The organism is Spiroplasma endosymbiont of Othius punctulatus, assembly GCF_964019505.1.
In the GTDB taxonomy this organism is placed as follows: Bacteria; Bacillota_I; Bacilli_A; order Mycoplasmatales; family Mycoplasmataceae; genus TIUS-1.
In genome coordinates this window covers 576,715-634,385 of the sequence record NZ_OZ026449.1, presented here as the reverse complement: position 1 = coordinate 634,385, position 57,671 = coordinate 576,715, and the positions used below count along the sequence as shown (strand labels likewise).

Genomic DNA, 57,671 nt, shown 5'->3' with positions numbered 1-57,671 from the left:
GCGTGAAAAGTATGCTTCACATATGAATGCAAAAAATGCACATCATTCAAAAAACTCACAAGCATTCAGTGACCTAGAAAAAAAAGTAAATCAAAAATCAAAAGAAGTAAAAGAGCTGGTTAGTGCTTGAAATATGAAAAAGGGTTTAAAAGAACTTGAATCAATTTTTAAATTATTTAATGAGTTCAATGGATCAATTGTTACAGAAGATAAATTGAAGGATTACTTCATTGAAAATATAGATACAATTAGAGAGATAATTAAAACAGTTGAAAGTTCAGTTACAGCAATCGATAAGGGGTTCTCTAATGTTGAATCAATTAATAAAGTTCCAACTTTAGAAAAGAAAGAATTTGACAGAGCAAAATCAAACTTTAATTCATCAAGAACAAAATTACAAAGTAATTTTTCTGATTGAGATTATTTCATCTCAAGAAAGCATACTGCAGATATAAAAGTCATAAAAGATAAACTAGTTAAAGAGTTGGGAACAATCTTAACTTCAATTGATAACTTTGAAAATTCATCAAGAATTATTGAAAAGTCTTTATCAACAAAAGATAAGTACATTTCTAAAATTGGATTTATCAGAACTCTGTTAGATCAAATTGATAATAAAATTTCAGTTAACAAACACATGACAGAATTAGAGCCATTAAAACAAAAGTGTTTAGAGATTAATGCTGACTTAGAAAACTTTATAAACACAAGACAATCAGAATTTGAAAACAAATCCTCAAGAGAACAATTACTTGAAGAGATATCAAAAATTGAAAACGATACATGAGATCTAGAACGTAGTTTAAAAGATTACATTTTTGCGGACTTCATTTCTCAAGAACTATTAATGTATCTTGAAAAATTCTCAACATCAAACTTCCAAATTGATCATGCATTAATCAACTTAGAAGAAATGTACAAAAATAGAGAAATGGATAAACTAATTCCTGAACTATTAAATATTTTGGATGCGCTAAGGAAAAGATAAAACAATGAAAAGTATTTTAGTTAGATATGGTGAATTAACTCTAAAAGGAAACAATAGAGATATATTCATTGATAAATTAAATAAGAATATTAAATTTAAACTTAAGCCGTTTAAATCTTTTTTTGAATACAAAAAAGATAGAAATAGTTTAGAACTAGAATTACTTGATGAAAATTATATTGAACCAATATTAAAAGAACTAAAAGATGTGTTCGGAATTTATTCACTATCTATAGCTGATCGTGTTGAAAAAGACCCGAAGCTAATAATTAAAAAAGTACTAGAAATTGCTCCAACACTTTCTGGGCATTCATTTAAAGTTGAGGTCTTGAGAAAAGATAAATCATTCCCAGTTAGATCAGATGAATTCAAAAGAGAGATTGCAACTGAGATATTAAAATCAATTCCAAACATAACAGTTGATGTTAAGACTCCTCAGAAACTTGTAAGTGTACTTATTAAAAATAACTACACTTACATATTCATTGACAGAATTGATGGTCTAAAAGGTTTACCGGTTGGAACATCAGGAAAAGGGCTTTCTTTAATTAGTGGTGGAATTGATTCACCAGTGGCTAGTTATCTATCGTTGAAGCGTGGAATGAAAGTTGATTACTTACACTTCATGACGCCACCTCATACGACACCAGAAGCTGTTCTAAAGGTTTTTGATCTAATCAAAACAACAGCAAAATATAATATGAGAGATTTCAACTTTTATGTTTGCGACTTTTCAATGTTGTTAAAAGAGCTGATGCACATGAAAGATGATTCTTATAGAATCACTATCATGAGACGTGTGTTTCTTAAAATTGCAAATAAGCTTGCAGACAAAATAGATGCACAAGCAATTATTACTGGTGATGCACTTGGACAAGTGGCGTCACAAACAATTGAATCAATGAATGTTATTGGATCAGTTTCTGAGAGACAAATTATTAGACCACTTGTTACATACGACAAAGAAGAGATAATTAAAATATCAGAAAAAATTGGAGCATATGAAATTTCAATATTACCATTTGACGATGTGTGTTCAATCTATGTTCCAGACAAACCAGTAATCAAACCAACATTAAAAAAAGCACTAGAACAAGAAAATGAATTAATGTTGGATGTAATGATTGATAAAACTGTTAATGACTCAATTAAAAAATATTATCTTAAGGATGGTGAATGAGTTGAAAGCTAAAAAACAAAAAAACATCGTTGGTGTTATTGACGGAATTGAAATTAGTAAACGTCATGAATTTGAAGAAGTAGAAGAAACAGTTGAAAAGATAAATACACCGTATTTAAAAATTAATACAAAGAAATCTACAAACATTAACAGGATTGAAATAAATAAAATCAATACTCAAAAGAAAAGAAAGAAAAGATTTATTGAAAAGATAAATGTATTTGCATTAATGATCGGTATTGTTATTTTCATAACAATAGTCGTGTTTGTTTCATATATTTTATTTGTACTTATTATCTAAAACAGGAGATGTCTTAAATGTTAAATTTACTAAACATTAAAAGTTCATACAATTTCTTTCAGTCAAATATAAGAATTGAAGACTACATCAAATTTGCAATCAACAACAAATTTGATGCAGTTTTTTATGCGGATAAAAAAGTAATGTACGGATTAGCTGAGTTTAGTAGTTTAGCTACAAAAGCAAAAATTAAACCAATAGTTGGATTAAGTCTTGACATTAATAATGATCAAGTAATATTCTATGCAAAAAATATAGATGGATTCAAGGTACTTTCAAAGCTCTCTTCTGATTTAAATTCAGATGTAGAAGTGGATGTGAAAAAGATTATATCTAAATCAAACAACAACTTAGTTGTTGTTTATTGTCCTTGATTTGAAATAAATACATCCTTAGCAGATCGTTTGAAATCATTTACAACTGATTTTTATTTTGGTGTAAATGATAGAAACTTCAGAAAATTAGATGGACAAAAAAATCTTGTTTTTTCAAATGAAATAAGAACTTTAAAAAAACAACCAATTGATTTAAATGTGGTTGAAATCTTAAATTCAATTTCTAAAAACTCAAATGAAGATATGGTTCCAAACTGTCATTACTTTGGTGAAGACGAGATTAAAAGCTTCATAGATCCTCAAATGCATAATAAAAATATTAAGCAAATAATTGATGCGTGTTCATTTGATCTGTTTGAATCAAGTGAAAAACACTTAATGAAGTTTGGTGATAAAGAAAATTCATTGGAATTAATATCAAGTACGTGTTTAACTACCTTAAAGAAGTACATTAAATTAAATAATTTAGATATTGAAGAATACCAAAAACGATTAGAATATGAACTTGATGTAATTAAACAAATGGGTTTCATTGATTACTTTTTAATTGTTTGAGACTTAATAAACTTCTGTAGAAAATCAAAAATTATAGTTGGTCCAGGTAGGGGTTCTGCGGCAGGTAGTTTAGTTTCTTTCTTATTGGGAATAACATGGTTAGACCCAATCAAACATGGACTTTATTTTGAGCGATTCTTAAATACAAAAAGAGTAACAATGCCAGACATTGACATTGACTTTGAAGATGAAAGAAGAGATGAAGTATTGGTTTATTTAAATAAAAAATACGGGGACAAGTTTGCAACGATTTCAACGTTCCAAACTTTCGGTGTAAAAAATGCAATCAGAGATTGCGGAAAAGCACTGAACGTTTCTGAAAATGATATTGAAAGAATGTCAAAACTAATTGATCAAAAACATTTATTTGATATTGAAGGTGCAATAGCAAGTTCACCAAGACTGGAAGCTATCATAGATAAATATCCCAATTTAGTTCGTGCAATTAAATTAGTCTTGGGTCGTCCAAAACAAGTGTCAACTCATGCGGCTGGTGTTGTTTTTTGTGACAAACCAATTAGTGAAGTTATGCCTGTTAAAAAAGCAACTACTGGAATTTATCAAACACAATTTCCAATGGATCATCTTGAAGAGTTGGGTTTAATAAAAACAGATATTCTTGGTTTAAGAAATTTAACAACAATAAAAAATACTTTGAGTTTCATAAACAAAGATGAACAAAAAGTATCACTAAGACAAATTGTTTTAAATGATAAAAAGACATTTGAATTATTAAGTAAAGGTGATACTTCAGGAATTTTTCAATTTGAATCAAAAGGGATGATTGAAACTTTGGTTGGTGTAAAACCAAAAACTCTTGAAGACCTTGCTGTGGTTTCTGCATTGTACAGACCAGGACCACAAGATATTATTGGTGAATTTATCAATTACAGAAATAAAAATGAACAACAATTAATTGAACCGCGTGTTGATGTGATTTTAAAATCAACAAATGGGTTCATTGTTTTCCAAGAACAAATTATGGAGATATTTCAAAAGATTGGTAATTTCACTTTAGGTGAAGCCGATATTGTGCGTAGAGCAATTAGTAAAAAAGATTCAAAACAAATGGATCAATATAAAACTACATTTATAAAAAACTCAGTTAAAAATAGTATTGATGAAAAAATCGCAATCAATATTTGAAATCACATCGTTAGATTTGCAGCATACGGTTTTAACAAATCTCATGCTCTTGCGTATGCAATGATTTCATATTGACAGGCGTATTTCAAAGCAAACTATACAACTGACTTTTATTTAGCGCAGTTAAATGCCTCAATAAAAAATGGCTCAAAGACTAGTGAAATAATTCAGGAATTAAATAATAGACATATTAAACTTGATAAACCAAACATCGTTAATCCGATTGCAAAATATGAGTTTATTAATGGGTCAATACAAATGCCACTAACTGTTATAAAAAACATTACTGAAACATTTGTAAGTAGTCTACAAGATATAATGGAAGATAAAGAATGTCAGACAAATGTATATGTAATGTTTCATAAGTTATTTTCTAAATATCCAGAAACAATAGCTAACTATGAAACAATGGTTTATTCAGGAATGTTAGATACTTATGGTTTGGCTAAAACTACATTGTTGAAATTTAAAAAGATATTCTTAGCATTACAAAATTCTAAACCTGCAAAAAATATGAATCTAAAGAACAAAACCGATATTGATAATCCATTGGATTACGTTGCATATGAATTCGAATACTATGGATTTTACATCAATTCACACCCAACAGAAATATATAAACTTTCACTAAACATCAACTCAATTAAAATTAAAGATGCTAATCAGTTAAATAGGACATATGATATTTATGCACTGATTACAAGTGTTAGAGACTTCACTGATAAGAATGATAATAAAATGGCCTTCTTAACAATCGAAGATGAAAGTGGTTCATTAGAAATATATGCTTTTGCTTCGACATATGAAAAATACAAAGACAAAATCAAAAACAATGAATTAGTTAATATAAAAATAAACAATAAAGAATATAAGGGAAAAGTAAGTTCGACATTACTAGAAATAAAATAATGAAAAAAATATTATTAGTTGATGGAAATGGTTTGCTTTATAGAGCGTTCCATAGTTCATCATATTCACAAATGAAAACAAGTAAAGGCATTCCAACAAATGCTGTTTTCACATTTATAAATATGTTAATGAACTTTATCAAAGCTAATGAATATTACAATACTGTTGTTTTACTAGATAAAGGAAAACAAACATTCAGACATGAAAAACTTGAATCTTATAAAGCCACAAGAAAAGATACACCCGATGATTTAAAGCCACAATTTGCAGTTGTTCGTGAATTTCTAAAATCAGCAAATATTGATCACTTCGAAATGACAAATTACGAAGCCGATGATTTGATTGGTTCTTTGGCTAAAAAATATTCAACTGATTTTGAAGTTGAAATTCTTTCAAACGACAAAGACATGTTGCAACTAATAAACGATAACACACACGTTATCAAACAAAGAAATAAAGAAACTACAATTATTGATACTCAATTATTGTTTGAAGAAACTTCATTAACTCCAAATCAAATAAGAGACTTCAAAGGATTATGTGGAGATGGTTCTGACAACATAAAAGGTGTTGCTGGAATTGGTGAAAAAACAGCAACTAATCTTTTGACAGAATACGGATCACTTGACGAAATTTATTCAAACATAGAAAACATTAAAGGCAAAACAAGAGAAAAGTTAATTGCCGGAAAAGAGTCTGCATATCTTTCAAAAGAAATTGCAACAATTAAATGCGATCTTGAAATACCCGGATATGAAAATAATGAATTTAACTTAAATAAAGAAGGCATGAAATTATTTTTAGAAAAATATGAAATGAGAACTTTATTGAAAAAGTTCTCATTTGAAGCTATTGAAAAGAGACCGATAAGTACAACAATAAGTGAAGAAATTAAATATGAAGAATTAAAAACTTGAAATCCTAAACTTGCAGATGAAGTTAACTATTTATATTTAGAAACATTAAACGAAAACTACCACAACTCAACAATAATAGGTGTAAGTATTGTGAATAACAATGGTGGATATTTTTTAGATTTAGAAAAAGAAACAAACAAAGAAATTAATATTTTTAACTGACAAGAAGAATCATTTTCAATTGATGATAATTTTCAATCATTTTTATTAAAATCAAAATTTAAAACATATGACATTAAGAAGACTATATTTGTTTTGAATAAATTAGGTTATAAAACAAAGAATGAAAACTTTATATATGACGCTATGATTGCAGGATATGTTTTAGATGCCAACATTAAATCAAATATATTTGCGTTAAATGAAAAATTTACAAGCAACGAAATAAAAAATACAGATGATGTATTTGGAAAAGGTGCAAAAAGAACAACTGTGATTGAACAAGATGCTAAAGCAAAATACATGATCGATTGTGCAAATGTAATTAAAGAAAGTGAAGTTGAAATAATAAGAACACTAAAAGAAAATGAACAATTGAACTTATATGAATATATTGATCTTCCATTTTCATTTGTGTTATTAGATATGGAACAAAATGGTGTAACAATAGACAAACCAGAACTAGTAAAACAAACTAAGCTAACATTTGAAAAAATAAAAAATATTGAAAATGATATTACAAAAGTTACAAATGAAATTTTTGACGAACCGTTTAACCCGGCATCTCCAAAGCAAGTGTCCGAATTATTATTTAATAAGTTAAAACTAAAGAATATTTCAAAAGGAAGTACAAGTAAAGAAGTTTTAGATGAATTAATTAATGAACATGAAATTGTTGGTTTGATTTTACAACATAGAAAATATTCAAAACTATATTCAACATATCTTGTTGGATTTGAAAGATACATTGAAGAGGATAATAAAGTTAGATCAATTTTTAACCAAACTTTAACAAACACTGGGAGACTATCTTCTGCATACCCAAATGTTCAAAACATTTCTATCAGAGATAATGACCAAAGACAATTTAGAAAAATATTTGTAGCTGAAGATAAAAAAATATTTATTAGCTTTGACTATTCACAAATTGAATTACGAGTACTTGCTGAAATCGCAAACGAAGAAACACTTACTAAAATATTTTCAGATAATAGAGATGCACATGCTGAAGCTGCAAAAATGATTTTTGCACAAGATGAAGTAAGTTCAGAACAAAGAAGAATTGCAAAAATATTTAACTTTGGAATCTTGTATGGATTAAGTGAATTTGGATTAGCAAGAGATTTAAGTGTTTCTGTTCCAGAAGCAAAACTGTTTATAAAAAATTATTATTCTACATTTTCAGATATTCAATCATTTAAACAAAGAACATTAGAAGATGCACTTTTAAATGGTTATGTGAAAATGATTTCAAACAGACGAAGATACATAAGTGAACTCGTTAGTCCAAACAGACAAGTTAGATCATTTGGAGAAAGGGCTGCAATAAATGCTCCAATCCAAGGAGTTGCTGCTGATATATTAAAAGTTGCAATGAATGAAATTTTTGAAAGGAAATTAGACCTAAAATTTGTAGGACAAATTCATGATGAAATTATTCTTGAAATAAATGAAAATGACTTTGACAAAATTAGTTCAATTATAAAAGACATTATGGAAAATGCGCTTGAGTTATTATTTAAAAAACTAAATAGCAATCAAAAACCAAAAGTTAAAATGGAGGTACAGGGATCACGTGGTAAAACATGATTTGATCTAAAATAATATGCCAGAATTACCAGAAGTAGAAACGGTTGTCAGGGTTTTGAATAAACAAATCAAAAATAAGACAATAAAAAAACTAAACATTATTTATAAAAAAATTTTACAAAACACAACAGAAGATATAATTTGTAAAACTCTTGAAGGAAATAAAATATTAAACATATCAAGGAAATCAAAATTCATAGTTTTTGAATTTGAAGAAAATGTAATGATAAGTCATTTAAGAATGGAAGGTAAATGATATTATTATCCAAACTTAGAAACAATTCCATCAAAGCATACTGAAGTTAATATTATATTTGATGACGAAACACAACTAATGTATTTCGATACAAGGAAGTTCGGAACTATTCATCTATTTAAAAAAGATGAGTATGAGAAAGTTAACCCAATTGCCAAACTAGGACCAGAACCTTTTTCCAGTGATATGACTCCTGAAGTTTTATATAAAAAACTTCAGAAAAGAAAAACGCCAATTAAGTCCGTCTTGTTAGATCAAAGCGTAATTGCTGGATTAGGTAATATATATGTAAACGAGGTCTTATTTGAGTGTCAAATACACCCAAATAAGCCGTCTAATGAAATTACATTACTACAATGCCAAAGTATTATAGAAAAATCCATTTTTATTCTAAAAAAAGCCATCGAATATGGTGGAACAACTATAAAAAGCTTCCAATCATCCGCTGAAAATAAAGGTGGATATCAACAGTTTTTAAAAGTTCATTTTAATGAAAATAAACCTTGTAAAAATTGTGGAAATAGTGTAGTCAAAACTTTCATAAATGGCCGCGGTACATATATATGTGTAGTATGTCAAAAATAGAGTGTGTATGTGTGAAACTTTAAAAAACCCATTAAACAATGGGTTTTTTATTTTGGTTATTGATTATTTTCTATAATTTAAAGCAAACTTTTTTAAAGTATTCCATTTTATTTTTTTTGTACTATATTCAACTTAGACATAGAAGGAGGAAGTGCAAAATGGCTGAATTTGAATACAAAATTTTATCATATCCAAACCAAAATTTAATAGATAGAAATTCACTTTCAGCACTTTATCTTCCTATCCTTGGTACTGAGGCCTTTGCGCTATATAACATGCTGTTAATTGAAGCAGAAATAACAAAATCTGCACCTGATTTTTTACTTTCATCTAAAAGATTTGAGAATGCAATAAGTCTTACACAATTAGAAGCACGTAAAGCTTGAAAAATTCTTGGAGCATGTGGTCTAATGGAAATTAAAAAAATACGTGGAGCTGAAAAGTATAACTTTGCGATCAAAGCACCCTTAACTTATGAACAATTTTTTGGCGGGTCAAAAGAAGATGAACAAAAAGGTATTTCAGAAAACCTATGTAAACTTTTATTAAAGAAATTAGGGGATGAAGATTTCAATATTACAAAGTCAATGTTTAGAACAGTAATTTCAGCTAGTTCAAATACTGAAGAATTAGATGATGTAACTGATAGGTTATATGATGTTTTTGATATTGATCTAAATGAATCAGATGAAAACATTGCAGGTGAAATTAGAATTAAAGTTAACAAAGCTTCTCTATTATTAGAAAAAAAATACGATGAACTATTTGACCTATTAACAAATGAAGGAAACTTGATTTTATTATCTAGAAAAAGAAGATTAAAGAAATTGATTATTTCAACCTTCAGAAACTATTCTCTAATTGAAGTAAGTGATTTGTATGAAATATTAAACTCAATGAATGATAAAGAAATTCCTTTAAATGAAAAAACACTTTATGCAGAAGTTCAGTTATTAGAAAACGAATGAACAATGCGCACAAAACAAAACTATTCAGAAAAAGAGTCAAAAGAATCTGAAGCTCTAAACTCAATGGTTGATATTGAGTCACTAGAATATGCGTCAGTAATTGCTGGCAAACAAAACAATATGCAATCAGTTAAAAACATGATTGATGTATTGCGTAGTAAATACATGCTAAAAGATGAGGTGATAAATATCTTAATGTCTTATTCGTCATCTAAAAATGATAGAAAAATTGTTGCAAATTATATATTTAAAATTGCAGAGACATTTGTGTCTAATGGAATTGATTCAATTGAAGAAGCTCATAAGTTTTTAAAATCAATTAAAGAAAAAACTAAGTTCAGTGTATTTTCAAAAAATAATCGTGAAGTAACGTTTGATAAACCAATGGAAGTTGAATATCACGACCCACTTGGAATAACAGATGAAGAAATGAAAAAAATGCTTGGAGAAAATTAATGTATGAAATACGACGTTAAACAAGTAAAACAAAACCCGCTAATCCAAAAGCTGATCAAAGAAAATAAAATTACTGACGAAATTATCGAAGATGATTTAACGGTATTAAATAGATTCTTAAATCAGTTTTTAGAATGTAAAAATAATGGTGGAATGGATAAGTGTGAACAATTTACAAAAGGTAAGCAATTGGATTTATATTTTCAAGACTATAGATTCTATTCTTCGCTAATACCGTGCGTTCATTATTTACATGACAATCCAAATTATTATCAGAACCAAAATTTAATATTTACAGACACAAACTTAGATTCTCAATTTAAGTCAATAAAAGAATTAATTTTAAGTGAATCAAAAAAATCAGAAGTTAACTCTAAGAATATAGCTTCGATTGCAAAAAAAGCAGAAGAAGGATTGTCTAAAAATAAGGGACTTTATTTATATGGAAACGTTGGTGTTGGTAAAACCGAGTTTTTCAAAATAACTGCAAATAGATTTTTACAGAAAGGTAAAAAAGTTTGTTTTATAAAAACGTTGACTTTAACTTCAAATGCTCATGAAGAAATGTTTAGTGAGATAAGATCTAAAAAAACATTAAACATGTGTAAATATGCCGAAGTATTATTTTTAGATGATATTGGTGAAGAAAAACCAACAACATGAAAAAGAGACGAAATACTATTCAACATAATTGACTATAGGTATTCACATAAGTTGCTAACTTTCTTTAGTTCTAATTTAGACTTAAATAAATTAAGAAGTAAATATTCAGCAGTTCACGATTCAAAGCAATCAACTGAAGAAGAAAAAGTAAGTGCTGAAAGAATTGTAGACAGAATTAGAGGGTTGGTAAATGAAGTAGAAATGTTTGGTAAGTCAAGAAGGTAGTTTCAATTAAAAAATGATTATTGAATGTTTACTTTTAGGTGAATAAATAATTTATAATTATAAAAACACCAAGGAGACACCATGAACCAACAAGACAACAGTCAAAAACAAACACTATATTTGGTTGCATACATTTTTGCAATCATAGCTACAGTGATATCTGGACTTTTTATAATTCCATTATTTTGAATGGTACCAATGACTATTATGATTAACAATGCTAAAAAACAAGTAGGAACACCAAACGAAAAACCACATATAGCTTTAGCTATTTGCTCATTACTTTTTCTAGGATTGATTTCAGGAATTTGTATATTGATCGCTGATGTATCGACAAACAATAATACTCAAACAGCAAACACAGTTGTTGTTGAACCAGTTTCAAAAGACGAAGAAGCTACAATTTAATTAGAATTAATTTAACCTAAGTATCGAACAAATGTTTGCATATAAAGGTTATTTTTTAATTAAGTAATAATTAAGTAATAATTAAGTGAGTAATTAACTATTCTCTTTTATAAATCAAAGTAGTATAATTAATTTGTAGTCGAACCATTGCGTTTGATGATCACATACAAAACAGGAGTATACAAAATGAAAAAAATCGCAATTAATGGATTTGGAAGAATCGGTAGATTAGCATTCAGACAATTATTCGGTGCAAAAGACATCGAGATTGTTGCAATCAACGACTTAACAAGTCCTAAAGTATTAGCTTACTTATTAGAACATGATTCAGCACATGGTAAATACATGGCTGGTAAAGTTTCTTTTACAGAAAACTCAATTAAAGTTAACGGAAAAGAAATCAAAATATTAGCAGAAAAAGATGCAAACAACTTACCGTGAGGAAAATTAAACATTGACCTAGTAGTTGAATGTACAGGATTCTACGCTGATAAAGATAAAGCAATGGCACACATTAATGCAGGAGCTAAAAAAACTATTATTTCAGCACCAGCAACAGGTGATTTAAAAACAATCGTATTTGGTGTAAACCACAAGTCATTATCAAAAGATGACGTAGTAGTTTCTGCAGCATCATGTACAACAAACTGTTTAGCACCAGTTGTTAAAGTTCTAAATGATGAATTTGGAATTGTTAAAGGTTTAATGAACACAATTCATGCCGTAACAAACGACCAAAGATTATTAGACTTACCACACGCTGACTTAAGAAGAGGACGTGCAGCAGCATGAAACATTATTCCTTCAAAAACTGGAGCAGCAGCAGCAATCGGAAAAGTTATACCTGCCTTAAATGGTAAATTGGATGGATTATCATTACGTGTTCCAACAATTACGGGATCAATTACAGACTTAACAGTTGAACTTGGTAAAAATGTAACAGTTGATGACATCAACAACGCAATGAAAAACGCAATCAAAAAAGACAAAGACTTAGCATTAGCTATGAACTATGTAGATGTTGAAATCGTTTCAACTGACATTATTGGATCAACATTCGGTACAGAATTTGACTCAACTCTTACAAGAGTTATGACAGTAGACGGTAAACAATTAGTTAAAGTATTCTCATGATACGATAACGAAAACTCATTTACTTCACAATTTGTTAGAACAATCGGACACATGTTGTCTCTATAATAAAGACTTAAAAACATCAGCATTAGCTGATGTTTTTTTTATAGTCCTTTGTCAATTAAGTATTTCTTGATATCAGAACCATATCTGTATTTAACAGAACTATTTGAACTAACAATTCTGTGACAAGGAATTAATAGTGCAATAGGATTTTTTCCAATTTTTGTTGCAATAGAGCGAACAGCTTTTTCATTACCTGCAAGTTTTGCAAATTGCTTGTAAGTTAAATAAGTTTCATAACTGACATTTGCAAGTTGATAATATATGCCTTTTGTATTGTCAGATAAATAATCTAGATAATAGTCTGAGGCATTAAAGACAAATTTCTTTTCTTTAAATAAATTTAGTTTATCTAATACTATGTTATTTTTAGAATCGTCTTCTATTTCAACAATATCAATAAATTCATTAAGTCCTTTGTAGTAAGGTTTGTCCAAACCAATAAAAGCAATTTTATTATCTTTTGTGAGTAGAGAAACTACTTCGTAGTTTTCTCAGTTAAATTTAATTTTATAATATGTCATTTTACCTCCACTATTATTGTATACAATAATAAAAAAGGCAGAGGTAGCGAAAGCTTGAGAAACACTCTTAGAACCTGATCTTGGTAATGCAAGCGTAGGAAGTCCTGAAATGATTTTAATCATGTCTTTTTTATTTGGAGTCCCATATGAAAAATAGACATTTTTTAATTTTAAATATTTCATTAACTGTTATACGGATTTCTTCTTTGATAATAGGTTTTATTTTCTTATCTATGTATATATATAAAAGAGACACAGGGGATAACCCATCGATTATGTATATCGTATTTTTGATAATAACTGTAATGGTATGAATTTCAATTATGGTTTTGAATTTGGTACAAACAATTGTTGAGATCAAAAAAAATATATTGAATGTAGGGATGTGAGTTGTGGCGCTTAGTCTTGAAAGTTTCTTATTATTAAAAAATAAAGAAGACTTTGAGCCAGATTTTGAAATAAAGAAAAACTGAATCGACACCAGAGAAATAGTTATGACATCAATTCTTCTAGCCATTTTTTGAATGTTTTCAGCAATAAATATGTTTATACCAAATCTACCATTTGGTATATCTATTTCCATTAAATTTATCCCATTGTTTGCATCAACAATCTTTTTAAGATTCAGATACTCATTGTGACTTTGCTTGCTTGCGGGGATATCATCATTAATGTTCGCTCCAACAATTATTGCATTTGGTCAATGACTGTTAGAGTACATGTTGGTTCTAATGGTTCCGTGTGTTGGTGCATTGTTCCACGTTAAACGCAGCTCAAAGTTAAATGACTTAAATACAACAATATTAATTTGTACAATTCCATGATTGCTAATATTTATATTTAGAGTCTTAGCAAGTTCAATATATTGATTTGAGTACGCGTGAGATGGTTATAACATAGTGTTATTTGCAATAATATTTAATTTACCAAATACAATGATCGACTTTATAGTTTGCTTGGTTTTACTGCCTGTGTTTTTAAAATTAAAGCAAAACATAAAGATAAAGTAATTATTGTAGGTATAATAAATTGATAATTAAGGAGTTACAATGAAAGAATACAACGTACCTGAAGTACCAGAAGAAGTTTTAATCAAAAACCAAGTTGAGCAAAAAGTAGCTAGAAAAGCATTTGTTAAAACGATTATTTATTATTATGTAAAAGAATGAAGATTAACTATCCCATTATTTTTCATGGCACTTGTATTTGCAGCAACTTCATTAATGCTACCTTTAATCACGTACCAATTAACAATATCAGTTAGATATTTTGAATTTAATGAAACGGATGTAATCAATGGACTAACTATCCCGTTTTGAGGATTGGAGTGATGAAAATTAACTGCAATTACAGTGAGTATTGTCTTGGTTTACTCAGTGGTATCTTATATATTTGATTATGTGGCTTACATGGTTGGTAGAAGAATTGAAATAGATCTAAGAAATAGATCATTAGAGTCTTTAGCAAGACAAGATATATCATATTACTCAGATAAAAAAATTGGAGAGATACTAACAAAGGTCATTTCCGACACACAAATAGTGAGTGATCAAGCTGTTCAAGTTCCGACTCAATTTGGTATTTCTATTTTAGAGTTATTTGCTGGAGCAATTATGATGTTTGTTTTTGCATGACAAATAGCAATTGTGACGGTAACAATATTAATGATAATTTTGCTTTCAATGTTAATTTCATTTGGAGTAACAAGAAAACGTGTTGAAAAAGTAAGGGAATCAATTACTGAAATCAATGGGGATGTAGCAGATAGAATTTCAACAATTCGTTTAATTAAAGCCACTGGTACAGAACAATATGAAACAGATAGATTCAAAGAAGTTCATAAAGAATTTTACAAAAGAGCAAAAGTGGTTGGGCGTGCTCAAGCAGTAATGCTAACTACTTTATTTGCTGGTGTAATGGTTGTTAAGTTTTCAACAACACTTGCAGCAATTATCATTTTCGGAGTCATAACACAAAGACCCGAATTCTTTGACAACGATTTCGTAGCATTCAGTTTAGCTGAAGGTATATTGATTGGGCCACTATTCCAAATAATGAACTCATTATTTGGATTAGCCCAAGCATCAGTTGCGGCAAAACGTGTAAACGACGCAATTGAAGCAACATCAATTATGAACCCACATTATCATGATGGAATTAAAATTGCATCAATTGATGGGAACATTGAATTCAAAGATATTGAATTCAGATACCCAGAGAAACCTCAAAAAGTTGTACTACCAAAATTTAACTTCACATTTGAAGAAGGTAAATCGTACGCCTTTGTTGGAGAAACTGGGTCAGGGAAATCAACGATAGCCAAATTATTATTAAGATTCTATGATGTGTCATCAGGACAAATAATAATAAATGGCGAACATGACTTAAAAGATTTAAACTTAGCAAGTTACTTATACCACATAGGATATGTTGAACAAGATCCTCAAATTCTATATGGTGATGTTTATGAAAATATTAGATATGGTAGATTCAATGCAACTGACGAAGATGTAATTGCAGCAGCTAAAAAAGCTGAACTACATGATCTAATTCAAGCATGACCCGAAGGTTATGAAACGGTTCTTGGAGAACGTGGTTTCATGTTATCAGGTGGTCAAAAGCAAAGACTTGTTATAGCTAGAATGTTCTTAAAAAACCCAAGTATTTTAATTTTAGATGAAGCAACTTCAGCATTAGATAATATTGTTGAAAAAGAAATTCAAGCTAAACTAGATGACTTAATGGTTGGAAGAACTTCAGTTACAATTGCGCATAGATTATCAACAATTAAAAATGTTGATCAAATAATTGTACTTGGTGCGAATGGGGCAGGGATTGTACAAACAGGTACATTCAATGAACTAAAAAACAAACCAGGACACTTCCAAAATTTATACAAAGCTGGATTAATGGCGTAAAAAAACTTTAAAAGTTTTTTTTTTTTTTTTCAAAACAATAGGTATCTACATTTATGTGTAATAAAATATAGACATATAAGGGAAATGATATGTACAAAATTAACGACAAGACAGAATTAATTAAAGGAATCAAATCAAGAAACAGAATAGTTATGCCACCAATGGATACACTAATGGCGACTGATGGATTTGTGAACGACTTTCACATTCAACACTATGGAGCGCGTGCTTATGGCGGAATTGGAACAATAATAATTGAATCAACCGCTGTATCAAGTGAAGGTAGAATTAGACAAAATGATTTAGGTCTATGAAAAGACGAACAAATTGAAGGATATAAAAGAATCGCTTTACTTGCTCATCAAGCAGGATCAATAATAGGTGCTCAATTAAATCATGCGGGTGCTAAAGCTGAACTTGAAGAACTAACAATGGGGACTACAAATTTCTATAGCTATTTGGATCAAAAAAACTTTAGACTTACAACAGAAAAAGATTTACAAAGAATTGAAAATGATTTTGTTAAAGCATCAATGCGTGCCAAAACATCTGGTCTTGATTTTGTAGAACTACATGCCGCTCATGGATACTTATTGAATGAAATATTACATCCAACTTTAAACGAAATAAACAAACAAAATAATATGGTCGACAGATCAAAAATGATCATTGAAATTTTAAAAAGAATCAAAGAAGAAGTTGATATCCCGGTTGGTATAAGACTAAGTGTGTCTGACGATTTGAATTCATCAAAATTAAAAATTGAAGATTTTAAACCATTCATTGAAGCTATTGAAGAATATGTTGATTATTTTCATATATCAAGTGGAAGTACAATTGGAGCAAGAAATCAAGTTGAAATAACACCAAAACCAACAACTAAGATGTTTAGAATCCCATATGCAGAACAAGTAATGAAATGAACAAAAAAGAATGTAATTACAGTTGGTAACTACAACACAATAGAAGATATAAACTACGCACTCTCAAAAAACATACCATACATCGCCATTGGCAGAGAGGCGCTATATAATCCTAACTTACTTATAAACTCGCTTTTAACAAGCGATCAAATGAGCGACGAAGATTATCATTGAAATAAAAATCCATGATTTAATCCGAAACAGTACACAAAATTAATGGAAGAAATTAAAAGTAAATCTAAAAAGTAAATCAAAAATTAGAACGATAAAACCCATTCAAGCTGAATGGGTTTGTTGTTACATTCCAAAAAAAACTATTAAAGAAGAAAGGGCAAGCACCACACCAATCACTAGGGTAATGATTCTAATTTTTCTATTTAGACCGCTATCGGCATCGTATACTTTTGAATATTTTCTTCTAGTATCATTATAGTATTCAGAAGCATGTTTGTGACTTCTTCAAGACATTATCAATCAAATGAAAATAATTAACAGACCAATAAGAAGCAAGGTATATTCAGCGTATTTAATATCACCGGCAGCCCAACATATTAAAACTATTAATCCAAACAGGATTCATGGCAAAAAAATTACAATTATTCATTCATATCAAGTAAAGAAAGAAGTTCTTTTATATTCCTTATAACCGACACTGTCTTTTGAATTTATTTCAAGTTTTTCTTGAACGACTTCGTTGTGGAACTTCAAAGCTTCCTTCTTATCCTTCTTGTATTTGTTTTCTTTTTTCATGTCGTGTTTCGTTAAAAAATATTTGCCCTTTTCCAATATATTATATACAATATAGACATAACTACTATTCAAAGCAATATCATTTTTTAAAACAAATTAATTTAATATAACAAAACAAGAGCATTTTTTTATATGCAAAAGGAGGAACTATGGAAGAAACTAGAAAAGTAATACCAGACCAAAATGAAGAGACAGCTAAGTCACGTGTTGATACTTTCATTTTAGATATTGGTGTTAATGAAAAACTAAAACCCAAGGGCGCAAGTAAGAACAAGATTAAATCTATGTTCATTTCGTCAAGAGATGCAACAGCTGAATTTAATGCTAAAAGACCGTTGTTACTATATTCATTTAAAAGAATATTCTTTTCACTTATTACGTTAGTGCTGGCTATTTCGATTATATTTTTACTACTTGTAATGGTTACTCCTGATACGACTTATGTATCTGATTTAACAGATAAGTCTCCAATCAAACCAGGTACAAACGAGTACTTCCAATTGATTGAAAATAGAAAAAAATCAGTAGGGTTAACTGGGTCTGCGTTTACACAAATTTGAAATTACTTCTATAATGTTTTGCCATTCTTTGAAAAGAAAATTCCAATCTTAGATATAAATACAGGTAACCCAAGTGGAGACTTTATTGAAACACGCGTTTTCTTTGGGGTTGTATTTACAAACTCATTTGGTCAACCTTTTATTACAAATGTAGGATCATTATTTGCGAAAGCTATTCCAATTTCATTTATGTTTGGATTCACAGCTTTAACATTGACTTATCTAATTGGAATTCCTCTTGGGATTACGGCAGCCAGATATAAAGGTAAATGAATTGACAACTTATTAAATGGTTCATCTGCAACTTTAATTTGTGTTCCGCCATTAGTAATCGTTATGTTATTGTTTATATTCTTCTCAAAATTATTGGGGGTATCAACAATTTATACTCCAGGTAATGTAGGTACATTCTTAGCACCTGTATTTGTAATTGTAATCATGTACATACCAACTGTAATTGTAGAAACAAGAAGATATATAGTTGATGAGATGACTAGTGATTACACTAAGTTTGCTGAGTCAAAAGGAATGAAACCATCACGTGTTTTTTATGTTCATATTTTTAGAAATGCAGGAATAAGAATTATTAGAACAATACCCGTGGCATTGATTGCTACATTGTTTGGTTCTTCAATATTTACTGAACAACAATGATCAATTCCGGGTATGTCTAGATTTATTGTTGGTGGAGTTGGACAAAGAGAAATCTTTGTTGTGCTTGGATACATATCAATAGCATCCTTTATGGGTATCATCACATCTTTAATCTCAGATTTAATTATGGCAATAATGGATCCACGAGTAAAACTAACTTAACAAAATATTAATTAACAAATAAAATAGGAGGACAACTTAATGAGTTTATTTGATAACGAATTGGAACTAGATCACGAAGTGATTGACGAACCGACACAAGAAGAAAATTTTAATAAAAAACAAATTGTTGAAGTTATTGACGAAAGAGTTGTCGGACTAAAACAAAAATTAGAAATAGCTCACTTAACTGAAAAAGAATTGTTTACAGTTGTGGGTGTTAATACATCACAAAGTGAAACAATAAACCCTCATGTCTATAGTTATTGAAGGTCAGTGTTTGGTTTATTGTTTAAATCAAAAATATTTATAATATGTGCGGCACTCTTTATTGCAATTGTTTTATTGGCAATAATAGTCCCGATAGGAAAAAGTGCTTGACCACTTCCAGACGATACCGAACAAGCATTTCCAAGTGACTCGAAAATACCATCACTAGATCACTGATTTGGACTTGGTGTTTATAACGAAGATTATTGAACAACGATTTGAATTGGTACAAGGACGACATTAATATTTGCATTAATAATTGCAGCAATACAAATAGTTGTTGGTTTAATAATTGGATGTATTTGAGGTTATAACAAAAAAATGGATATTGCATTCATTGAACTTACAAGGTTCTTAACCTTAATTCCAACGCTGGTATTATGATTGATTGTTATTTTATTATTTACATCATCAGATCCAAAATGAAAGAATAGTATGTTCGTTGTAATTGTGGCAGTTTCACTTACTTCATGAGTGGCGTTGGCCTCAACAATCCGTGTTCAAGTTATGTTAGTTAAAAACACAGAATACAATACTGCTTCAATGACTTTAGGATCATCTGGTAGAAAGATTGTTACTAAAAATATTCTTCCAAGAATACTTCCAGTAATTGTGCAAACCGCATCATTTTCAATACCGAATGCTATTGCAATTGATTCAACACTAAACTACTTTGGATTCTCATTTATATCAGCTGATGAACGAAAGATAACATCACTTGGTAAAATACTAAACTTGTCCCTTGCAGATAATGCATGAGAGGCTAATCCATCATTACTAATATTTCCATTAGTAATGATTGCTTTGATATCAATCGTATTCTTCTTAATTGGAAAAACATTTGCCGATTACTTAGACCCAAAAACACACAGATAAAATAGGAGGTAAATATGGATAACAAGAAAATAATTATTTCAGTTAAAGATTTAGTTGTGAACTTCAAAGTTAGAAGTTCGATACTGACATCAATCAGAAATATTAATTTAGACATCTACGAAGGTGAAACACTTGCGCTTGTTGGAGAATCTGGTTCTGGTAAATCCGTATTTACCAAAACATTTACAAACATGATTGAAAGCAACGGATGAATTGAAAAGGGTTCAATTATCTATAATCCACCAGCAGGTGGCCAAGAGTCTAAAATAAAAATGACAACAGACCTAGTTGATTTTCATAACAATATGTTAGACAGCAATATGCGTTCTTGAATTATAAGAAAGTCAAAATTAGAAATAAAAAAATTAGCAATTAGAATTGTAAATTTAAAGAAGATAAAGTCGAAAGAACTAACGGATAAAATTTATAAATTAAAACAAGTTATCAAAATCATTGAAGAGCGTCAAACATTTGATTCTTCAAACAGAGATGTAATGAAGCTAAAAGAACTCAGAACAGAGTTAAAAATGCACGAGTTTTGATATAGGGTTTCGACTGATAATGATTTCAAACAAAAACACATTGTGTTAGCTGAAGATAAAATTCTGAAACTAAAAAACCAATTAGTAAGATTTGGATATATTTCATATAGCGACAAAAAAGTAATTGCTAAATTTATTAAATTAGTTAAAGAACAATACAAAAACAAAAAAGCGTTTAGTGAAATCGAAATTCAAGAATTTAAACAATACTTTTTACGCGTTGATTTAAAACCAATAGAAGTAAAGTTGAAAAAAATATTTGAAGATTCAGTTATTAATTCAAACCCAATTGATGAAGAACTATATAAGACGGTAGTTTACAATTGAAAATTTATGAAGCACTCAAGTTTCAGAAGAAAAATGACTACAAAAAAAGCAATCACTAATTTACGTGGTGCTACAATTGCAACCATTTTCCAAGATCCTATGACCTCACTAAACCCATTGCTTACAGTTGGATATCAAATTTCAGAGGTATTAATTAAGCATAGGGGAATGAATCGTTCTGAAGCTAAAAAAGAAGCAATCGAGTTACTGACTAAAGTTGGTATTAAAGAGGCTGAGAAGAGATATAACGACGTTCCTGGTAAGTATTCAGGTGGAATGAGACAGAGAGTAGTAATAGCGATTGCACTTGCGTGTCGTCCAAATATATTATTATGTGACGAACCAACAACCGCTCTTGACGTTACTATCCAAGCACAAATATTAAAACTAATTAAAGATTTACAAAAAGAGTACAAGTTTACAATCATATTTATCACTCATGATTTAGGTGTTGTTGCAAACATAGCTGATCGTGTGGCTGTTATGTACTCGGGGCAAATTGTTGAATATGGAACATTAGATGAAGTCTATATGTCACCACAACATCCATATACTTGAGCATTACTTTCATCACTTCCTCAACTAGGGGAAAAAGGTGAAGATTTATATTCAATATCTGGAACACCACCAAGTTTATTTAAAAAAATAAAAGGTGATCCATTTGCACCACGTAACCCATATGCATTATTAATTGATTACAAACAAGAACCACCAATGTTCAAAGTGACTGAAACACATTATGCTAAAACATGATTGTTAGATCCAAGAGCACCAAAGGTTGATAAACCAAAACAAATAGCAGACTTAAAGAAATCATTTACAAAAGACTAATTTAAAAGGAGGTGAGATTTATGAGCAAAACAATAATATCAGTTAGAGATATGGTCGTTGAATTTAGAAACAAATCTAAAAAATTCAGAGCACTAAAAGGTGTCAATGTTGACATTGATGAAGGACAAACTTTTGCAATCGTAGGGGAATCTGGTTCTGGTAAAACTACATTCGGCCGTGCCGTAATGGGTATAAACCAAATTCATTCTGGTTCAGTATTTTTCGACGACAAACTTGTTTTTGGAAAACCGCTTAACTTACATAAATCAAACCTTCAAATTTTAGAATATTTAAAATCAATGGAAATTGACGCAACTCAAACTGCAAAGATTTTAAATAATTATATTGATGCAGTTAAGGTGGCATACTTCCTTTATGTTAAAAATCAAAAAGTAGATTTAGTAACTAAAGACTTAACTGATTTAGATACACCAAAAATTGAAATCACAGACAGAAAACAATTAGTTAATGAAAAATCAGATAAGGTATTTCATAAAGTTGAAATATGACAAAAGGAAATTGTTAAGTCACTATTAGAAATAATTAGAGTTCAACAATCTACAATTAGATTTTTAGATCATGTTGATAAGTATGCTAAAGAATTAACACCAGAAATGTTTAACGTTATTAGGACTAAAGCTAGAAACACACATGTTTTAGTAAGAGAAGTAAAAACAGAGGCAAACAAAATATATCTAAATGTAGCCAATGTAAACAACATAAGAAATAATTACCTAGCTGAAAAAATTGAACTTGAAGAATTCTTTGATCAACTAATAACTGAACTACAAAAATCAGCTGTTGCTCAAAATCAATTACAAGATTCGATTCAAAGTATCTTGTGATCACAAGAACAAAATATTGCACTTACTTCTAAGGCAAAAGAAAGAGCTAAATATTTAGAAAAATATAAATCACTTGTAAATATTAAAAGAAGTCAATTTGTAGCTACAATTACAAAATATATTGAAAGTGTTAAGCAAAATAAAGAAGGTATAAACCCAGATTATTTAGAAGATGCACAAAGATTGCTATCAACAATATGATCTGAAAAAACTGTAAACATTGATGCAATGAAAGGTTATATTGACGCATACGAATTAAAGACGCCAGAATTACTTGATGGATTTATTAGTCAGTTATTTAATTCAGATGTTGAAGATGAATTGAAAAAATTTAATACTGACATTGTTAAGCAAAATGTCCAAGATGATAAATGACTATCTGAGTTAAAAGAAAAAATAAATTATGTTGATAACTTGTTAATAGAAGACCAAATTGAAGATAGAGAAACGATTGAACTTGTTTATAAAATAAACGGTTGAGAATATAGTGTGTCTGACGAAATGATTAAAGACTATAGACAATTAATTAAATTGCTAAGTCTTGAACCGTTGGATACAATTATAAAAAATTTAGACATTTTAAAGCCGCTAAATAGAGCTGGTATTCATGAAAACAAAAAAGTAATGCAAATGATTTTTCAAGATCCTGCAGCATCACTTAATGATAGATTACCAATAATAGAAATAATTTCCGAAGGGTTATACAACTATCCAGAACTATATAAAAATGATGAAGCAAGACAATTGTACTTTGACAAATATAATGAAAAAAATCCAGATAAACCAATTAAATCAATAACTCGTGTTAATGATGAAAGTGTAAGACGTTTTATAATTGAAAATTCAATTGAAGCTGTGGGCTTACTACCAGAGCACTTATCAAGATATCCACATGAATTTTCAGGTGGGCAAAGACAAAGAATTGGAATTGCTCGCGCACTTGTTATGAGACCAAAACTAATAATAGCTGATGAACCAATCTCTGCATTAGACGTTTCAATTCGTGCCCAAGTTTTAAACTTGTTTAAAAAATTCCAAGATGATTTAAAAATAACTTATATCTTTATTGCGCATGACTTATCAATAGTTAGACATGTAGCAGATACTATAGCGGTTATATATCGTGGACAAATTGTAGAAATGGGACCAGCAGAGGAGTTATTCTTAAATCCTTTACACCCATATACAAGAGCGTTGCTATCTGCAATTCCTCACCCAAACCCAAATAAAAAAGACTTTGATTTTATAATTTATGATGAAGAAAAAGAACATCCAGACTATTTAACGGATTTCCCAAACTTCAAACAAATTAAACCAGGTCACTATGTTTGATCAAATAGACGTGAACAAACAGAAATTACAAAAAAATTAATCGATTCAAAAAAATAGGAGAACTATGAAAAAATTAGTCATTAGCTTAGCATCAATAATGGGAATTTCATTAAGCACAACTGCGATTGTGTCTTGTGGAATAACTTTTGACGTGCTTCTAAAAAGAAAAGTAGATACTAATGAATTTAAAGGATATTTCCAATTCAACCCAAACTCACTTGTATCAGCTAAAACAATGCAAGCGCAAGACTTTGAATTAATATCAGATTTAAATGTACCATTGGTTTCAGTTGATCAATTTGGAAGAACAATCGGTGAATTGGCTGTTAAGTTTAATCCAGCATTTGGAGATAATGAAGGAGACATTTCTGTTGGTGCAAATGGACTTGACAAAACTCATCCAGATTCTGATAACTGAACGTACTTGCTAAATCAAAATGCTAAATGAACAAACTCAAGTCTACAAGAAAAAGGCGCAATAAGAGGTACAGATTTCTTAAATATATTTTTATATATTCTTCACCCAAATACAGCAAGTGAAACAAAATCATTTTGATCATCATATATAAATGGTGCAGATGAAATAATTCAATTTGTAAACGGGAACGACAAAGAAGAAGAATCTACCGCAAAGGAAAAAAGGTTTGAATCAGTTTACAAAATGATTAAAACCGAATCAGCCGATGGCACATTTGATGGAATGGACGGGAAAGGTTTGAACATCGAAGGTAAAGAGTACAAGTTAGGAATCAAAATTGGTAAAGTTGGTGACATTGAAGAAATAGATGATGAACACCCAGGAATGGGAATGGAATTAATTTCAAACAAATCAGATTACATTACTTGATATGGTCCTGATGGAATTGAAATGCCATTCTTTGATTCGCTAATGAGTTATGCATCATTTGCACCCATTCCGGATCAAGCAGTTGATATAAGCAACACTAAATATTCATTTAGTAATTATATGACAACTGAGAACTTTAAAGAAAGTGGTTTATTTTCTGGGCCATTTGTACTAAAAAATTTACAACTATCTCAATCTGTTGAATATGCCAGAAATCCAGATTATGTTAACCTTGAAGATATCAAATTCGCTAAAATGGTAAAGACATATAAATCAAAAGCAACAGACGGTGAACTAAGAACATCATTTGAAGCTGGGGATTTAAGTGAATTAAAACTAAGACCAACAGACCCTCAAGGATGAAGTAAATATGTTGGATCAGACCCATTAAATAACCCAACATTTGATAGTGTAGTTGTTGAGAAATCAAGAAACTATGCATCATATGGTATGTATATGAACGCAATAAATGCAGACCTATGAAAAACAAATAAGTCAAAAGCAGAACTTAATACACGTGTGTTATCGTCAAGTTTAATACGTCAATATATAATGACAACCGTTCAAAAATCTTGAATGTCAAAATACTTTTCAAGTGCGTTTGATTCAGGTGAAAGACATAAATCTGAAACTTCAATAAATACATTGACTCCATTCGATTTTGCAAAAGACGATGACGGAGTTGATTACTATAAGTATTTAGCAGAGGCATTATCGGAGTCAGGCGATGAAACTGAAGTAAATGCAATATTCGAAGATTTGAAACCTGGAAATGATTTCTTTTCAAAATACGACAATGCGGAAAACGAAGAGGATAAGAAGGCTCCAATTGGTTATGAATTGATCCGTGGAAAGGATGATGAAGAATTTATAAATAAAGTAAAAAATGAATTAATTAAAATCAATCCTACAAATGAAAAAATTGTATTAAGCCATTTAACAAATGGTGCTCAAGCAAACACACAAAATATATATATACAAAATATGATTGATATTTTTAATAGAGATGCAAAAGACGAAGGTATAAATATAAGTATTAAACAAGATCAAACAAATGATGAATCAGAATTTAGATCAAAACGCACCAACGCACAATATGATATTGTTGTTACTGGGTGATCTCCTGATTACGCTGACCCTGTATCATTTTTAAAAAGTCAATCACTTGATGGTGACTTGGTAAATTACTTTGGTGCACACAGAATGATTGACTCCGCTAAGGTTGGAGACATCTTGAAGCCACACCAAGGAGATCCAAGTTTCTTATGGACGTATGATGCTTTAGAAGCTAAAGGTCTATTGGATAAAACTGGAGTCTATGTCCCAATTGATTCAAAAACTAAGGATTCAATTGCTACATTCATTAATGATTATGTCGAATATACAAATTTAGTTAATGTAAGTTCAACAGAGGGTGATTTAAGTAAAAGGTATACTGAATTTGCTAAAGCAGAAAAAAAACTTTTAATTGAAAAGGCATTCATGATTCCGATTTATGACCCATGAGTTTTACCGTCAGTCAAAATGACATTCGTAAATCCGTATCATTATTCAAATGTTGGATATGGTACAAGTCAATATGTTCATAGAGGTTGAGAGATTTTACCTCAGATGCCACCTAGAGCTCAAATAAACAAAATCAAAAAAGCATATGATAAATATAACGATGATGATGAACGTCCAAATTCTGGATTATGTTTAACAAAATATGACAAAGATTTAGATGAATTTGATTGTAAATAGATACCAACAGGTATCTATTTTTATTTATTTAAAACTTTGTATAAATGTTAAAAAACAATTTAATCAATTTAAAGTAAAAGTGTTGATTTTTTTTTTTTTTTTGTTGTTAAAGTAATGTTGTAAATCGTAGTCTTAATAAAAAAGGAGATAAATATGTTGGATAGAGATTTGTACTTGGGTCAAAAAAAATCAATTGAGAAAGCTCAAAGAAATTTGGAAAATGATATCAACTTTATTAAAGTTCAAAAATCAAAACTTAAAATAGTGCTTCAAAGAAAAAAAGAAGAATTAAAAGTTATACGTAAAAACTTAAAATTATTAAAAAGAAAATATAGGTCTAAATAATAATTAAAAGCAAAATAAAAGTTATTCTAATAAACACTAATAGTATAAATAGGTTATAAATAATGTTAAAATTATCTTGTAAACATTTATATAGGAGAAATAAAGATGTCAAAAATTATTAGTATCGTCGCATCAGAAGTTCTAGATTCACGTGGTTTCCCAACTGTTCAAGTTGATGTAACTACAGAATTTGGTGGATTTGGTTCAGCTAAAGTTCCTTCAGGAGCTTCAACTGGAATTAGAGAAGCACTAGAATTGAGAGATGGTGACAAAAACCGTTTCAATGGAAAAGGTGTATTAAAAGCAGTTGAAAATGCAAACAAAAAAATTGCACCAATTATTATTGGGATGGAAGTTACAAACCAAATCGCAATTGATAAAGCAATGATCAAATTAGATGGAACAGAATTCAAGAAAAACTTAGGAGCTAACGCAATCCTAGGAGTTTCTCTTGCAGTTGCAAAAGCAGCAGCAAGCGAATTAGAAATGCCTCTATACAGATACATTGGTGGAACAAACGCAAGACGTTTACCAGTACCAATGTTAAACGTTATTAATGGTGGAGAACACGCTGACTCAGCAATAGACTTCCAAGAATTCATGATTATGCCAGTAGGTGCACCATCATTCAAAGAATCATTAAGATGAGCTTCAGAAGTATTCCAAGCATTAAAAAAATTATTACATGACAAAAATGATATTACAGCTGTTGGAGACGAAGGTGGATTTGCTCCAAACTTCGAATGAGCTTACAAAGAACAAACACTTGAAGCTTTTAAAGCACATACACCAGTTGAAGTAGCGTTAGACTTATTAGTTGAAGCTATTACAAAAGCAGGATACAAACCAGGACGTGACGGAATCATGATCGCTATGGATGCTGCTAACTCAGAACTATTTATCGATGGTAAATACCACTTCAAAAAAATTGAAAAAATAACAGGTAAAGATTGATCATTAACATCTGATGAAATGGTAGATTTCTTAGATATGTTAACTAAAAAATACCCAATTATTTCAATCGAAGATGGATTAGCTGAAGGTGACTGAGAAGGATTCATCAAACAAACTGCAAAAACTGGTAAAACAGTACAAATTGTTGGTGATGACTTATTTGTTACAAACCCAAAAATTACTGCTGAAGGAATCGAAAGACATGCCGCAAACTCAGTATTAATTAAACTAAACCAAATTGGTACTTTAACAGAAACAATCGAAACAATTCAAATGGCTCAAAAAGCTGGATGAACTGCAGTTACTTCACACCGTTCAGGTGAAACTGAAGATTCAACAATTGCTGACTTAGCGGTTGCTCTAAACACAGGACAAATTAAAACAGGTTCAATGTCAAGATCTGATAGAATCGCAAAATACAACCGTTTACTAGAAATCGAAAGAGAACTAGGAGATGCAGCTATTTACGATGGATTAAAATCTTTCTACAACATTGACTAATAAAATTATTTAAAAAAATACCCTTGGGTATTTTTTTGTTTATATCCTTAAATCTTTGATATTGAAAATTAGTATTGATGAAGTTGTTAGGGAAATGCTACCGACTATAGTGATAAAAGGTGTTATTATCGTTCAAAATAAGTTACTTATTTTTAATGGTGCAACCATAGTTTGTGAATCTTTTATTCTAAATAAAACTGTAGGAACAAGGTTTTCGCGATCATCAAATTGTAATATCTGAACATATAGTGACTGAATTGAAAAATATTTAACATATTTCATTCAACTGTAAAAGGGTTGATCCTTAGCTGTGCCGTGTTCGCTATAGGAAACCATTATTCAAATAAAATTTATTATTGATGTCGCTAAAATAAATAACGTAATGAATAAGGCAATTGATAGGAACAGTCCACTTTGATTGATAAAAATCATACCAATCAAAACATATATTGTAGATATGAATAAATTAAAAAATATAAAAAGAAATCCACTTGCAATAATGTGCCCAATATATAAATTTGCGTCATTGGCTGTTGAACCAATGACAACAACAAATAATCAAGAAGGGATGAAGACGATAATTAAAATTGAGAATATATTAAATATTTTACTCAAAAGGATAGATGTTTTTGACATTCCAAGAGTCATTCATAAAGTTATTTGACCAGTTCTCATTTCCTTTAAAAAAGTGTTGAAAACTAATATTAATGTTATTATTGAAAAAAATATAAATCCAAAAATACCTCAAATATATGAAATGGATTCACCCATACCGTTATTCAAATACTTTTTGCCATCTCCGTCCAGTGTCAAATTGGGAGCGATAAATAATCCCGATCTACCGCCAATGTTCATCCCTTGTGTGACTAATATTGTTAAGAGCAATCAAATCAGTCCAAAGCACAGTGTAAGTACTCAATTAATCTTTTGATGGTACTTTATTGATTTACCTATTTTTTTGTAAAAATCATTACTCATACAAGTGGTTCTCCTTTTTGTATACTTCTCTAAATTTTCTTTCAACGTCCTCTATTGATTTTCCGTGCATATCGAACTCTTTAATTAATCGTCCTTCTTTTATAATCCCGACCTTATCACAAAGTTTTGAAATCTCCATAAATATGTGCGAGCAAATCAAAACTGTTGTTCGATATTCGATTTTAAGCATGTAAATCATGTCATTGAATTGCTCTTGCATTACGGGATCCAAGCCACTTGTGGGTTCATCAAAAACTATAAATTTTGGTTTACACATAACAGCGGAAATTAAGGCAATCTTTTGCTTCATACCTTTAGACATTTTCCTAATTTTTTTATTAACATTTAAGTCAAAATGTTTAATCAGTTTCTCAACAAAATTTCAATCGTCATTATCCTTGTTTTTCATTTTAAAATCATAAACAATTTTTAGGTATTCAATACCTTTCAACTCATTATGCAATGAAACTTCACCAGGGACGTAACCAGTAAAACTGGTAATTTTATCAATATTATTAAATGGAATGATACCATTAACAGTAATCTCTCCGAACTCTGGTTTAACAAATCCCATAACTTGTCTAATCAGAGTTGTTTTTCCAGCTCCGTTAGGACCAATAATTCCGTAAATTTGACCACTTTTTACCTCCAAATTTATATCAAAGTTTCCAGCATTGTCGCCATAATTTTTGGTAATATTTTTTATTTTTAACATAAAATTCCCCTTGATTTTCCATAATAATAACATAAAATAAAATTATAAAAATAAGGAAATAAAGTTATGAAAAAACTAATAACAATTTTAGGTTTGATTAGCGTTGCGACAGCCATGGGGTCGTCATCAGTGCTATCAGCACCTATAACTAACGTAAAAGATAGTAATGTTAAAAATGCATCAAATAACAAAGGTCTTATTAAACAAACTTACAGTTCTGAGGATGTTTCTAGACAGGACATCACTGATTGAATATACAGTCCAAAGGATGTGTATGTGGATTCAATTGATTTAGATGATTTATCAAATAAACTAAAAAAAACAGATGTGAACTTATATCAAGTTGATTTAGAGGATGAAAAAGCTGTTGTTGAATTTGTTATCAAAAAAATAATATTTAATAACAAGTCTGTAGCGAAAGAACTAACACAAGTTATGAAAAATTACATGTCAAATGAAGATGATTGGGTAGTTTTGATACCTCAAATACCGGGAGAAAATTCAACATCAGAGGGTACTTTAGACATGTTATATCTTGGAGAATCAGAACAGTTCACTGGTACATTGAGCGCTGATGTTAAGTTGCTAAATGAAAATGAGGTGATCAAACCAAATATATCAACTGTGCTGGAAAATACAGATTTAGGGGTGGTCGTTAACTTAGATAGTGTTGCATTAAAAGATCAAATAATTGAATTAAACCCTAAATTAACGCATGATGATTTTGAAATAATTAGACACTATGATTACTTAGTTGTAAATGCAAATGAAGAAGGAAAATACGAAGGAACAATTAAAGTATCGATAGTATTTAATGCGTTAAAAGATGGCGCATTTGAAACATTAGTTGTTAGAGCGGACGCATATAATTCTACTCAAGATGATGATGATTCGGCGTCAATGATAATTCCAGCCACTTTAGGTAAAGATGAGTTTTTAAAAAAATACTCAACACTTGAATTCTTTTATGCTGGTAAGTCATGAAACAATGGTAACAATCCTCCAAATGATATGAATAAAAAACATACAATTTCAATTTTAGAAAATAGTTCAAAAAATTTATACAAGCATAATTATGATGGTGCTGTTAATTGAATGCATTCTCAAGGAAACATGAAAGTAGAATGATCAAAAGATGAGGAAAATAACGATATCTTGGTAATCTCAATGACGGTTAAGGTAGAAGTATATGCAAGTGCATGAAACGCAATGTGAGCAAGGGCAGAAGCTTCTGGAAGAATGGAAAAAATGAACATCATTTAAAATAAAAACACCAAAAAAACAGGAAAAAATAATGCTACACGACTTAATGGGGTGTAGTTTTTATTTTATTTTAATATCTATTAATAAATCTTTTGTTGTTTATAATATAGGTACCGTTTAAATTCGGAGTTTAGCAATGCAATAAATTGATTGTGTATTTAGTACAAATAAGATTCTTATATTAGCGACTAAACTAAAAATAGATTAAGTTATAACAATACATTTAAGTAGGTGTATTTTTTTGCTTATTCAAATCCAAGGAGGAATAATGAATAAAAACATGCTGACATGTCCCAAATGTGGTCAAGACATATCTATATCAGATCTATTTGAGCACAATACTGAAGCTTACAACAAAATGTTCCAATCAAAGAATGAAGAGTACATAAAGAGCGAAATTAAAAAACGTAGTAATGATTTTGAAGAAAAATTAAACACTGAACTGAGGTTAAATAAATTTGAACTTGAAAGTGAATTTTCTAAAAAACAAAAAGCACTTGAAGATGACTTAAAACAAAAAAATGAAAAAATTATTAGTTCACTTCAAATGGAAAAACAAACTCTTGAAATAAAAGTTAGATCATTGAGTGAAGATAAAGAAAAAGATTTTGAAATAAAAATAATGAAAATTGAAAGTGAATGAAATTCAAAACTTGCTAAATTAGAAACATCAAAAGAAAAAGAACTACTAGAAACAAAAGCTGAATTAATCAAAAACCACTCTAAAGAAGTTGAAGAATTAAAAATCGCAAATGCTACAAATAAATTAATTCACGTTAAGACAAAAGGTGAAAACTTCGAAACTGAAGTTGAACTTGAATTAATTAAAGTTTTCGGAAGAGATGATGAAATTAAAAAAATCACAATGGGTGATACAAAAGCCGATTTCTTACAAGTTGTCAAAAAAGACAAAGTCGAAATTGGAAAAATTGTATACGAAGTTAAAAATGCAGAATGAAAAGATTCTTGGTTATCTAAACTAAGTGAAGATATAGCAAAACAAAAAGCTAAGTACGGAATCTTAATTGCAGTATCTGCAAAAGCTCCGTTTTACAAACATCCTGATTTTGATAATATTTGAATTTCAGATGCAACAAGTTTTTCATTTGTGGGTCAAATAATTAGACAAATTATAGAAGTAGAAAGAAGATACTTTGTATTAGAAAAAAACCTTCTAGACAAAAAAGGGACCGAAAGATTATTAGTTGACCTACAAAAGACTAGGGGCGAATTGGTTGAGTTTATGGAAACAAAACTACCAGCAATTGTTAAAGATGTAAAAAAACAATTAGACAACTATGACAAAGTTAAATATTCTTTGTTGAAAAATGCAAATGCAATTGAACAAGGAAACGAAAAAATAAAGAGAAAGATTTTTGGATCACTTATTAAAGAGTTAGAAAAAGTAAGTCAAATCAACTTAGTTGTAGAAGAAGAAATTAACTAGTAAAAACAGTAACTTATTAAGTTGCTGTTTTTTATTAGAAGTTTGTCAAGCCACCTTTTAGTGATACTGCATTAATATAACCCATATCTCTTGTCATAACTGCAGCCATCATACTACGACTTCCTGATGCGCAAACTAAAACAATTGTTTTAGTTTTGTCTTTTCCAACAACACTCTCTATTTTGCTAATTAGGTGTGGAAGAGGGATGTTTGTGGCTCCGTCTATCATTTCAATCATTGAAACTTCACCTGGTGTTCTCACATCTATTATTATTGATTCGTTCTTGATTTTGTTAAATTCATCAAGTGTTATTTCGTAGTTGTTTTTCATCGTATGTTCCTTATGAATATAGTTATATTTTACACAATAAGAAAATAGCCACCTATATGAAATAAAATTGACAAAAATATAAACTTAAATTAAAATGTTAATCGCATCCCAATCAAGATTAAGTTTATTTTACGGTTAGCTCTCAAACTTGTTTATTATATTTTTAAAAATATATCAATAATAATCCTATTTTTGTTATTTAATTTTCTAATTTACTTTAATTTATTTACATGTTTGTATCAATTTTTACCATTCACAACTAACAATGATTCAGATTGAAGAACTATTGGCATAAGCTTTACATCGTTAAAGTTAAATGAATTTAATACTTCCAAATTCTGAATATTATGTTCAATTCTCGAAGTTGTTAGTATGCTTAGTGTTAATTTATCTCCAGAAGTTGTTAACGGTATTTTTTTTGCAATATCTCACATTTCTTTAGTAATAGTAGGTGGAATGATTATTTTCAAAAAGAATGGCATTTCGTTGGCTTCAAATGTTTTCTTATGACCATTGATATCAAAATACATTTTGTGTATTGGGATATTGACACAATTATTGTTCCCATGTCATGGTTTTAAATCTGGAATTGTCGCTCAATTTCACTTAAACATTCTTGTATTGGTTGGACTAATAGATCAGTCTTTTTTTCAACTATAAAAGCAATTTTGTCACTTATCTTTTTCAAATTCACTTTTAGTGAATTTTTCATCTTCAAATTCTTTTCTTAAGAAAATGTAGTCTAATGTTTTTTGTACATCAACAACTTTATAATTTCTTTTTTCCTTTACGTTTTTAATTGGTATTTCATTTCCACTTAACTCAATAGTTGGAATGAACTCATTTTTTACAACTTCACCAGTAATGTATTTTATCTCTGGCTCTGACAACATTTTGACTAGTTGTTCAATACTAATTGCATCGATTAAATCTTTTGGCTCAAATAATTTGCGCTCTGATGCACAACCAAATTTATGCGAATCAGAAGGTAGTCTTGAAAGTTCGAATTGATTTCTATGCTTTGTTCAATCTTTTACAACTACATCACAACCACACTCAATGCCTTTAACAATTGATGCACAAGTTATAGAGGGAGAAGAAGAGTTTCTACTTTTATAAACATTGTGTATCCATTGTTGTTCTTCAATATTTGTAGTTTCATAGTAATTGTCAAAATACTTTACCCCACTTGCGGAGTTACATTTAATTTTTCAATATATCATATTCACCTCGTAAGTATTTTAATGTAAATTGTTGTAAAAAAAAGTAGAACATAATAAGTTCTACTTTTTGCTAGTCCATTAATCCAGCTTTATATAATTTTTGGAAATGACCAGGTTTATTCTTTAATTCATTGAATGTACCTATTTGAACAACTCCGCCACCATTAGCACCAAGTACTATGATTTGATCTGCATTTTTAATTGTAGATAATCTGTGGGCAATTGACACAGTTGTGCGACCAACCATTAGATCTTCAAGTTTCGCTTGAATCTCTTTTTCAACAACATTATCTAATGCAGAAGTAGCTTCGTCAAGAATTAATAATTGAGGGTCTTTTAAAAACATACGAGCAATAACTAGTCTTTGTTTTTGACCACCTGATAACATGAATCCACGTTCACCAAGAACAGTTTCATAACCATGTGTTCAACCAGATACGAGTTCATGTAAGTCAGCTTTTTTACATGCTTCAATAACTTCATCATTAGTTGCATCAAATCTACCGTATTTAACATTGTCATAAACATCACCATAAAGAATTTGTGGTTCTTGTTCAACGTATCCAACATGATCTAAATATGTTGATAACTTAACATCTTTTAAATCAACGTTTTCATTAATTAATATTTGTCCTTCAGTGGGGTCATAAAAACGTAATAACATTCTAGCAATTGTTGATTTACCAGATCCAGTTTCTCCAACAAAGGCATATGATTTTCCTTGTTTAAATGTAAAGTTAAATTTTGGTAAAATTGTTTTTTCCGGTTTTTCTGGATATGCAAATAACACATCTTTGAAATTGATATTACCAAATATTTTATCAACTTCGATTCCATCGAAGTAATGCATATCCATAATTGAAGGAGCTTCTATTGTGTTGTTAACGCGAATTGAGGCAACTGATGCTTGCGCAATTCCCATTACTAACATAACAACTTGAAATAGGGCACCAACCATTGTTCCTTGTGCCATTTGAAATGAAGCAAAGTCTGTTGTAAAGAATCCAACTGCTTCTGGACTATCGTGATAAAGAATCATAGCCATTGCAACTGTCATAAGTTGTAGTAATGAAATACCACCAAATAATATAACAACCATTACAGCTTGAACTTTTGCCATTTTTTTAGTTTCTTTATAATAGTCTTTGTGGACTTCTTTAAATCTTTCTGTTTCATATTGTTCTGTACCAGATGATTTAACTAATCTAACGTTGTTGATTCTATCAATAACATTTCCATTAATTTCAGTAATAACGGTACGAACTTTTGTGATAAGTTTTTTAGAGAACCCAAATGCAATCATCATTGCAAATAGGATAACTAAGAATACAACGAGTATTGATGCAGCCATTATTGGTTGGAATACAAACATCAAAATCATTGCAGCTGTAATTGTTAATATTGAACTCAATATTGTTGAAGGAATAGTGGCTGCTTGATCTCCAACTATTTGTGTATCGGAAACTATTTTTGTTAATAGCTCACCAATTTTTTTATCTGAGTAATATGAAATATCTTGTTTTACCAATGCTTCAAGAGCACGATTTCTTAAATCAATTTCAATTCTTTTACCCATTGTTACACCAATGTATTGTGTACCAAATTGAATAAACATATTTCCAAAAACAATTCCAACTGCAATAGATAGTGAAACCCATCATTCTAAACCTCAGTATCCTGAAGCCGGCATTGCGGGGTTTATATCAACCATAATTGCTTTAATCATTTGTTGAGTAAGTATCGGTAACATAATTGTAACTGCCGCAGAAAAGGCAGTTAAGAATAGAAATAGTAAACCTAGTTTTCATTCTTTTTTATAGTATTTAATAATTATTGAAAGGAACGTTCCTTTTTCATTAATTCATTTTTGTTCTTTTGCTATTAATTTTTCAACTTCAATATCGTATTGTTCTTGACTCAATAATTCTTCGTTTAACTTTGAATCTAAAAGTATTTTTTCAATCGCGATATCACCATTTTTAAATTTCAATTTATTTTCTCTTGACATAATTTCTCCTTAATAATTTATATGTATCAAAATTATATATTAATGTACCAAAATTACTTGTTTAATTACACTTGGACACATTCATTTATCGCTTAATTTATATATAATAGTATTAATTAAAACAAAGGTGGACCTATGAAAACAAAACCAACAATACAAAATGATTTTTATGGACATGTAAATCATGAATGACTAACTACAACTACAATACCAACAGGATACTCATCATGGGGTTCTTTTCATATTTTAGCTAAAGAAGCTAAAGATAATATTGGTTTGATAATTGATGAAATGATTGCAAATAAAGAAAGTTTTAAAAAAGGTAGTGACGAAATAAAGGTTGCTAACTTATACAATAACTTTTTAAACTTTGATGCAAGAAACGAACTTGGTTTAAACCCAATCAAACATATATTAGAGATTCCAAAAATGTATAAATCAGTTAAAGACTTAACTGATTTAACAATTAAGTTAAGAGAAGAATTCGAAGGAACTTTCTTTGGATTTGGAGTAGACCAAGATCTTAAAAATTCTAAAATGAATATATTATATATTTCAACAATGGGATTAGGTTTAGGAACTCGTGATTATTACAATGATGAAACTCCAGACGGATTAAACATTAAAAAAGAATACTACATTTACTTGGGTAAACTTTTGAAAATGATAAACCCAACAGTTGATGAAGTATCAATTAAAACTAGAGTTCAAAATATTTATAATTTTGAACACACAATGGCACAAGCTATTAAAACACCCGTAGAAAGTAGGGATGTTGAAAAACAATATAATCCAGTAACTGTTGAAGACTTAAATAAATTATGTCCGATCTTTGATTGAAATAAATTCTTCAAATCATCTGGATTAGATGTTGCGAAGAAAATTGTTTTATCACAACCAAAGTTTTTAGAAGAGTTAAATAAAGTATTGCCAACAATAAGCGAAGAAGTAATAGTTGACTTAATGCAAATAGATATTCTTTCAGGTTTTTCAAATTCACTACATGAAGAGTTATGACAAATCGGGTTTGACTTCGGAAAAGTATTTAGTGGAGTTAAAGAACCTAAACCATTACGTGAAAGAGCAATTGCTAAAGTTGAAGGAAACCTTGGTGAAATATTAGGTATGAAATATGTTGAAAAACATTTTTCTGATTCAGCAAAACAAGACGTGATTGATATGATTCATAAAATGTTGGATGTATATAAAGAACGCATTTCAAAACTAGAATGAATGGGTGAAGAAACAAAGAAAAAAGCTCTTCATAAATTAGATAACTATACTCTAAAAATTGGTTATCCAGATAAATGAGAAGACTATAGTGATGTTGTTATCAAATCATACGAAGAAGGTTCAAACCTAGTAGAAAACTCATATTCACTTGCAAGACACTTTAGAAAAATTTCAATGAAAGAATTGAAAACAGGTAAAGTGGACGAAAGCAAATGATATATGAATCCTCAAGAAGTTAATGCATATTACAATCCCCCAGAAAACTGTATAGCTTTCCCAGCGGCAATATTACAAGCTCCATTTTATGATTACAATGCTCCATTGGCTACAAACCTTGGTGGTATTGGAGCCGTTATAGGTCATGAAATAATTCATGGATTTGATGATGAAGGTTCTAAATTTGATTCAGATGGAAATTTAAATGATTGATGAACAAAAGAAGACAGAAAAAAATTTGAAATAATAACAAAAAAACTATCTGATCAATATTCAACCTATAAAGTTGAGGGTCTAAATGTTAAAGGCGATTTAACACTTGGTGAAAACATTGCTGACCTAGGTGGTGTTGTAGCGACTCTACAAATTCTAAAAAATGAAAAACCAGAAGATATGGATTTATATTTTAGATCATTTGCAAATGTTGAAAAATCCATTAAGACACCAGAGGTATCAAAGTATTTAATAAACGTTGACCCACATTCACCAAGTGAATTTCGTGTTAATGGAGTTCTGGTAAATGTTGATGAGTTTCATGAACATTACAAATTAAAAGAAGGTGATGATATGTTTAAATCACTTGAAGATAGAATTAGGATTTGATAGTATGCCAAAGTACATGGCATTAGATTTAGGATCAAAAACAATTGGAATTGCTACAAGTCAAGGAATAATTGTCACACCAGATAAAACAGTTTATTTCACAAGAGAGAATTATTTAGAAGGTGTTTTAAAACTTAAAAAAGAAATTGAAGATATTAAACCCGAAGTTCTTGTTGTTGGATATCCCTACAACATGGATGGAACAACAGGTCCAAGAATTGAAATGGTTGAATTAATTATAAATTTAATTCTTGAACACACAAATATAAAAGAAGATCAAATCAAACGTGTTGATGAAAGAATGACAACACGTATGGCAAATGATATTATGACTGAACTTGGAATTAGCAAGGACAAGCGCAAACAAAAGAAAGACACAATGGCTGCTGTCTTGATTTTAGAAACACATTTAGAAGAGGAAAAGAAACAACATGGAAAAGCACCCGTTAATTAAAAATATCTTATATACAAAAGAAGAACTGCAAGTAGTTATTAAAAAAGTCGCAGATGAGTTAAACACTTATTATTCAAAACAAAAAATGAAAGAACAAACTCTTGTCATTATTGGTGTACTAAAAAGTGTTGTTCCTTTTATGGCTGAACTAGTTCAACATATTAAGTTTGAATGTATTACTGAATATATGTTGGTATCTTCTTATTTAGGAAAAACAAAAGCATCTTCAACACCAAAGATGTTATTGGATATCAATATTTCTATCGAAGACAGACATGTATTGATTGTTGAAGATATTTTAGAATCAGGGTCAACTTTAAAATATATTAAAAGTTATTTAGGATTAAGAAATCCCAAAGAAATAAAAACAGTTACATTAGTTGATAGAGTAAATAATTCAAAAAGAGATAAATCAATTACAACTGACTTTACAGCAATCAAAATGACAACAGATGATTTCTTAGTAGGATTTGGATTTGACTTGGATGAGAGATTAAGGAACTTACCATATCTTGGTGGAGTTGATCTTGAATTATATGAAGATTGAAAATGAGACAAATAAGAGATATAATTAATAGTATATAAGGAATAACACAATGAAAAATATAGCAGTTTTAACAAGTGGTGGTGATGCACCAGGAATGAATGCGGCTGTTGCTGCAGTTATAAAAACAGCGATAGCTAATAAAATACAACCCTGAGTTGTTCAAGATGGATACAAAGGTTTAGTAACAAATCAAATTAAAAAAGTTGATATTAAATTTGCAGATTCAATTGTAAACAGAGGTGGAACAGTTATTGGTTCTGCAAGGTTGCCAGAATTTAAAGAAGAATCAGTTAGAAAAGAAGCTGTTAAAAATTTAAAAAAATTAAACATCGAAGCATTAGTAGTTATTGGTGGAGATGGAAGTTATCAAGGTGCTGAAAAGTTATCTAAAATGGGAATCAACTGTATTGGTCTTCCTGGAACAATTGATAACGATATTGTTTCATCAGATTTAACAATTGGATTTGACACTGCGCTAAATACAGTTGTAAATTCAATTGATGCAATTAGAGAAACTGCTGATTCACACAATCGTTGTATTGTTGTTGAAATAATGGGAAACAATTGTGGAGACTTAACACTATATGGTGCAACAGCCACTGGTGCTGAAGTAATGTCTACAAAAGAATCACCATTAACTAAAGAACAAATTATTGCAGAAGTTTCTGCTTTAAGAAAAAAGAATCACAGAAGTGTAATTGTAGCTCTTGCAGAAAAACAATATAACGCAGAAGAATTAGCAAAAGAAATCATGGAAAAAACTGGATATGATTCAAGACACACAGTTTTAGGACACATCCAAAGAGGTGGTAAGCCAACAGCTATGGAAAGATATTGAGCAACAAGATTTGGAATTTATGCTGTTGAACAATTGTTAGATGGAAAATCAGCATTGTACATTGGGATAGATGGAAACAAATTAGTTGGTAGAGATATTGAATCAACACTAAACGCTGCTAAAGTAGATAAATCAAAAGAATACGAAACAATCAGAAAGATAAATAAAGGTATATAAAAAAATGGCAATGAAAAAACTTGACTTTGAATTCTACGAACCAGAATTTCTAGAGCAAAAAAATAAAAGAACTAAAGTTATTACAACTATTGGTCCAGTAACAAATAGTATTGAAAAAATTAAAGCACTATACGAATCAGGAATGAATGTATGTAGATTAAACTTTTCACATGGTGCTCAAGATCAACACATGAAAACTATTGAATATATTAGAGAAGTACAAAAACAATTACAAAGACCTGTATCAATTATGTTAGATACAAAAGGGCCAGAAATCCGTTTGGCTACAAATAAAGAAGGTGTATTAAAAGTTAAGGCTGGAGACGAATTTACAATTGTTTCTGATGTTACATCTTTTGAAAACAAAAGTTGTAAAGATAATCAATTTGCTGTGTCATATGACATGTCACAAGATTTAAAACCAGGAAACAAAGTTTTAGTTGATGACGGTAAATTACGCTTAGATATAATAAAAGTTGAAAAAGAAAAAATACATGTAAAAGCATTTAATGCTCATGATGTAAAAAGTAACAAAAGAATTAACCTGCCAGGTGTAGAATTTTCATTACCATTCTTAGGTGAAAAAGATAAGTTAGATATTGAATTTGGTGCAAAAGTAAAAGTAGATTATATTGCAGCATCATTTGTAAACAATGCAGCAAACGTAAATGAAATTAGAAAAATATTAAAAGACCACAATGGTGAACAAATCCAAATTATTTCAAAAATTGAATCAAAAATTGGATTAGTAAACATTGATGAAATTATCGAAGCTGGTGATGGAATTATGATCGCACGTGGAGACTTGGGACTTGAAGTTCCATATTACGAAGTTCCGTACTGAGAAAAAAGAATTATTAGAAAATGTAGAAAAGCAAACAAAATATGTATCGTAGCAACACAGATGCTTGAATCAATGACTGATAACCCAGCCCCAACAAGAGCTGAAGTTACAGACGTTTATTTAGCAGCAGAACTTGGGGCTGATGCTACAATGTTATCTGGTGAATCAGCTGCAGGACTATATCCTGAAATTACAACACATGTTATGTCAATGATTAACAAACGTGCTGAATTAGCTTTCTATGGTAAAACATATTACGATCTTGCTTTAGAAATGGCAATCAGAACAACTGATGGTCCAAAAGCTAAAATATCAGAAAACCTTACAAAAAAATCAAGAGATGGTGAGTATGAGTTTGCAATCGTAGCTTCTCGTACAGGTGGATTATTGAAAACAATTTCAAAATTCAGACCTAATTTAACAATCCTTGGTGTTTGTGAATCAAAAGAAAACTATACAAAATTTGGTGTATGACATTCAATCTTTATGAATAAAGTTGAAAGTATTGAAGATGCATTTAATTCTGAAGAAGCATTAAACAAAATAGCAAAACATTGAGGAGCAAAAACTGGTGAAAAAGTTCTTGTTGCAAGAAAAGATAAAACATGAGAAATCTTAGTTAAATAAGATTTCTTTTCTTTTGCACTATATGTATTTATAAATATTTAAGGTTTTGCTATAATGTACTTATATTTAGGAGAAAAATTATGAAAATTTATGACTTTACAGGTAAAGTAAAAAGAACAAAACTTATTACAACAATTGGACCATCAACTCATTCAGAAGCTAAAATAAAAGAGCTTTTTGATAATGGTATGACAACTGTTCGTTTGAATTTCTCACATGCTGACTTTTCAGAACATGGTGAAAGATTCGAATGAGTTAAAAACATAAGAAAAAAAATTAACAAACCAATTTCAATACTTTTAGACACAAAAGGTCCTGAAATCCGTGTTGGAAAATTCCAAGGTGGAAAACAAGAAATTAAAAAAGGTGCATCTGTAACTATTTACACAAACCCGGCAGAATTCACAACTAAAGAATGTGGACCAAACGAAATTCAAATGTCATATGACATGGCTAAAGACGTTAAAAAAGGTGATGTAGTTTTAATTGATGACGGAAAATTAACAATGTACGTTACATCTGTTAAAGGACAAGTTGTTGTTTGTGACGCGTTCAACACACACGTAGTTAAAAATAACAAACGTGTAAACTTACCAGGAGTTCAATTTTCATTAGACTTTTTAGCTGAAAAAGATAAAAACGATATTATTTTTGGAATTCAAAACGGAATCGATTACATCGCAGCTTCATTTGTTAATACAGCTGCAAATGTAAAAGAAATTAAAGAAATATTAAAAGAACACAATGGAGAACACATCCAAATTATTTCAAAAATTGAATCAGAAGTTGGAATTGACAACATCGATGAAATTATTGCTGAATCAGCAGGAATCATGATTGCACGTGGAGATCTAGGATTAGAAATTCCATACCAAGAAGTTCCATACTGAGAGAAAAAAATCATTAGAAAATGTAGAGAAGCCGGTAAATTAGTTATTGTCGCTACTCAAATGTTAGAATCAATGACTGACAACCCACAAGCAACAAGAGCTGAAGTAACTGACGTTTACTGAGCTACAGAACTTGGAGCTGACGCTACAATGTTATCTGGTGAATCAGCAAATGGTGATTTCCCGTTCATTACAACAAAAACAATGTCAACAATTAACCAAAGAGCTGAAGTTGAATTCTACAAAAAGTTATACTACGCAAAACAACTAGAAATTGCTAGAAAAACTTCAAGTGGACCAAGAGCTGCAATTGCTGAAAAATTAGCAACAATGTCAACTGATGGTAAATACGAATATGCAGTAGTTGCATCTCGTACAGGTGAATTGCTAAAAACAATTTCAAAATTTAGACCAAATGTAACTATCTTAGGAGTTACAGCTGACGAAAAATTATGAACAGCGTTTGGTGTATGACACTCAATATTTATGAACTTAATAACTGATCTAGATAAATTCAAAAAATCTGAAAAAGAAATTATTGAAATTGCTAAATTATGAGGTGCTAAAAAAGGTGAAACAATCTTATTTGTTCACAATGATAACATCACAGAAGTTAAAGTTAAATAATGAAATTAAACCAGTAAAATGGTTTATTTTTTTTATGCAAAAAAACTTCTTTTTAAAAAATACTTGACTACTTGACAATGTAGGGTATATGATATTATATATTAGGTAGGAGAAACATATGAAAGTGATAGAGTTTAAAAATGTTAAAAAGGATTTTGGCAAATGAAATATCATAAAAGATATATCAGTTGAATTTGAGAAGGGTAAGACTTACGCAGTTATGGGACCATCAGGTGCTGGTAAGACAACTTTTTTAAACTTAGCTAGTGGTTTAGAAAAACCGACAAGCGGCGAGATTATTATTAATACAAAAAACGTTGGAGAAATGAAAGAGCCAAAACTAACAAAGTTTAGAGTTAAAAATATATCTTATATTTTTCAGGACTACAACATAATAGATTATCTGACTGTTTATGAAAATGTTGTATTAAGTATGAAACTTTCTCACAGTAAAATTGATAGCTTAAAAGTTGAAGAAATATTAAAGCGAGTTAATTTATTTGAATTAAGAAAGAAAAATGTAATGCAATTATCTGGCGGTCAAAAACAACGTGTTGCAATCGCTCGTGCATTAATAAGTAACAGTGAGATCATTTTTGCAGATGAACCAACTGGTGCACTAGATTTAAATACTAGAGATGAGGTTATTGAGTTATTATCTGAAATGAGTTCTATATACAAGAAAACATTAATAATAATTACACATGATCCTAAAGTTGCCACAATTGCAGACAAGATTGTTTATTTCTTAAGTGGAGAAATAAGCTCAGTTGAAGATAAAGAAAGTGCTGAAAATATTGCCACAAGATTATTGGAATTAGAACACAATGTGAACAATAGTAATTAAGCACATTAAAAAAGATTGAAAAACAATCATAGGGTCTTTTGTTACAATGTTGGTTTCAACGGTATTGGTTATGGCATTTGTAATGATGTTTGCATCAGCTTTACTAGTTAAAGAAGATGCGGAAATGGCTATTGCAGTGTTTTCTTCACTATTTGGAATGGTTGTAACTATCGCTTTATTCTCACTATTTAGTGTAACCAAATTTTCAATTAAACTAAGAAATGATGATTTAAAAAACTTAAGAATACTTGGCATGTCAACATGCCAAATTGGAATAATGTTATTATTTGAAAATTTAATAATGGTTTTACTCTCATTTGGATTTGCGGTTTTATTATCGCCATTAATTACTACAATGGTAGTTGAATATTTAATTGATAGTAAAATGCTTCAAGAATCATTTGAGGTATCTAACTTACTTTGAATTAAAGCGTCTGCTAGTGGAGGGTTATTGTTGTTCATTATAATGGTAACTTGAATGTCAACTTCGGAAATTAAAAAAATTTCAATTTCCGAAGCAAGGAACCCATTTCAAGAAAAGAGCTTAGTAGCTAAAATAATTTGTATTGTTCTTGGAATAATGTCAATTGTTGGAGCGATTCTAATGATGACTTTGACAAAAAACGTTTTAAAAACAGAGGGTGGTGTTGGAATCATAACTGGAGCTATTAGCGCATATATATTTGGATTTTGTTTACTTGCGTCAACAATTTCGACATTGGTTCTAAGGGCGTTCAAACATATGACAAAAGGATCGTTTGCGATATCTATGTCATTTAGTGCGATGATTAAAAACATAACTAGAATAATAGTCCCAATTTCATTAATGGTATCAACAATGGTATTTATGTCATTTGTTTCAAATATGAATGGAATAGCGACTCTGGGATTTGGTCCAATTGAAGGCCAATCACCAGCGCCGCAATATATTTTATTTATAGTGTTTGCAATATATGGGATTATTATTATCAGTAATTCATTGCAATCTTATCTATTCGATAAAAAAAGAACATATCGTCAACTGATGGTATTAGGTATGAAAAAAAGCCAAATAATAAGAATGAATTTAAGAGAAATGGTTTTTATAATTGTTGTCGGATTATTGTTTGGAAATGGGGTAGGTGTGCTATTCAATGTGGCGTATTCACATGCTTTATTAGGTGAAACAATTTGAATTTACAACTGAGATATGTTTTGAATAACTTCATCTGTTGCGGTTGTTCTTATAACTTTGAACTATACAATTCCGCTATTAAATATAAAATAACCAATTATTAAAATAACAAATTAACTAAACTAATTTCAAGTAGATATTTAAAATTACTACTTGAAATTATATGGTGCCAAACTTAATATAAGTAAACAGGAGATAAACTAATGGAACCAAAATTAAAAGCAATTAATGCACAAAGAATTAAAATAACTATTGTATGTTTGATTATTCAAACACTAGTAACAATGAGCCTATTAATAACAGCTATATCAATTAGTGTAGGGGGTGCGTCAACTGAATCTATAGTAACAACTTGATTCTTTGCGCTGTACTTTCTATATGCAAACATATGATTAGGATTTGTATTGGCATATGACCTTGCAAACAAAATTAATAAAAACAACGAAATGAAATTATTGTTTTCAGGAATTGGATCTATCATTAGTATATTTTCACTAATTGTTTGAGTTGTATACATCAGAGAAATGTATTTTGAAAAAAAATATAGTATTGATTTATTAGAAGAACCAAAACAAAAACAAACTGATGATGAAGAAAATTCATCAGAAGGAGAATAAGAATATGAGAGCAGAAACCTCATTTCTAAAACAACTTGATTATGAACTTAGATTTTTAAAACCAAAAGATAGAGAAGAATTTACTTCTAATTATCGTTTGCAAATCTATGATCGTTTTACAAGTGGTGAAAAAATAATTGATATTATTGATGGTCTTGAAAGTCCAGAACTAATTGCAAAAAATATTTACAATGAACTAGAAATTAATGTTGATCAACTAAAAGCAGGATCGTATAAAACTTCAGGAATAATGAAAATACTCCTAGGGATAACAACGATAATACCCCAAGGTGTTGTGTTCATATTAGCTATTACATCTTTGATATTGTCAGCAACTTTTGCTATCACAACATTATTCATGGTGATAATGTTGTGAATTAACTTTCAACCACTACAAGCAATTGGTGGAACACTATTATCAATTGGACTTCTTCCGTTATTTTCAATTTTGTTTTACTACATTTGAACTCAAATTTATAAATTTGAAAAAATGTTTTTCAAGATTTCAGTCGAACTTATGTTGAATAAAGAGTTTAAGATGTCAGTAAAAGAAAAAGAAGTGAAAGATAGAAAAATATTAAAAATAGTAATGATTAGTTTATTTACAGTTTTCACTGTTACTGGGGCAATTGGGTCATTTAGTGGTGATAAAACAATCGGTGGAGCATCTCTTTCAAAAAATATGATTAATTCATTTGAAAGAGATGTTAAAGACTATGAGTTCAATGGTGAAATCTTAAATGTTGAATATGATGAATTAGAAAATGACAGTTGATATGATATCGTCTTTGTTCCTGATGTAGACATTCATGGCATCCGAATTCAAAATGATCATAACTACAAGTCTTCACTAACATTTAACTACAAGCTTGTAAAAACAAATCAAGCTAATGGATATGAAATAGTGATCATTGATGTTCCGTGAAGTCTAGTAATCTTTAATATATCAAGCAGCATTTACACAATAAAATATAACCCAAATGAAGTAGAGTTTTAATTTGGACACTCAATTAAAAAAAGGGGTCCTTGATATGATTATTTTGGACCTCCTAAAAAAACGTGACTATTATGCGTATGAACTAAATAAAGTATTGAATAAATTTATTCCAATTAATGAATCAACTGCGTATGCTATTTTCAAAAAATTGGTAGACAAGGGGTTTGTTTCATATTATTTAGCTGAATCGACTGCTGGTCCTGTTAGGAAATATTATAAGATAACAAAAATTGGTTTATTGCAGCTTGATGAATATTTAAATCACTGACATGAATTTATAACTACGGTTACAACATTTATTGATGGAAATAAATAATAAAATAAAACCCTAAACGGGTTTTTTTGTTTTTGGTATTAAAAAAATATTTTTACTTTTTTTACTTGAAAATATAAAAAATTATTGTAATATTATGTTGTGGGAAACCACACAAATAGTCAAGTAAATAAAAATTTAACAAACTCCTAATATTTCATGTGTTTATTAAATGTGTATAGAGATAACTGTTCTTAAATGGTTATCTTTTTTATTCAAAGATAATGTATTAATATAAAATAAATAAATAAAGTATATGGAGATGGTTATGAAGATATCACTTTTAGATGGCAAACAATTAGAGTTAAAAGATGGAATGTCTGTTTTAGACATTGCAGAATCTATTGCGCCAAGTTTGAAAAAAGTATCTGTTGGCGCTAGTGTGGAAGGGAAAATGGTTTCACCATTTTTTAGAGTTACAAAAGATTCAAAAATTGAGATCATTACGGATAAATCAATTGGATATGAATATGCAAAAAAATATAGTTCTAAAATTGCAACAATGATTTCAATCAAAAGAATGTTTGATGATGTACAAATATCATCAATGTACAAAAAAGAAATTAATGATTTTGAATTTGGAGTTTCTTTTAAATTTAAAGAACAAATTAAATTAGAAGATTTAAAAACAATTCAAAAAGAAATATCAAAGACATTAAAAGAAAGCAAAGTAATTGAATTTGTATCTGATGAAGTTTCAAAATTCGAAAAAGAGCTATTAAGTTTTTATGGAAATAAAGAAGTAGTTAAATACATAATTCAAGAATCAAAAGAAAATGGATTTGTTGTAGTTAAATATGACAAGTATCATTTTGTTTTAACTGCACCAGTTGTCCTAAACTTTGCAAAGTTAAAACAAATTGAACTAATTAATCTAACAGGTGAATACTGATTGGGTGATGCTAATAATGACATGTTCCAAAAGATTCATGGAATCACTGGTAGTGCTGATGAAATCAAAGCTACAAAAGATATGCTTAAAGACCGCGAAGAACGTGATCACAGAACAATTGGTAAGAAGTTGGACATCTTTACAATTAATCCAATTCTTGGTCAAGGAATGGCTGTTTGACTTCCAAACGGAACAACAATTAAAAATGAAATCAAAAACTATTTAAAACAAAAGGAGTTTGAATATGATTTTGTACCAATTGAAACTCCAAACTTGGGATCAAGAGAACTATATGAAACTTCAGGTCATTGAGCTCATTATCGTGATGATATGTTTAATTCAATTAAGCTGCCTAACGAAAAAGAACCCAAAGAAGAACTTGTACTAAGACCAATGGCTTGTCCACATCATATTCAAGTATTCAAACATAAACCAAGATCATATAAAGAATTACCTTTAAGATATTGTGAACATGCGACTTTATATAGATATGAAGCCTCTGGGGCACTTGTAGGACTAGAACGAGTACGTTCAATGGAATTGACTGATTCTCACATCTTTGCGCGTCCAGATCAAATAAAAGAAGAATTTAAAAACTGTTATGAACTAATAAAAGAAGTATTAGAAACATTCAAAATTAAAATTGATTATCTTTCACTATCTCTAAGAGATCCTGAAGATAAAGAAAAATATTATGATGATGATAATATGTGAAATAGTGCCGAAAAACAATTAGAAGAAGTACTAGATGAACTTGGTGTTAAATATAAAAAGATGCCAGGTGAAGCCGCCTTCTATGGACCTAAATTAGATATACAAGCAAAAACAGTTTTAGGACATGAAATAACAGTTTCAACTATCCAACTAGATTTCTTATTACCTATGAAATTTGATGTTAACTACTTAGATAAAAATTCAAAACCCCAACAAGCAGTTATGATTCATAGAGGTTTAATTGGTACATATGAAAGATTTATTTCAATTTTATTAGAACAAACAAAAGGGGCATTGCCGCTATGATGTTCACCAACACAAATTGAAATAATTCCTGTATTAGATAAATTCAATGATGAAGCATCAAAACTTGCAAAAGAACTAAAATCTGAGTTGATAAGAACTCACGTTGATTTGCGAGATGAGAGATTAAGTTATAAAGTTCGTGAAGCACAAATGAAAAAAATACCGTACCAAGTTATCATCGGTGAAGATGAAATTAAAGGTAAAAATATCTCATTTAGAAAATATGGTTCTAAAGAAACTGAAACAATTAAAAAAGATAAATTTATTGAAAAAATAATAAAAGAAATCAAAACAAAGTATTACAATATTTAATATAAAAACAAATAGATTTTAAACAAGGAATTCACTAAACACATGAAGTCAAGAAAAAATAATAAACCGCCTGTTGAACAACAGGAAGTTCCCAAGAAAAAAGAACGAGGGAAAGCTGGTTTATATCACGATATGAAAGATTTGGCTCAAAAGAAATTATCTAAAGCTGAATATGAAAATCAATTAAAAAATATGGATTACGACAAGGTAATGCACGGTCATGGTTATATGACTGATGGTATCCTTGGAGGATTCTCCGCATCAATCCATAAAATGGAATACACTTTCATAAAACAAATACTACTTGGTATATTCTCGGGATTCATTATTGGATTTGGTTATACAGCGTGTACATATGCAGTTATGAACTTAGGTGCAGATCAAAACTTAGTCGAAAGACTAGTTATGGCAATCATATTCCCATTTTGTATTGTTTTAATTACTTTCCTAGGTGGTGGACTATATACGTCTCACGTTCTAGCGACCATTCCGACAATGAAAGGTTGTATAAAAATAGATCATTATCTTAAGGGTATATTTGGTGTTCTTTTAGGAAACATTGTGGGAACATTCCTGTTTGTATCACTAGCTGCAATGTCTGGTATTTTAGAAGATGATGCATTCATCTCTAAAGCGCATGACATTGGAATTCATAAAATGTATAACATTGGGCATGTTATTTCAGAGTGAAGACTTGGTGGAGGAGAACATTTCCAATACTGATTGGCACTTCCTGAAAATACAGAAATTGCGGCCGGAACACCAGAAGCTGCGATTGCTGCATATGAAAAATTTGTTGCTGACAATAATTTAGGTAGATTATTTGAAACAAACTTTGATTTAGAGGGATTTGATATTTCAATCTCAGATGTATTATTAACAATGCTATTCTGTTTAGGTAGTGGAATCTTATGTAATATAATGGTTTCATCAACATTGCCGCTAACTGCGTCAACTAAATATGCATCTGCAACAGTAATTATTATCTGTTTACCAATATTCTTATTCGTTATGATTGGGCTACAACATGGTCCAGCCAATACATTCTTCTTATGAATATTCGTATGAGAATTAATCTTATCAATTGGAGATCCAAACTTCCAAATGAATACTCAAATAGTAATAATTGCATGTTTCATATTTGCAAACGTATTACCAACATTATTGGGTAACTGAATTGGTGGAGGATTGATTCTTCCAGGGTTACTACACATCATTAACATCAAATATACATCTGTATTCTTTGCTAAAACAAAATACGATATGGATCACTATACTGATGAATATTAAAAAACGCCGTTAATAAAACGGTGTTTTTATTTGTTCTAAACTTTATAAAAAAACACTATGAATTTCATAGTGAGTTAAATATATTATTGAACAATTGTTCTATTTGATTTGTATCAAAATCCTGCAACAGTAATTATTATTAATGGGATACCTACAAAGAATGCAGAAATTCCTCATCCACCAATTAGTAGACCGATATAAATAGTTCAAGTAGGGTTAGTCGCGATGTTTAATATATATAACATTGACATTACAATCCCTGCAATTGAACCCAATAAAACAACTAATGTAACTAGTAAGTAGCACATGTTATACATCGTTTGATATGGGGTATTTATATAGTGCTGCGTTTGTGTAAGTTTATATATGCCAATGCCAATTAACGTGGTGTATATAACTATTTTTACAACCTCGAATCACTTCCCATCAAATTTTTCTTGAATCTTTTTATACTCATTACTATATTCAGCATCTGAATCTCTTCTTTTAATTGCAAGGTTAGCAAAGTAAATAACAATGTATTGGAATGCTATTGTAACCAGCACTGCTCCAAATGCTACACCTAACATTAAATAAAGACTATTAGGAGTTGAAGTAAAGTTAAAGAAAAAGTAGGGTGCAGATAGATAACCAATGGCTGTCATCTTTTCATTAAATCCTGGACTATCTCCAAGGACTTCACTATTTAAGAAACACCATATCTCTTGTTGATATTCTCCACCAATACCAAGTCCATCGTGTTCGGTTGCTATGTTTTCAAATCCGATTGCATACATCACAAACATTTTTCCAATGTTTAGCAAAAATCAAGCAGCTAAGTAACTTATGCAAAATGGTGAAGCTGCTCTGTAGTATGACTTAACATCTATTTTTAATTTTGGTACAAATAATATGAATACTATGATTGATGCAAGTGGTGCAAACATATGAGCTCAAAGTGTAATGATTAATTTTTCAGGTTTTGAAAATATTACATTTGAATAAGTTTGAATGTTACTGACATCATTCAATGAGTCAGGAGTAAAGTCTGTAAATCCAGCTCAGAAGATTAGAATACACATTAAGTTAAATGCCATGAATGATATTCAACTTTGATATCCGGGTTTTCAAATACCGAACTTTCCATTCATTGCAACAATTATTGGAAAGATAACATTCATCGCACAAACTTGTGTTGTTCAAAAAGTTAGGGTGGCTACAAATCTCCATCCGTGATTCATAACTTGAAATCTTGGAGCTGGATCTATGTTACCGCTCACAAAGAATCAAATGAAGAATGCAGTGTTAATTGCTATTCCAGTTCATATTAAACCGCTTTTAAGGTTCTTATTTTTAATATCTATATAATTTCTCATAGACCTATCTTCACAAAAATAAAAAAAAATGCAAGTGTTGTGGAGCAACTACTATTAATATTTAAAATTAATTTATAATAATAGAGATATAAGGAGACATTACTATGGAAAAAATAGAGACAATTGAATTAGAAAGCAATAAACAAGTTTCTGCTCTGGTTATTGAAGACAAAATTGAAAAGCCTAAATTATTTGGTAAGTTTGAAAGTGATTATGCTTTTACACTAACTAAGTTCTTTGGTGCATTTAAAAAAGTAAGTCCAGTATTTAAAAAGCATTGATTTTTATCTACGTTATTTTTTACAAGTATAGTTTTCCAAGGTGTAGCATTTGGTATTGTTCCACTGATAGCGGGACAATTAGTGGGTGCTGTGACTTCAGAAACTGGTCATACTATATTTTTAGGAATGTCACTTTCATGAAACACAATGATATACATTGCAGTTGGAGTACTTGTATTTATGGCATTGACCGAATACTTATTAGAATATACGGGCCACAGAATCCAAAACAGAATTGAAGTTTTCCTGAGATTAAAAGCAGTTGAAGCAATGATTCGTGTTGATATGAGTTGGTATTCAAAAAATGTAATGGGTGAGACAATGTCAAAAGTTATGACGGACTCAACAGCTGCTGGTGATATGTTGACTCAATTTTGTATTAATGTAATTTATGCGTTTGTATTTCTAGTGACAATAATTACTTCAATGTTTCTACAAGATGTGTTTTTAGCCACAGTAATTACAATTATTTTAGTGATAGTGTACTTAGGTATTTTCTTAGCATTTATCCAATATAGAAGAAGTTTAATTACAGCATTTCAACGTCGATTAAAAATTGATGGTGAAATGACAGACAGGATTATGAATATAAGACTATTGAAATCATCAGGTACTGAAAATGATGAAGTAAAAAGTTTTGAAGAAAAACATGAAAAGTGAGGAGAAAGTGTCGATATCTCAATCGGGTATTCATCAATCATCGCTGTAATATCTTCAACTGTTGCACTTGTTATTCCTGTGCTTGCAATATTTTTATCAATAATATGACATAACGAAATAAACCATACTCCAATGGAAGAAGTTGTTGTGTTAATTACAAACTTTACAATGACTGCATACATGGTAAGTACACTTGCTCAGCTGATGCCTATGATCTTTAGGTTTGCTACAAGATTATCAAACTCAATTATGAGACTAGATAGAATTATTTCAATTGAATCTATCGTAAAAACAAAACCAGACTCTTTAAGAATTAAAGATACATCTGATAAAAATGAAATTGAATCTATTGAGTTCAAAGATGTTTATTTCACATATCCAGAAGACAACAAACAAATCCCAATTATTGAGGGTTTAAATATCAAATTAGAAAAAGGTAAATCATACGCTTTTGTTGGAGAGTCTGGTGTCGGTAAATCTACAATAACAAAAATGTTGATGAGATTTTATGACACAACAAAAGGTAATGTTTTAATCAATGGTGAAGATTTAAAAGATTATTTAATAACTGATTATTTAGATCATGTTGGGTATGTTGACCAAGAACCTCAAATTTTCTTCGGAACTATTATGGAAAACATAAGATATACAAACACAACAGCAACTGATGAAGAGGTGTTTAGAGCATCTAGGAAAGCTAAATTCCATGACTTTGTACTTTCAATGCCTGATGGTTATGAAACTGTAGCAGGACAACAAGGTTTCATGTTATCTGGTGGTCAAAAACAAAGACTAGTTATTGCTAGAATGTTTTTAAAAAGCCCATCATTAATAATTCTTGACGAAGCCACATCAGCATTAGATAATGTTGTTGAAAAAGAAATATTAGAATCTTTTGATGAACTATCAAAAGGAAGAACGACAGTTGCAATTGCACACAGGCTTTCTACAATAATTAACTATGATATAATTTATGTGATTGGTAGAAATAAGAATGTAATCGAAAGTGGTTCATTTGATGAACTAATGAAACAAAAAGGACAATTTGCTAAGCTATACAAGCTTGGGCAAATATAGGTAAAATATATGGATTGAGAAGCAATATCATTTGGAATTATAACTGCGTCAGGTAGTGCAAAAACAAATGCAATTAAAGCAATTGAAGCTGCAAAAGCAAAAGATTTTAAAATGGCAGACACATTAATTGAAACTGCAAAAACTGAACTTTCTGCTGCTAGAAAATTCCACATGGATGTAGTTGCAAAAGAAGCAAACAAAGAAAAAGTGGATTATAGTGTTCTATACATTCACTCAGAAGATCACATGACAAGTACTGATGTTATTATATTGATGTCACAACAAATAATTGATTTATGAAGAGAAAAAAAATAATCCTTGACGGATATTTTTTTTGTCATTTTTTATATATACATTTAAAATAACCCAATAAATGATTACATTTTTAGAGTTTGTTTTAGTTGTAAAACAGGTACTAATATAGTAAAATTAACTTATCAAAACAGAAAGAAAGAGGTATATAAATGAACAAATATGCGTTAGCAATAGATATAGGAGCCACAACTGCAAAGTGTGTTATTTTTAAAAATGATGATGTAATTAGTGAGTACTCACTAGAGACAAAAACAATGGTAAATCTTGTAACAAAAATGAAAGGTCTTTTTGTGGAAAAGTGTACTGAATTAAAAATTAACCCAAAAGATTTTGCGTTTGTAGCAATTGCAATATGTGGAATAATAGAACCAACATCAGAAAGAGTTGTGTTCTCTGCGAATTTAGATATTAAAAATTACGACTTAAAATCTGAAGTTCAAAAAGAATTTGGTATTAAAAATGTATCAATCATGAATGATGCAAAGGCAGCTGTTTATGGTGAGTGAGCAGGATCATATAAAAGAAAACCAAATTCATTAATGATGTACACAATCGGTACAGGAATTGGTGGTGGAATCATCTTAAACAAATCATTGATTTTCGGAGATAGTTCTGGATTGCCAAGTGAACCAGGTCATGGTGGTGGATTCCAAAATGTTGCTGGTTGTACTTGTGGACTTAAAGGGTGTATCGAAGCTACAACTTCAGCTACAGCTATTGAACGTAAGTTAAACTTAGTTGCAGATAAGTCAACTGCAGAATTAGGTCAATTAAAAAAAGAATTAAACAGAAAATTAACAATCAAAGATATCAACCCATTATTTAAAAGTAAAAACAAAGAAGTTATTGATGTATTTGTAGAAGCCTTGGAACCATTAGCAAAACAAATAGCAATTGTTCAACACATTATCGATATTGAAACATTCGTTATCGGTGGTGGACCTTCATTACTAGGTGAAGAGCTTGTTAACATAATCAAAACACATGTAAGTAAATATATACTTGAAGAGTTTAACAAACACTTAAATGTACAAATCTCGAAATCTGGATTCTTGAGTGGACCACTTGGTGCATTTGAGTTTGCAAAAGAACGCTTTATATAATTAATTAAAATGAAAAAATTACTAGTAGCACTATCATTTTTAGGAACAGGAGCAATAGTTGGTGGAGTTACTTTACCGACTATTGTTTCTTGTGTTCCCATTACTCATACAGGGATTTTAAAAGCGCAAATAGAAAAAGATTACATAGGAATTAATTCAAGCATCAAAGAAAAATATAATGCGATGAGCCCTGAAGAAATTCAAAGTGCATTCATGTCATTTGCATTTCCTCGAAATAAAAAAATGAACATGACTCATGGATATGACGTTATGCAATGAAGTCCAATTTTAACTTACACACCAAAAGGTGATAATACTGGATTTGATCGTAGCTTAATTAAGATGTCTGAATTAAAAGAATTACACGATTCTGATACGAGTGAGGAATCAATTGAAAATAAAAAAATGTTTATGATTTATGATGAAACACTGCGAACTTTAGCTAACGATTTTAATAAATACAAATCTCTTTTTAGAGGGTTTTATGAAAAATCATTTGTTGAAGAAGGAAGCAAGGAGACGGAATGAACTGGACAAAAAACGGCAAATTCAATAACAATAAATTTAAAAAATATATACAATGAGTTAAATTTGCAATTTAAGACTGGTAAAACTGATGTTTCACAAATTTTTATGGAAGATATTGGAACATTGTCTTTGAATACGTATTTTGAAAATGCAATTGCCTTAATAGTTTCGTTTAAAAATTCAAGTTTAAAAATTCAATCAGATGACCAATCAGAAGGTAACGACGGACCCGTTCAAGTAAAGGAGGATGGAATCTTAAAGTGAGTAAATGAATATTGAAAATATTCTTACAAACTTGGATTTTTGCCTGGCGAGTACGATGGGAGCAATAGTGACTATACTGATGAAATAATCAGAACGAAACCAATGGAAGTTTTAAGAACTAATTTATTTGACCAATCAATCAACCCGACAAAATCCAAATACTATGACCTGACACATGATATCAATATTGATGAATACTTGGATACTGAGGAATTGGATGGACATGATTTGAGATGGATGAATCCAAAGGATTTGTTAGATTATTTCAGTTCAATCATAAATCCAATGACAATTTATGGATTATCAAACAAACTACTGAGAGTGGTAAAAGATAAAAAAGAAATAATACAAGAAAAACCAAAAATAAATTTACGTTTTTCAGAATACTTGATTAATAACATTTATTTCGACCACACTAAATTTGTAACAACTAAGAATGTAAATTCAGCACAATTTGGCGGAAGTGAAATTTACACAAATAATAATCAAAGTGACACTATACCTTACAGGTTCTTGAGCGCATCACAATTGGATCTTGTTTTAGACTATAAAAATGTGAGCAAGATAAAATAAAAAAATAAAGGACAATAATGGCAGGTTTAGTTTTCAAACAAAAGAAAAGAAATAAATTTCAGAAAAAATCATCCCTAAAAACTAGGATGAAATTTTCACGTGATGAAATTAATAAACTTAAAGCCGAAATTAGAACATCAAAACGAAACCAAAAAACTCTAGACAACATATTTAGAGTTACTGTTAAGAATGTAATTTGAGAATATAAAGAAGAGGGTCGTAAGATTAGACGATCAAGAGATTTTGGTCCATATGATAAAATTAAGTCTCTAAATGATATCGCATTGGAAAAA

48 protein-coding genes and 1 riboswitch (2 of these 49 only partly in view) are annotated in these 57,671 nt (G+C 29.8%); of the genes, 40 read left to right on the top strand and 8 right to left on the bottom strand.

The window, feature by feature from the left end; translation table 4 throughout:
• From AACL07_RS03035 to gap, 10 genes are all read left to right on the top strand, one after another.
• A protein-coding gene (locus tag AACL07_RS03035) for a septation ring formation regulator EzrA (RefSeq protein ID WP_338983190.1) crosses the window boundary here: on the top strand, positions 1-988 show its 3' portion. The gene continues 737 nt to the left of window position 1, outside the view; only the last 988 of its 1,725 coding nucleotides appear in the window; the start codon falls outside the window, past its left edge; the stop codon is at positions 986-988.
• Between the two features lie 4 nt (positions 989-992).
• The gene (gene thiI / locus AACL07_RS03030; RefSeq protein WP_338983188.1) at positions 993-2,180 is read left to right on the top strand and encodes a tRNA uracil 4-sulfurtransferase ThiI; all 1,188 of its coding nucleotides are present in this window, start codon (positions 993-995) and stop codon (positions 2,178-2,180) included.
• Positions 2,170-2,469: a hypothetical protein gene (locus tag AACL07_RS03025; RefSeq protein WP_338983186.1), complete on the top strand. Its 300-nt coding sequence runs from the start codon at positions 2,170-2,172 to the stop codon at positions 2,467-2,469. Before thiI ends, AACL07_RS03025 begins: the two co-directional genes overlap by 11 nt.
• Before the next feature lie 17 nt (positions 2,470-2,486).
• Positions 2,487-5,414, top strand: coding sequence for a DNA polymerase III subunit alpha (gene dnaE / locus AACL07_RS03020; protein ID WP_338983184.1), 2,928 nt, complete (start codon positions 2,487-2,489; stop codon positions 5,412-5,414).
• Positions 5,414-8,095 (top strand): DNA polymerase I, encoded by a 2,682-nt coding sequence (gene polA, locus AACL07_RS03015; RefSeq protein ID WP_338983183.1) that lies wholly within the window; start codon positions 5,414-5,416, stop codon positions 8,093-8,095. The genes dnaE and polA overlap by 1 nt, the downstream gene beginning before the upstream one ends.
• 1 nt (position 8,096) lies before the next feature.
• The gene (gene mutM, locus AACL07_RS03010; RefSeq protein WP_338983182.1) at positions 8,097-8,921 is read left to right on the top strand and encodes a DNA-formamidopyrimidine glycosylase; all 825 of its coding nucleotides are present in this window, start codon (positions 8,097-8,099) and stop codon (positions 8,919-8,921) included.
• A gap of 158 nt (positions 8,922-9,079) precedes the next feature.
• The gene (locus AACL07_RS03005) at positions 9,080-10,345 is read left to right on the top strand and encodes a DnaD domain protein (protein WP_338983180.1); all 1,266 of its coding nucleotides are present in this window, start codon (positions 9,080-9,082) and stop codon (positions 10,343-10,345) included.
• Positions 10,346-10,348: 3 nt separating this feature from the next.
• Positions 10,349-11,233 (top strand): ATP-binding protein, encoded by an 885-nt coding sequence (locus AACL07_RS03000; RefSeq protein ID WP_338983178.1) that lies wholly within the window; start codon positions 10,349-10,351, stop codon positions 11,231-11,233.
• Positions 11,234-11,314: 81 nt separating this feature from the next.
• Positions 11,315-11,641, top strand: coding sequence for a hypothetical protein (locus AACL07_RS02995; protein WP_338983176.1), 327 nt, complete (start codon positions 11,315-11,317; stop codon positions 11,639-11,641).
• 186 nt (positions 11,642-11,827) lie between these two features.
• Positions 11,828-12,841: a type I glyceraldehyde-3-phosphate dehydrogenase gene (gene gap / locus AACL07_RS02990; protein ID WP_338983174.1), complete on the top strand. Its 1,014-nt coding sequence runs from the start codon at positions 11,828-11,830 to the stop codon at positions 12,839-12,841.
• A gap of 38 nt (positions 12,842-12,879) precedes the next feature.
• Here gap and AACL07_RS02985 read toward each other — a convergent pair whose 3' ends face one another.
• Complete coding sequence (locus AACL07_RS02985) at positions 12,880-13,362, bottom strand: MGMT family protein (protein WP_338983172.1); 483 nt, start codon at positions 13,360-13,362, stop codon at positions 12,880-12,882.
• 29 nt (positions 13,363-13,391) lie between these two features.
• Positions 13,392-13,480, top strand: a riboswitch (TPP riboswitch).
• Between the two features lie 157 nt (positions 13,481-13,637).
• Here AACL07_RS02985 and AACL07_RS02980 point away from each other — a divergent pair.
• The 3 genes from AACL07_RS02980 (at position 13,638) to AACL07_RS02970 (ending at position 17,452) form a co-directional block, all read left to right on the top strand.
• On the top strand, positions 13,638-14,372 hold the full coding sequence (locus AACL07_RS02980) for an energy-coupled thiamine transporter ThiT (protein ID WP_338983170.1): 735 nt from the start codon (positions 13,638-13,640) through the stop codon (positions 14,370-14,372).
• Positions 14,373-14,411: 39 nt separating this feature from the next.
• Positions 14,412-16,280, top strand: coding sequence for an ABC transporter ATP-binding protein (locus AACL07_RS02975; protein ID WP_338983168.1), 1,869 nt, complete (start codon positions 14,412-14,414; stop codon positions 16,278-16,280).
• An 89-nt stretch (positions 16,281-16,369) separates the two neighbouring features.
• Entirely contained in the window at positions 16,370-17,452 is a 1,083-nt protein-coding gene (locus AACL07_RS02970; RefSeq protein ID WP_338983167.1) for a hypothetical protein, read from the top strand.
• Positions 17,453-17,500: 48 nt separating this feature from the next.
• On the opposite strand, the gene AACL07_RS02965 is transcribed toward AACL07_RS02970, so the two are convergent.
• A complete protein-coding gene (locus AACL07_RS02965) occupies positions 17,501-17,953 on the bottom strand; it encodes a hypothetical protein (RefSeq protein ID WP_338983165.1) in 453 nt (150 codons plus the stop codon).
• Positions 17,954-18,102: 149 nt separating this feature from the next.
• On the opposite strand from AACL07_RS02965, the gene oppB reads away from it, so the two are divergent.
• From oppB to eno, 7 genes are all read left to right on the top strand, one after another.
• Positions 18,103-19,329: an oligopeptide ABC transporter permease OppB gene (gene oppB, locus AACL07_RS02960; RefSeq protein WP_338983163.1), complete on the top strand. Its 1,227-nt coding sequence runs from the start codon at positions 18,103-18,105 to the stop codon at positions 19,327-19,329.
• A gap of 39 nt (positions 19,330-19,368) precedes the next feature.
• A complete protein-coding gene (gene oppC / locus AACL07_RS02955) occupies positions 19,369-20,472 on the top strand; it encodes an oligopeptide ABC transporter permease OppC (protein WP_338983161.1) in 1,104 nt (367 codons plus the stop codon).
• Between the two features lie 14 nt (positions 20,473-20,486).
• Positions 20,487-22,172 carry an oligopeptide ABC transporter ATP-binding protein OppD gene (gene oppD / locus AACL07_RS02950; RefSeq protein ID WP_338983158.1) on the top strand — a complete coding sequence of 562 codons (1,686 nt, stop codon included), beginning with the start codon at positions 20,487-20,489 and terminating at the stop codon, positions 22,170-22,172.
• A 20-nt stretch (positions 22,173-22,192) separates the two neighbouring features.
• Positions 22,193-24,406 carry an ATP-binding cassette domain-containing protein gene (locus tag AACL07_RS02945; protein ID WP_338983156.1) on the top strand — a complete coding sequence of 738 codons (2,214 nt, stop codon included), beginning with the start codon at positions 22,193-22,195 and terminating at the stop codon, positions 24,404-24,406.
• A gap of 7 nt (positions 24,407-24,413) precedes the next feature.
• Positions 24,414-26,939, top strand: coding sequence for an ABC transporter substrate-binding protein (locus AACL07_RS02940; RefSeq protein ID WP_338983154.1), 2,526 nt, complete (start codon positions 24,414-24,416; stop codon positions 26,937-26,939).
• A 153-nt stretch (positions 26,940-27,092) separates the two neighbouring features.
• A complete protein-coding gene (locus AACL07_RS02935; RefSeq protein ID WP_338983152.1) occupies positions 27,093-27,284 on the top strand; it encodes a hypothetical protein in 192 nt (63 codons plus the stop codon).
• A 105-nt stretch (positions 27,285-27,389) separates the two neighbouring features.
• Positions 27,390-28,739: a phosphopyruvate hydratase gene (gene eno, locus AACL07_RS02930; RefSeq protein WP_338983150.1), complete on the top strand. Its 1,350-nt coding sequence runs from the start codon at positions 27,390-27,392 to the stop codon at positions 28,737-28,739.
• 39 nt (positions 28,740-28,778) lie between these two features.
• Here the strand turns inward: eno and AACL07_RS02925 are convergent, their stop codons facing one another.
• The gene (locus AACL07_RS02925) at positions 28,779-29,717 is read right to left on the bottom strand and encodes an ABC transporter permease subunit (protein WP_338983149.1); all 939 of its coding nucleotides are present in this window, start codon (positions 29,715-29,717) and stop codon (positions 28,779-28,781) included.
• Positions 29,710-30,432 carry an ABC transporter ATP-binding protein gene (locus AACL07_RS02920; RefSeq protein ID WP_338983147.1) on the bottom strand — a complete coding sequence of 241 codons (723 nt, stop codon included), beginning with the start codon at positions 30,430-30,432 and terminating at the stop codon, positions 29,710-29,712. The genes AACL07_RS02925 and AACL07_RS02920 overlap by 8 nt, the downstream gene beginning before the upstream one ends.
• A gap of 66 nt (positions 30,433-30,498) precedes the next feature.
• Between AACL07_RS02920 and AACL07_RS02915 the strand changes: the two genes are divergently transcribed.
• Entirely contained in the window at positions 30,499-31,695 is a 1,197-nt protein-coding gene (locus tag AACL07_RS02915; protein ID WP_338983145.1) for a hypothetical protein, read from the top strand.
• Between the two features lie 268 nt (positions 31,696-31,963).
• Entirely contained in the window at positions 31,964-33,142 is a 1,179-nt protein-coding gene (locus AACL07_RS02910; RefSeq protein ID WP_338983144.1) for a DUF2130 domain-containing protein, read from the top strand.
• A gap of 34 nt (positions 33,143-33,176) precedes the next feature.
• Here the strand turns inward: AACL07_RS02910 and AACL07_RS02905 are convergent, their stop codons facing one another.
• From AACL07_RS02905 to AACL07_RS02895, 3 genes are all read right to left on the bottom strand, one after another.
• On the bottom strand, positions 33,177-33,473 hold the full coding sequence (locus AACL07_RS02905) for a rhodanese-like domain-containing protein (RefSeq protein WP_338983141.1): 297 nt from the start codon (positions 33,471-33,473) through the stop codon (positions 33,177-33,179).
• Positions 33,474-33,685: 212 nt separating this feature from the next.
• Entirely contained in the window at positions 33,686-34,696 is a 1,011-nt protein-coding gene (locus tag AACL07_RS02900; RefSeq protein WP_338983139.1) for a hypothetical protein, read from the bottom strand.
• Positions 34,697-34,766: 70 nt separating this feature from the next.
• On the bottom strand, positions 34,767-36,704 hold the full coding sequence (locus AACL07_RS02895) for an ABC transporter ATP-binding protein (protein ID WP_338983137.1): 1,938 nt from the start codon (positions 36,702-36,704) through the stop codon (positions 34,767-34,769).
• Positions 36,705-36,839: 135 nt separating this feature from the next.
• On the opposite strand from AACL07_RS02895, the gene AACL07_RS02890 reads away from it, so the two are divergent.
• The 13 genes from AACL07_RS02890 to AACL07_RS02830 all read left to right on the top strand — a co-directional run bounded on the left by AACL07_RS02890 (position 36,840) and on the right by AACL07_RS02830 (position 51,222).
• Positions 36,840-38,759 (top strand): M13 family metallopeptidase, encoded by a 1,920-nt coding sequence (locus AACL07_RS02890; RefSeq protein WP_338983135.1) that lies wholly within the window; start codon positions 36,840-36,842, stop codon positions 38,757-38,759.
• Positions 38,734-39,210: a Holliday junction resolvase RuvX gene (gene ruvX / locus AACL07_RS02885; protein WP_338983134.1), complete on the top strand. Its 477-nt coding sequence runs from the start codon at positions 38,734-38,736 to the stop codon at positions 39,208-39,210. Before AACL07_RS02890 ends, ruvX begins: the two co-directional genes overlap by 26 nt.
• Entirely contained in the window at positions 39,188-39,772 is a 585-nt protein-coding gene (hpt, locus tag AACL07_RS02880) for a hypoxanthine phosphoribosyltransferase (RefSeq protein WP_338983132.1), read from the top strand. The genes ruvX and hpt overlap by 23 nt, the downstream gene beginning before the upstream one ends.
• A 34-nt stretch (positions 39,773-39,806) precedes the next feature.
• Entirely contained in the window at positions 39,807-40,772 is a 966-nt protein-coding gene (gene pfkA / locus AACL07_RS02875; protein ID WP_338983130.1) for a 6-phosphofructokinase, read from the top strand.
• Between the two features lie 10 nt (positions 40,773-40,782).
• Complete coding sequence (pyk, locus tag AACL07_RS02870; protein WP_338983128.1) at positions 40,783-42,243, top strand: pyruvate kinase; 1,461 nt, start codon at positions 40,783-40,785, stop codon at positions 42,241-42,243.
• Between the two features lie 80 nt (positions 42,244-42,323).
• Positions 42,324-43,760: a pyruvate kinase gene (gene pyk / locus AACL07_RS02865; RefSeq protein WP_338983126.1), complete on the top strand. Its 1,437-nt coding sequence runs from the start codon at positions 42,324-42,326 to the stop codon at positions 43,758-43,760.
• A 118-nt stretch (positions 43,761-43,878) separates the two neighbouring features.
• Complete coding sequence (locus tag AACL07_RS02860; protein WP_338983124.1) at positions 43,879-44,607, top strand: ABC transporter ATP-binding protein; 729 nt, start codon at positions 43,879-43,881, stop codon at positions 44,605-44,607.
• The gene (locus AACL07_RS02855) at positions 44,588-45,874 is read left to right on the top strand and encodes an FtsX-like permease family protein (RefSeq protein WP_338983122.1); all 1,287 of its coding nucleotides are present in this window, start codon (positions 44,588-44,590) and stop codon (positions 45,872-45,874) included. Before AACL07_RS02860 ends, AACL07_RS02855 begins: the two co-directional genes overlap by 20 nt.
• 110 nt (positions 45,875-45,984) lie before the next feature.
• Positions 45,985-46,398 carry a hypothetical protein gene (locus AACL07_RS02850; protein ID WP_338983120.1) on the top strand — a complete coding sequence of 138 codons (414 nt, stop codon included), beginning with the start codon at positions 45,985-45,987 and terminating at the stop codon, positions 46,396-46,398.
• Positions 46,399-46,402: 4 nt separating this feature from the next.
• The gene (locus tag AACL07_RS02845) at positions 46,403-47,395 is read left to right on the top strand and encodes a DUF1700 domain-containing protein (protein WP_338983118.1); all 993 of its coding nucleotides are present in this window, start codon (positions 46,403-46,405) and stop codon (positions 47,393-47,395) included.
• A 34-nt stretch (positions 47,396-47,429) separates the two neighbouring features.
• Positions 47,430-47,711, top strand: coding sequence for a PadR family transcriptional regulator (locus AACL07_RS02840; protein ID WP_338983116.1), 282 nt, complete (start codon positions 47,430-47,432; stop codon positions 47,709-47,711).
• 265 nt (positions 47,712-47,976) lie between these two features.
• Positions 47,977-49,932, top strand: coding sequence for a threonine--tRNA ligase (thrS, locus tag AACL07_RS02835; RefSeq protein ID WP_338983114.1), 1,956 nt, complete (start codon positions 47,977-47,979; stop codon positions 49,930-49,932).
• A 42-nt stretch (positions 49,933-49,974) separates the two neighbouring features.
• Complete coding sequence (locus tag AACL07_RS02830; protein WP_338983112.1) at positions 49,975-51,222, top strand: formate/nitrite transporter family protein; 1,248 nt, start codon at positions 49,975-49,977, stop codon at positions 51,220-51,222.
• A gap of 83 nt (positions 51,223-51,305) precedes the next feature.
• On the opposite strand, the gene AACL07_RS02825 is transcribed toward AACL07_RS02830, so the two are convergent.
• On the bottom strand, positions 51,306-52,577 hold the full coding sequence (locus tag AACL07_RS02825; RefSeq protein ID WP_338983110.1) for a hypothetical protein: 1,272 nt from the start codon (positions 52,575-52,577) through the stop codon (positions 51,306-51,308).
• Between the two features lie 104 nt (positions 52,578-52,681).
• Between AACL07_RS02825 and AACL07_RS02820 the strand changes: the two genes are divergently transcribed.
• The 5 genes from AACL07_RS02820 to AACL07_RS02800 all read left to right on the top strand — a co-directional run.
• Positions 52,682-54,595 (top strand): ABC transporter ATP-binding protein, encoded by a 1,914-nt coding sequence (locus AACL07_RS02820; protein ID WP_338983108.1) that lies wholly within the window; start codon positions 52,682-52,684, stop codon positions 54,593-54,595.
• Positions 54,596-54,604: 9 nt separating this feature from the next.
• Positions 54,605-54,910, top strand: coding sequence for a PTS lactose/cellobiose transporter subunit IIA (locus AACL07_RS02815; protein ID WP_338983107.1), 306 nt, complete (start codon positions 54,605-54,607; stop codon positions 54,908-54,910).
• A 149-nt stretch (positions 54,911-55,059) separates the two neighbouring features.
• Complete coding sequence (locus tag AACL07_RS02810; protein ID WP_338983105.1) at positions 55,060-56,013, top strand: ROK family protein; 954 nt, start codon at positions 55,060-55,062, stop codon at positions 56,011-56,013.
• 9 nt (positions 56,014-56,022) lie between these two features.
• Positions 56,023-57,378 carry a hypothetical protein gene (locus AACL07_RS02805; RefSeq protein ID WP_338983104.1) on the top strand — a complete coding sequence of 452 codons (1,356 nt, stop codon included), beginning with the start codon at positions 56,023-56,025 and terminating at the stop codon, positions 57,376-57,378.
• A 17-nt stretch (positions 57,379-57,395) separates the two neighbouring features.
• A protein-coding gene (locus tag AACL07_RS02800) for a PTS transporter subunit EIIC (protein WP_338983103.1) crosses the window boundary here: on the top strand, positions 57,396-57,671 show its start. 1,986 nt of this gene lie beyond the right edge of the window; only the first 276 of its 2,262 coding nucleotides appear in the window; its start codon is at positions 57,396-57,398; its stop codon lies beyond the right edge, outside the window.